Origin of the sequence: Mycobacterium sp. pW045 (assembly GCF_041287085.1) — a bacterium.
In the GTDB taxonomy this organism is placed as follows: domain Bacteria; phylum Actinomycetota; class Actinomycetes; order Mycobacteriales; family Mycobacteriaceae; genus Mycobacterium; species Mycobacterium algericum_A.
In genome coordinates this window covers 56114-112984 of sequence record NZ_JBGGKU010000004.1, presented here as the reverse complement: position 1 = coordinate 112984, position 56871 = coordinate 56114, and the positions used below count along the sequence as shown (strand labels likewise).

Sequence of the window (56871 nt, the reverse complement as noted above, 5' to 3'; positions counted from 1 at the left end):
GCGCAGCGACGACACGTCGTCGGGGTCGGTCGTCGTGCGGAACGGCTGGGAGTCGAAGTCCAACTCGCCGTAGAGCTCCGGCAGCAGCTCGGCTTGCCGGCGGACCCGCTGGCGCAGCGCTGGGTAGTGCGTGGGCATCGACGAACCTCTCCGAGACATCTCCACTTAACTCACGTTTCGTTAGTTACAGGTAACAGAGTGTTAGTTATGCTGTCAAGCGTGATCCCGACCGGCCGGCGGCGCATGACAGGCGAGGCGCGGCGCGAGCAGATCCTCGATGTCACCCACGCCATTGTCGACGCCGAGGGCTTCCACGCAGCCACGCCCAACCGGGTCGCTCGGGAAGCCGGCGTCAATCGGTCGCTGATCTACCAGCAATTCGGTAGTCCCGCAGGACTTTTCGTCGCACTCATCGATCGGGAAGCGGGCCGGGCGGCGGCGCAGTTCACGGCTGCGATCACCAGCACCGAGAACCCGGATGCCGAGGGATTTTTGGCGCGGGTGTTCGACGGGGTGCTGCGGGCCGCCGACGGCCACTCCGCGACCTGGCGATTGTTCCTGTTCCCGCCCCAGGGGGCACCACCCGAGCTGCACGAACGCCTCGCCGGCGCCGAGGCCGCGGTGCGTGGTTTCCTCGGCCGCGAACTGCTGCGCACCATGCCGGATCTGCCCGACCCGGACTACACCGCCCGGATCGTGGCGGCCGTCGGCCGCGAACTGCTGCAGCTGCGGCTCAGCGAGCCCGAGCAGGCCACTCCCGAACGGCTGCGAGCGGTGCTCGGTTCGCTGGAACTCAACGCCGGCAGCCGGTCTCGGCGGCCGATGAGCCGTCAGTAGCCGCCGGAGTGCTCGAAGATCTTGCGGGGGTTGTCGACGAGCATGGTGCGCAACTGCTCGTCGGTGACGCCGCGCTGCCGCAGCGCCGGGATCACGTCGTTGTGGATGTGCAGGTAGTGCCAGTTGGGGGCGGCCACCGAGCTCAGTTCGCCGGGCAGCGCGTCGAAGTAGCAGTTGGCGTCGTGCGAGAGCACCATCTTGTCGGCGTGGCCGCGCTCGCACAGCTGCGCCACGGTGTTGACCCGGTCCTCGAACGGCAGGATCAGGTCGATACCGAACCGGTCCATGCCCAGATAGGACCCGGCCGCGATCAGCTCCTCCAGGTAACCCAGATCGGTTGAGTCCCCGGAGTGCCCGATCACCACCCGGGACAAATCGACGCCTTCGTCTTCGAAGATGCGCTGCTGCTCCAGACCGCGGCGCAGCCCGGCGTGGGTGTGGGTGGAGATCGGCGCCCCGGTGCGCCGGTGGGCCTGGGCGACCGCGCGCAGCACGCGCTCGACGCCGGGAGTGACGCCGGGCTCGTCGGTGGCGCACTTGAGGATTGCCGCCTTGATCCCGGTGTCGGCGATGCCCGACTCGATGTCGCGGACGAACATGTCGGCCATGAGCTCCGGGCCGTCCAGCATGGTGCCCGGGCCCCGGTAGTGGAAGAAGAACGGTACGTCGTTGTAGGTGTAGACACCGGTGGCCACCACGATGTTCAACTCGGTGCCGGCGGCGACCCGCGCGATGCGGGGGATATAGCGACCGAGGCCGATCACGGTCAGGTCGACGATGGTGTCGACTCCGGCGGCCTTCAACGCGTTGAGCCGCGTGATCGCGTCGGCGACCCGGGCGTCCTCGTCGCCCCAGGCGTCCGGGTAGTTCTGGGCGATCTCGGTGGTCATGATGAACACGTGCTCGTGCATCAGGGTGACGCCGAGGTCGGGGGTGTCGATCGGTCCGCGCACGGTGTGACATTGCGACATGGCTTGATCGTATGGAGCCAGCGGCGCCATCGGTCGCCTTCGCCGAGAATGCCTAGGGGTTGGCCAGCAGGTTGTCGCGAATCTGGGCATAGGAGTGGGCGAACTGTTCGACGTCGCGCGGGCTCAGCAGATCGAAGAGGTGGGAGCGCACCGCCGCGACGTGCCCGGGTGCCGCCGCCCGCAGCTTCGCCGCGCCCGCCTCGGTGAGTTCGGCGTAGAGCCCGCGTTTGTCTTCGTCGCATTCGACCTGCCGGACCCAGCCGGCGTCGATCAGCCGCCTGACCGCTCGGGACACTCCGCTGCGGGTCGCGACGGTGATGTCGGCCAACTCGTTCATCCGCATCCGCTGTTGCGGGGCCTCCGACAGCAGCGCGAGGATCTCGAAGTCGGACAGGTTCAGCCCCGCGTCGGTGGCAAGTTGCCGGTCCAGGGCACGTAGCAGCAGTCGGGTGCTGTCGAGGTACCCCCGCCACATCCGATGTTCCTCGGGGCTGAGCCACTGCGTGTCCATGCCTCAACAGTAGTTGATTTCGGAACGAGTTTCCCGCGTTAGCGGCCGGAATAACAACAAAACTAGTTTCGTTGTCAACTATCAGCTAGAGTAGTCAACATGAGGAGGGCAGTCGTGTCGAGCACTGATATGCAGTTCGGCATCTTCACTGTCGGCGATGTCACCGCCGACCCGACCACGGGACGCACGCCGACCGAGGCCGAGCGGATCCGCGCGACGGTGACGATCGCCCAGAAGGCCGAGGAGGTGGGCTTGGACGTCTTCGCCACCGGCGAGCACCACAACCCGCCGTTCGTGCCGTCGTCGCCGACGACCCTGCTGGGCTACATCGCGGCCCGGACCGATCGCATCCAGCTGACCACCGCCACCACCTTGATCACCACCAATGATCCGGTGAAGGTCGCCGAGGACTACAGCGTGTTGCAGCACCTGGCCGACGGTCGGGTGGACCTGATGCTGGGCCGCGGAAATACCGGCCCGGTGTATCCCTGGTTCGGCAAGGACATCCGGGCCGCGCTGCCGCTCACGGTGGAGAACTACCGGCTGCTGCGCCGGCTGTGGCGCGAGGAGGTCGTCGATTGGAGCGGGGAGCACCGCACCCCGTTGCACGGGTTCAGTCTGGCGCCGCGACCGCTGGACGGGGTACCCCCGTTCGTCTGGCACGGCTCGATCCGCAGCCCCGAGATCGCCGAACTGGCAGCGCATTACGGCGACGGGTTCTTCGCCAATCACATTTTCTGGCCGCCGTCGCACACCAAGCGGATGGTGCAGTTGTACCGGCAGCGGTTCGAGCATTACGGCCACGGCAGTGCCGATCAGGCGATCGTCGGTCTGGGCGGCCAGGTGTTCATGCGACCGAACAGTCAGGACGCGGTCGATGAGTTCCGGCCGTATTTCGACAACGCGCCGGTCTACGGCCACGGCCCCAGCCTCGAGGAGTTCAGCGCCCAGACCCCGCTGACGGTCGGCTCACCGCAACAGGTGATCGACAAGACGCTGGGGTTCCGGAACTACGTCGGCGACTATCAACGCCAACTGTTCCTGATCGACCACGCGGGCCTGCCGCTCAAGACGGTGCTGGAGCAGCTCGATCTGCTCGGTGAGCACGTCGTCCCGGTGCTGCGCAAGGAGTTCGCGATCGGCCGCCCGGCGCACGTCCCCGGCGCGCCGACCCACCAGTCGCTGGTCGAGGCTGCGAGCCGGTCCGAGATCCAGCAGGCGTCATGAAGTTGATCGTGATCAGCGGTGGCCTGGGTGAGCCGTCGTCCACCCGGCTGTTGGCCGACCGGCTGGGTGCGGCGGTACGCGCCGAGCTCGGGCACGCCGATATCGAGGTCGTCGAGCTACGCCACCTCGCTCGGGCAATCACCGACGCCATGCTGACCGGCTTCGCCTCGCCGGAGCTGGAACAGGTCTTCGAGAAGGTCGCGGGCTGCGACGGGCTGATTGTGGTGACGCCCACGTTCAACGCGACCTTCAGCGGGTTGTTCAAGTCGTTCTTCGACGTACTTCCCGAGCAGACCCTGAACAGCACGCCGGTGCTCATCGCAGCGACCGGCGGAACCGAGCGGCACTCCTTGGTGCTCGATCACGCCCTGCGGCCGATGTTCAGCTATCTGCACGCGCTGGTGTCCCCCACCGGGGTCTACGCCGCGACGTCGGATTTCGGTTCGCGCGGGCTCGACGCGCGGATAGCCAAGGCGGCCAAGGAATTCGCGCGACTTGTACCACTGTGCGGGCGCGGCCGCAGCGAAGCGGTCAGCGCCGAACTCGATGAGATGCACCGCCTGCTCGCAGGCGCCCAACAGTAAGGAGCAGTGAAAATGACGAAGTTGGCGGTTATCTACTACTCGGCCACCGGACACGGCACCGCGATGGCGCAACGGGTGGCGAAGGCGGGCGAGGCCGCCGGCGCGGAGGTGCGCCTGCGCCACATCGAGGAGACACGCGATCCGGCGTCGTTCGCCCAGAACCCGGCCTGGAGCGCCAACTACGAGGCGACCAAGGCCCAACCTGCCGCCACCGGCGACGACATCGTCTGGGCGGACGCCGTCATCTTCGGCTCGCCCACCCGATTCGGTTCCCCGTCAGCGCAATTCCGAACCTTCATCGACGGCCTGGGTGGACTGTGGGCCAACGGGAAGCTGGCCGACAAGGTCTACGCCGGCTTCACCTCGAGCCAGACCACGCACGGCGGGCAGGAGTCCACGCTGCTGAATCTGTACGTCACGCTGATGCATTTCGGCGGCATTCTGGTGCCGCCGGGCTACACCGACCCAATCAAGTTCGCCGACGGCAACCCCTACGGCGTCGGGCACATCACCGGCCCGGAGAACAAGAACGAGCTGAACGAGACGACCCTGGCCGCGCTCGATCACCTGGCCACCCGGGTGGTGGGCGTGGCCGCGAAGATCGCCGGGGCATGACCCCCGCGCCACACCGGCGCATAACTGACCCTTGAAGAGTGACACACCTCACATTACGATGACCAGTGGTCATTCCAGTGAGGTGGTCCGATGCCGACGGTGACGTGGGGACGGGTCGACCCGGCGCGCCGGGCCGCCGTGCTGGAGGCTGCTGAGGCGGAGTTCAGCGCGCGCGGCTTCTCGCACGGCAGTCTCAACGTCATCGCTCGGCGCGCCGAGGTCGCCAAGGGCAGCTTGTTCCAGTACTTCGCCGACAAGGCCGACCTGTACGCGTTCGTCGCCGACACCGCCGGCCAGCGAGTGCGTTCCTACATGGAGCGACGGATCGTCGACCTCGACTCCAGCCGGCCGTTCTTCGAGTTCCTCACCGACATGCTCGACGTCTGGGTCGCCTACTTCGCCGACCACCCGCGCGAGCGGGCGCTGCACGCCGCGGCCAGCATGGAGATCGACACCGACGCCCGGATCAGCGTGCGGACCGTCGTCCACCGCCACTATCTGGAGGTGCTGCGCCCGCTGGTCGACGACGCGCAGGCTCGCGGGGACCTGCGTGCCGACGCCGACACCGGTGCGCTGCTGTCGCTGCTGCTGCTGATCGTCCCGCACCTGGCGCTGGCCCCTTACCTCCGCGGCATCGACCCGGTCCTCGGACTCGACGAGCACACTCCAGAACAACCGGCCCTGGCAATCCGCCGGCTGGTCGCCGTGCTGGCCGCGGCATTCGGCGGCGAGAGAACTCGCCATCGCCACCAATCCGAGGAGGCAGTTCCATGACCCGCACCCACTACGACTCATTGGCCGCCGGCGGGCTGAACTGGGACAGCCTGCCACTCAAGCTGTTCGCCGGCGGAAACGCGAAATTCTGGAATCCCGCCGACATCGACTTCTCCCGCGACCGGGACGACTGGGAATCGCTCACCGACCGGGAACGCGATTACGCCGTCCGGTTGTGTGCGCAGTTCATCGCCGGCGAGGAGTCGGTCACCCAGGACATCCAGCCGTTCATGGCGGCGATGCGCGCCGAAGGCCGACTCGGCGACGAGATGTATCTGACCCAGTTCGCGTTCGAGGAGGCCAAGCACACCCAGGTGTTCCGGATGTGGCTGGACGCGGTGGGGATAACCGACGACCTGCATGGCTACCTCGACGCGCTCCCGTCCTACCGGCGGATATTCAACGAGGAATTGCCGGAATCGTTGGCCATCCTGTCGGTCGATCCCTCACCGGCGAGCCAGGTACGTGCGGCGGTGACCTACAACCACTTCGTCGAGGGCACGCTGGCGCTGACCGGTTACTACGCCTGGCACAAGATCTGCGTGCAGCGCGGCGTGCTTCCGGGTATGCAGGCCCTCATCGGGCACATCGCCGACGACGAGCGGCGCCACATGGCGTGGGGCACCTTCACGTGCCGGCGCCACGTCGCCGCCGACGACGCCAACTGGGAGGTGTTCGAAACACGGATGAACGAACTCCTGCCGCTGTTGGTGAGCTACAACGCGGAGGGCAGCGAGATCTACGGTGAGGACGTCCCGTTCGGACTGTCCTCCGACGAACTGCTGCAGTACTCCATGGACAAGGGGATGCGCCGGTTCGGCACCATCAGCAGCGCCCGCGGCCGCCCGGTCGGCGAGATCGACCTGGACTATTCGCCGGTACAGCTGGAGGACACCTTCGCCGACGAAGACCGCAAGATGCTGGCGGTCTCCGCCTGAGACGGCCGACCCGGTCTCAGGCCACCCACACCGTTTTGAGGTTGCAGAACTCCCGAATACCGTGGCCGGACAGTTCCCGGCCATACCCCGACCGCTTGATGCCGCCGAACGGCAACTCCGGGTAGGACACCGTCATGCCGTTGATGAAGACCTGGCCGGCCTCGATCTCGTCGGCGAACCGGCTGATCTCGGCGTCGTCGCCGGTCCAGGCGTTCGATCCCAGCCCGAAGGTGGTGGCATTGGCGATCTCGATCGCCTCGTCGATGTCGGCGACGCGGTACACCGAGGCCACCGGCCCGAACACCTCCTCGGTGAACAGGGCCATGTCACGGGTGATGTCGGTGATCACGGTCGGCGGGTAGAACCAGCCCGGGCGGTCGAGCCGCTTCCCGCCGCACTGGATCACCGCGCCGGCCGCCGCCGCGGTGTCCACCTGCTGTTCCACCTCGTCGCGGCCCTGTTCGGTGGCCAGCGGTCCGACGTCGGTGTCCGGGTCGGTCGGATCGCCGACCCGCAGCGCCGACATCTGGGCGGTGAACTCGGTGACGAAGTCGTCGTAGACATCGGTGTGGACGATGAATCGCTTTGCCGCGATACAGGATTGGCCGTTGTTCTGTACCCGGGCCTTGACCGCGGTCGTCACCGCGGCGTCCAGGTCGGCAGACGGCATCACGATGAACGGGTCGCTGCCGCCCAGCTCCAGCACCGTGTGTTTCACCTCGTCGCCGGCGATGGCCGCAACCGACCGCCCGGCCGGCTCACTGCCGGTCAGAGTCGCCGCCGCCACCCGCGGGTCGCGCAGCACCCGCTCCACGGCGCCCGATCCGATCAGCAGGGTCTGAAAGCAGCCGTCGGGAAAACCGGCGCGCGACAACAGGTCTTCCAGGTACAGCGCGGTCTGCGGCACATTGGAGGCGTGCTTGAGCAGACCGACGTTGCCGGCCATCAGGGCCGGCGCGGCGAACCGCACCGCTTGCCAGAGCGGGAAGTTCCACGGCATCACCGCCAGCACCACCCCGAGCGGCTGGTAACGCGCGAACGCCTTGGACGCGTTGACCGCCGAGGCGTCGGGGGCCGGCTCATCGGCCAGCAGTGCTTCGCTGTGGTCGGCGTAGAACCGGAAGCCCTTGACGCATTTGAGCGCTTCGGCCTTGGCCGAGGTCAGCGTCTTGCCCATCTCCAGCGTCATCGTCGCAGCGACGTCGTCGGCTTCGGCCTCCAGTAGGTCGGCGGCCGCATGCGTCCAGCGGGCGCGCTGGGCGAAATCGGTGCGACGGTAGTCGGCGAAGCGGGCCGCCGCGCGGGCGATCGCGGCTTCGATCTGCGCTTCAGTGGCCGCGGTGAACGTCTTGACCGTCTCGCCGGTTGCCGGGTTGGTGGTGGCAATTGCGGGCACGCGAGTCTCCTTCGGGGCGCTGCGTCGTGGGGTGTGTAGGTCCAGCCTGCCACCATCGAACCGCGTAGGCTCGCGACGAGCCAGCGTCAGTACAGCGATACGGGAGTCCTGGATGCGTTTCAACCCTCCGCCCAACTGGCCGCCTGCGCCGCCCGGCTGGGCGCCGGACGCGAACTGGGCGCCGGATCCGTCGTGGCCGCCTCCGCCACCCGGCTGGCCGTTGTGGGTGGACGACTTCGGTCAGGGTGGCGCCCCGGTGCCGTATCCGCCCTACGGCGCCCCGTGGCCGATACCGGCGCCCGAGCCGGGCTCGCGCAAGCGGCTGTGGCTCTCGCTGGCCGCGGCCGCGACGGCGGTCGTGGTGGGCATAGGGCTGATGGTGGGCTTGGGTGGTCGCCTCACCGCGGAGGAGAAACCGTCCCGGAAACCGGACATCACCGAGCTGACCTCGGACATGCTCGTCGAACGCGCCGCCTTCCCGGACCCCTCCGGCGGCAAGTGGATCAGCGGGGTCAACAGCGCCGGCGACAGCCCCTCGGAGATGCCGAATCTGACCGTTGACCCCCCGGAATGCGCTGACTTCTACTCGAGTCCCAGTTCCGCGACCCAGACGGCGACGGCCACGTTGGCCAAGCTGCAACCCGGTGGCCTGCACTCGATGAGAGTTCGGCTGGCCCTGACGCCGGACCGCCCGGACCTCAAGGCGTTCGTGGACAAATGCCAGTCGTTCAAGCAGACCTTCGAGTCCGGCGGACGTAGCGTCACCACCGATATCCAGCTCAGCCCGTTGGAGGCCGAGGGAGTGCCGTCGTGGGCGGTCGCGACGGTGATCACCAGTTCCAGCAAGGCGGCCATCCGGCTGCCGATCGCGATCACCGCCTCCACGATCTCCGGCTACTACCGCGGCGTGCTCGTCGTTGCCAGCAGCAATGACATCGGGCTTCGAACCGGCGATGACGAGTCAGATGATGCCACTCACGTCGATGAGCTGGTGCAACTGTTCAACACCCAGATCGAGAAGCTCGAGGCGGCGCAGTAGCCGGCCCGGGTTTGTCGGCGGGTCGGTCGTCAGATCCCCACTCGGCGCGCGGGCTCGCCGGGATCACGTCCACCGCTGCTGACCACCGCGGCGGTCGCAGCCAGCACGGCGACCGAGACCAGGGCAGCCAGCTGCGCGCCCGCGGAATGTCCGGCGTAGCCGTCCACCGATCGCCACGGGTGCCGGCACAACACCGCACCGGCCAGGATCAGCCCGCCGGAGCTCAAACCGAGCCGGATCGCGTCGAATGCGCGCTGCCGATGGCGCAGCGCGAACATCGCGATCAGCGCCGCCCCGAACACGACGGCGCCGGCGGCACCGGCGATCAGGGTGCCGACCGCGAGCACGGCGATCCCCAGCTGCCCGCGGCTGGGCTGCCAGGGCCGCGCCGGCGGGCCGGGGCTGCGGATCCGCCGTGTCGGCCACCAGGCCAGCAGGGCCAGCAGCGGCAGTAGGGCCAGCCCGCCGGCCATCCCCAGGCGGTACATCCGGTTGGGGCCGAACGTCAACGTGACCGTGCCGTCCGTACCGGCGGGAACCACCCAGCCCTGCTGCCAACCGTTGACCGCGACCGGGACCAGTCGGCTGCCGTCGGTTGTGCGTGCCACCCAACCGCGGTTGATGCTCTCCGGAACGACCAACACCCGGGTTGCCGGCGCGTCGGATACCGTCACCTCGCGCCGGGCGGGACTCCACGTGCCGACGACGGCGGGTGTCGTCGCGGTGCTGACTGCATCGCGGGTTGCCAGCGGCCCGGACAGCGTGGCGCTGTCGACGACGAACGCCGAACCCGGACTGATCAACAGTTCCTGCGCCCCGGGCGGCAGCGCGATCGGTCGCTGATCGCAGGGCTGGGCGCGCACCGGCTCGTCATCGAGCAAGGCGCCCACGGTGGTGGTGATCGAGGTGTGCACGAACCGGCCGGCGATCGCGACGATCGGGCCGTGGCCGCAATCGACGGTGACCTGGCGCGACCGGTTGCGGGCGGGGTCTGCGGGAGCGATCGGCCGGCCGTTGACGCCGAGCACGCTCACGTCGGCCAGCCCGGGCGGTTTGAGCTGGTCGAAGCCGATCGCGGTGCGGTCGATCACGTCCTGCCAACCCAGCAGACTGATCGAGACGGTGTCGGTCACCCGCGGCTGCAGCCGTACCCGCTGCTCGTCGGAGTCCGCCAGTTCCCGGACCTGCGGGCCCGAGCCGAGGTCGATGGCCACCAGCGTGGGCCGCGCCGGTAACGGGGACCTACTGGCGGTGAACCGCAATCCGGCCACCTCGACCGGGCGCGGCAACGTGATGGTCAGGGTCGGCGGGGAGCGGTGGGCGACCACCCGCTGCGACGCGGTCCACGCGGTGCCCGGATCACCGTCCGCGGCGGCGTATGCCGACCCGAGCACGTCGAGCACGTCGGCGTCACCGCGGGCCCTCGCCGCGCCCGGCTCGGCGATCAGGTCGACCAGGTGGGGGCTCTGCCGTGGCCGCACCCACACCGTCGGGGTCACCGAGATGGGCTGCGGCACGTTCAGGGTGCGGCTGAAGGTGGCGGGTTCCTCGGGCTCCAGCATCATCGATGCCGCGCAGCGGACGGCGTCCGAGGCGGCGGCACAGCCGGCCCGGCCGGGCAGGCCCGCCCCGAGATCCCATTGCGACACCCGCGCACCCGCCGGTGGGGCCGGTACGAGCGCGGTGTGGCGCAGGTCGACGGGATGCGCGTAACCCGAGGCGTCGTACTGGGTGACCGACAGGTCGGTGATGCCGAATTGCACCCCGGGGGAACCGTCTTCGGTTCCTGATGCGGTGATCCGCACCCACGGCGTCTCGCCGTAGGGCAGCGCGGCGGTCAGCGGCTCGCCGGCGCGGTCGAACCGCAGCGTGGTGGTGCCGTTGACGGTGGAGATCTGGATCCGCCGTACCTGCGCGCCGACGGCCGTCGCGCTGGGGGTCACGGTGATGGTGCCGTTGGTCAACGGGTGGTCGAAGTCGATCTGCAGCCATTGGCCGACCGCCGACTGCAGCGCGTTGGACACCCAGGCAGTGCCCGAGTCGCCGTCGATGGCGGCGGCCGGGGACGTCGACGGCGCCACGTCGGGCAGCGCGGTGGCGTCCGAGGACGAACTCGACGCGGTGATCCGGCCGCCGATCCAGCCGCCGAACACCGTGGCGGCGCCGGGCGTCGGATAGTCCGGCACCCGGCTGTGGGTGTGGCGGGCGTCGCCGGCGGCCCGCAGCGTCGAAGAGTGGTCGTCGACGCGGCCGTAGTCGGTCTCGCGGGCCAGCGGCGTGTCGGTGACAGTGATCCCGCCGTTTCGCGGGGCACCGAGCCCGGCTCGGCGCGCGTCGGCCGTCATCAGTACCGGACCCAGCACCGGATCGCCGCGCAACCGGCGATGCTCGTCGAGCCGCAGCAGCACCTCCGGGCCGCCCGCGACGCGCTGCATCGCATCGAGGTCGGCCAGATACGGTGCGCCCGGGTTCGCTCCGGCTGCCGGGTCACCGACCCGGTAGATCTCGATCGCCGGATAGGCCGGGCGCAATCCGCTGTCGGAGACGAATCCGGGCACCGTGCCCGACCCCACCGGGTCGCCGAACTGGGCCACGCGGTGTAGCCCCGGCGAGCCGTCGACGGCGCGGTGAACCAGCAGCGGCCGGGCCGACCGCGAGGTGTCGGGGTCCAGGTCGTTGCGCACCACGAGATAGGAAATGCCTTGGCGGGCAAGGGTGTCGGCCAGCCCGGCCGAGGGGCGGCCGGCGGCGAAGAGCCGCTGCACCGAGTCCAGCGCCCGGATGGTCTGCGGCGGGGTCAGCGGAATGGAGTCGCGCACCCCCCAGGGACCGCCCGCTGTCTCACTGAGCACCTGCAGCGGCTCGTCGTGACTGGTGCCCCAGGTCTGGGTGGCGAACGGAGCCCCCGGCACCACCAACACCCGGCCCGGCGTCGGGCCGCCGGTGTTGTGATCGCCGAGCCAGGCGGCGGCGTCGCGCCAATACTGCGGCAGATCCTGAAATGTCCCCGGCGGAGTGAGCCGGCCGGTCCAGGCCAGCGACGTGCTGACCATCAGCGCGGTCAGCACCACCAGGCCGACCGCCGCCGCCTTGTGGTGTTCGGGGTGAACGTAGGCACGACGCCACACCGCTGCCGGGGCGCTGCCCGGCAGCGGTATACGGCCCAGCAGATAGGTGACTCCGAGCACCAGCGGGATCCGGATCACCGACTCGAGCTTGTGCACGTTGCGCAGCGGGGCGCCGCCGGCGTCGAGGAAGGTCTGCACGGCGTGGGCCAGCGGCGAACCCAGCCCGCCCGCGTAGCCCACTGCCAGCAGCGTCACCCCGATCAGCAGCATGGTGACCAGCCGCCCGGCGCCCGGTAGTCGCCGGCGCAGCATGCCGGTCAGCCCGGCCAGCCCGGCGGCGGCCACCAGGCAGGTGCCCAGGATCAGCACCGGGCGGGTGACCAGCGGTGCGCCGGCCGTGGCGTTCGGTGCGACGAAGGGCGTCCAACTGTGGGTGCCGCGCAGAATCTCGGTCAGCGACGTCCACCGGGTGGTCACCCCGGCGGATTCGATGAAGTCCAGGAACGGCGGACTGACCCGGCCCAGCAACAGCAGGGCGACCAGCCACCAGGTCACCGCCAGCGCCAGTGCCAGCAGCCACCAGCCGGTGAAGGACCACCAGCGTCGGTTCGGTCGGTGACACAGCCACCAGATGATCGCCGGCAGGCAACCGGCCAGCGTCGCGACGGCGTTGACCGCGCCCATCAGTGCCACCGCCACGCCGGCTTGACCCGCCAGCGCTCGCATCGGGCGCCCCGGCGGCTGGCTACCCGGCGCGCCCAGCGCGCGTATCACCGGCAGCAGCACCCACGGGGCCAGCATCATCGGCAGCGTTTCCGATGAGATCGAGCCCATGGTGGTCAACACCCGCGGCGACAGGGCGAATGCGGCGGCGCCGATCAGCCGTGCCGTGGGGGTGCCGATCCGCAACGTCTCGGCCACCCGCAGCACGCCCCAGAAGCCCACCGTGAGCAGCAGCGCCCACCAGAGTCGCTGAATGATCCAGCCGGGCAGCCCCACGAAGTCACCGAGCAGGAAGAAGGCGCCGTGGGGGAACAGGTAGCCGTAGGCCTGGTTCTGCACCTGACCGAACGGCAGTTCGCTACTCCACAGGTTGACCGCGCGGGTCAGGAACCGCAGCGGATCGGCGGTCAGGTCCAGTTTGGTGTCCGGGGAGATCCGGCCTGGCGCCTGGATGAAAGTGCAGGCCAACGCGACTGCGCCGACCAGCCACAGCCAGCGCCGCGACAACATTGTCACACCCTGCAACTCCGTCTGCGGACGGCCGGAAGTCGACGGCGTCCGCAGGTCAGCCGCGGTTGCCGTATTCCACCCTGTTCAGCACCGAGGACTGCGGGTCGCCCCCGGCGATCTGCGGCTTGGTGTCCTGTTGCACCATCAAGGTCACGCCGAAGACGGCGGCCGCGCCGAGCAGCACCCCGACGACAATGCTGATGGCCGCCGGTACCACGAACCGAGGCATGGTCTGGCTCCTTCCGCAGTCCCGCGACGTGATCTCGGGGCACCAATAACACCGCCCCCGGTGACTCCCGCCCGCCAACGTAGCATGCGCGCCCGGCGTGCCCGGCGGTTCAGCGATCCTCGACGGAGGAGAGGTGAGGCTGGGGCCGCCGCATGAGCACGGCGGTTCAGCGATCCTCGACGGAGGAGAGGTGAGGCTGGGGCCGCCGCATGAGCCCGGCGGTTCAGCGATCCTCGACGGAGGAGAGGTGAGGCTGGGGCCGCCGCATGAGCCCGGCGGTTCTAGCCGTGACAGCATGGTGCGATGCCTGCATCGCTGACTCGACAACTGCCCGGTCTGCTGTTGGCGGCCGCGTTGCTGCCGGCGCTGACGACAGCCTGCTCCCACCGCACCGAGACTCCCGCGCCGTCGACACAGGCGGAGTCGACGGACACCTCGACAGCCGCCGCGCCGGTTGACCCGGCCTGTAAGCAGCTGGCGGCCCTGCCGATCCGCGACAAGCTCGCGCAGTTGGTGATGGTGGGCGTCCGTGACGCGGCCGACGCGCGCGCGGTGGTCACCGACCACCATGTCGGCGGCATCTTCATCGGCAGCTGGACCGAGCTGTCGATGCTGACCGACGGCTCGCTGACCGAGATCAAGGAAGACCAGGCCGCCGCCGGCCCGCTGCCGCTGGCGGTCAGTGTCGACGAAGAGGGCGGCCGGGTGGCGCGCCTGTCCTCGCTGATCGGGTCCTCGCCGTCTGCCAAGGAGCTGGCGGCTACCCACAGCGCCGCGCAGGTGCGCGAGCTGGCGGCCGAGCGCGGCCGCAAGATGGCCGACCTGGGCATCACCATCGACTTCGCACCCGTGGTCGACGTGGTCGCTGCGGGCACCGACGACGACACCGTGATCGGCGACCGCTCGTTCGGCTCGGACCCGGCCAAGGTCACCGAGTACGCCGGAGCGTACGCGCAGGGACTGCGTGACGCCGGGCTGCTACCGGTACTCAAACACTTCCCCGGCCACGGCCGCGGCTCCGGTGACTCGCACACCGCCGGGGCGGTGGCCACGCCACCGCTGGCGCAGCTGCAGGACAACGACCTGGTGCCGTATCGCACGCTGGTCACCCAGGCACCGGTGGCGGTGATGATGGGACACCTGGAAGTGCCCGGCCTGACCGAGGACCCGGCCAGCCTGAGTCCGGCCGCGGTCAGCCTGTTGCGCACCGGCACCGACTATCACGGCCCGGCGTTCTCCGGACTGGTGTTCACCGATGACCTGTCATCGATGGCCGCCATCACCGAGCACTACGGCGTCGCCGATGCGGTGTTACGAAGCCTGCGGGCCGGCGTGGACATCGCGCTGTGGGTCACCACCGACGAGGTGCCGGCGGTGTTGGACCGGCTGGAGCAGGCGGTGGCGGCGGGCGAGCTGAAGCGGGAGGCGATCGATGCCTCGTTGGCGCGGTTGGCGGCGGTCAAGAAACCCGGAACGCACTGCCACGGCTGATACCGTCACCGCCGGACACGAAGTTACTCTTCGGTAAGATCGTGCCGCAGAAGGTACGCGGAAGGAACCCCGAGGCGATGGCGGCTGGTAGTAAGCGGTTACCGCGGGCTGTGCGTGAACAGCAGATGCTCGACGCCGCGGTGCAGATGTTCTCGATCAACGGCTATCACGAGACCTCGATGGACTCGATCGCAGCGGCGGCCCAGATTTCCAAGCCGATGCTCTACCTGTACTACGGCTCCAAGGAGGAACTCTTCGGGGCGTGTCTGGATCGTGAGCTGGCGCGCTTCGTCGAGACGGTACGCACCAGCATCGACTTCCAGCAGAGCCCGAAAGACCTGTTGCGGAACACGATCCGGTCGTTCCTGCACTACATCGACACCAACCGGGCGTCTTGGATCGTGATGTATTCGCAGGCCACCAGTTCGCAGGCGTTCGCCCACACCGTGCGGGAGGGCCGCGAGCGGATCGTCGAGTTGGTCGGCCGGCTGTTGCGGGCCGGCACCCGCAACCCCGAGCCCGGCGTCGACTTCGACATGATGGCGGTCGCACTGGTCGGCGCCGGCGAGGCGATCGCCAGCCGGGTCAGCACGGGCGACACCGACGTCGACGAGGCGGGCGAGCTGATGATCGACCTGTTCTGGCGTGGCCTCAAGGAGGCACCCGGCGGCCGTGACGGCGCCGAGAGCGCCGCCGCGGGATAGTCCGGCGCGTCAGGCCGCGAAGAGCTCCTGGAACTCGGCGGTGATCTCCGAGATCGCCTGGTTGATCACGATGTATTCGAACCCGAGGGCGATGCTGCCCAACCCGAACAGGCCGGCGATCGGCATGCCGAGCGCGTTGAGGATGTCTCCCGAACCGAGTTCCTGCACGAACAGATTGGCGGCGTAGGCCGGAGCCGTCGTGAGCAAGGCGTTGACGAGATCCGCGGTCGGAAGCAGCGCGGCGTAAGCGGCGCTGGCCGCGCCGGTGAACGCATTGACGATGTCGGTGAAGCTGGGCATCGAGAACGCCGCGATATCGGCTGCCGGGGCGCCCAACAGCTCCGCCGCGCTCGGGAACGACAGGTTCGACAGATCGCTGATGAAGTCGTTGATGCCCTGCCGGGCGCCGTTGCCCAGCGCCGTGAGCACCTCGCCCCAGTCGAGGTCGGTCGGGAACAGCGAGTACGGCGTGGCGATATCGGCAGGGCCGGGATCCCAGCCGTTGGTGATGCTGCCGTAGCCCAGGTTCACCAGGATCCGTGTCGTGGGTTCCAGCAGGTCGTAGAGCGGCTGTCCGATCACCGGAATCGACTGCAGTGGCGCAAGCAACGGCAGCGTCTCGGTGGGAATCATGAAGTATTCGGTGTTGCCGTTGTAGCCGTCCGAAACCGGCAGTGCGATAGCGGAGGCGAGTTGCTCGGGGGTCATGGACGGGTAGGTGGTGTGCACATACACGATGCCCAGGACGGCGTTGAGGTCGGCGAGCAGGTTGATGGGATAGCGGGGGAAGTCGGCGTAGCCGTCGTATTCTCCGGTGTAAATTGCGGTGTGCCAGGGTATTTCGGCTGGGGTGGCGCCGTTGAAGGTGATGCCCAGGCTCGGGATGGTCGGGTAGCCGCCTTCGGTGAAGACGTTCATCCGCTCGAACAGGCCGCCGTTGGGGTTGTTGGGATCCCCGAGCAGCACGAAGGCCAACTGGTCGGCGGTCGGCTGTTGGTGGGGCGGCAACGCCAGCAGGTCACGCATCACCATGGTCGAAATGGTGGCGCTCTGCGAGGCGCCCAGCACGACGAGATCGTTGCCCGCGGTGATCTCCTTGTCGATGGTCTGATGCAGGATGCTGACGCCCTGCGCCAGCGAGGTGTCGAGCTCCAGGCTCTTGACGCCGCTGTTGGGATACAGGCCCTCCGGGGTGAACAAGCCGTTCATGGCAGCCACCGGGAACAGCGGCTGGCCGGCGAACCACGGGGCTGCGGGATTGATGAAGAGCTCGCTGACGGAATCCAGATAGCTTTGCGGGGGTATCGGTATACCGCTGCCGCCCATGATCCACGACTCGGTGTCCAGCAACTTCGCCGGCGCCGGCAGGGTTCTGGTCCCGGTGGTGGCCGATACCGGGTGCAGCACCGGCAACACGGCCAGTGCGACGGCCGCGGCGATCGCCGCCGGGACGGCACCGAAGGGACGCGCAGTCCGACTGGCCATATCGACCTCCGAAGGCAAGAAGAGCCCTTGGCTGCCCTTACCAGGTGTCTCGGCAAGGACACCGACCCTGACCAGCAGGAATAGCGGCCCTACCCGTGTTCGCTGTTCAGCTGATCAGTAAGATTAGCTGTGATTGAACTGTTGACGCAATAGGGGAATGCGAATGAAACGTGCTTCGCGTGCCGAACAACGTGCCGCCACGCGTAACGCGCTGGTCGGTGCGGCCGTCGAGCTGCTGCGTTGCGCGGGGGTCGCCGCGGTGACCACTCGGCGGGTCGCGGGCGTGGCGGCCGTGTCGCAAAGCACGGTGATGTACCACTTTCCGGCCCGCGACGAGCTGGTGACCGCGGCGGTCGCCCAGCTCGCGCTGGAACTGGCGGACCAGGCCCGCATCCACTTCGAGGAGACCACCGCGGCCGCCACGCTGGACCTAGCTGGTTTCCTCGACCTGGTCTGGCGCGAATTCACCAGCCCGCAAGCGCTTTCGGTAGCGCAGCTATGGGCTGCCTGCTGGATGGATCCGCATGTCGCTGAGACGGTGAAATCGTTGGAGCAACACATCTTTCGCCTAGCCGTCGCCTCCGCCGAAGCGCTACCGGCACCCGCTCCCGGCTTTGACGCGACCGCCTATATGGACACCGTGGTGGTAGTCATCCGTGGGCTGGTGATCGCTATCCCGGTGTGGGGTCTTGACTTCATCAACGCGCATTGGGAGGTCAGCAAAGCCAACCTGCTGGCGGCCGCCGGTGTCCGGAGTTGAGCTAGAGCGCCCGCACCGCACCGGTCAGATACGGATAACCCTTGGCGACGTTGCGCAGCGCCAGGTCCCAGCCGCCCTCGACCCGGTCGACATACAACCCCGGGCTGGCCGGCAGCAGCATCGGCTTGCCGAACTTCACCAGGTACTCCACCGCGTCGGGCAGCGTGCCTTCGATGTTGGCCAGCACCGCTGCCGCGGAGAACATCCCGTGGGCGATCGCGGTCGGGAAGCCGAACAGCTTGGCGCCGATCGAACTGGTGTGGATCGGGTTGTGGTCACCGCCGGCCGAGGCGTAGCGCCGGATCCGGCCCGGCGTGACCCGCAGCACCGCATTGGGCGGTCCCAACTTGGGCTGTTTAGCCGGCGGCGGCTTCGGCTCGTCGGACAGGCTGGTGCGCTGCTGGTGCAGGAATGTCGTCACCTGATGCCAGGCCGGGTCGTTGCCGACGTTGATGTCGGTGACGATGTCGACCAGCAGACCCTTGCGATGCTCGCGCAGGTTCTCCGCGTGCACGCTGACCCCGACGGTGTCGGTGACCGCGATCGGGCGGTGCTGGACGATCCGGTTCTCGGTGTGCACCGAACCCATTGCGGCGAACGGGAAATCGAATGCGGTCGCCAGCTCCATCACCGTCGGGAACGTCAGGGCGAACGGGTAGGTCAGCGGCACCTGATCGCCGTAGCGCAGCCCGGTGACCGCAGCGTACTCGGCGACGTGGCCGGCGTCGATGGCCAGCTCGTCGACCCGCAGCGTGCGGTCCGGCACGGTGCCGGTGCGTGGCACGAATGGCAGCGCCCCGGCGACCGCGCGCAACATGTTCTTGGTACCACTTGGTTGAGTCATGTCATGCCCCCAGCATGGCCTGGCCGCAGACCCGGATCGTGTTGCCGGTCACCGCATTCGAGGCCGGGCTGGCGAAGTAGCCGATCAGCTCGGCGACGTCGACGGGCTGGCCGCCCTGGAACAGCGAGTTGAGCCGGCGGCCGACCTCGCGGGTGGCCAGCGGAATGGCTGCCGTCATCTCGGTTTCGATGAATCCGGGGGCGACGGCGTTGATGGTGATTCCCTTGGCGGCCAACTCCGGCGCCAGCGCCTCGGTCAGCCCGATCATGCCGGCCTTGGTGGCCGCATAGTTCGTCTGACCACGGTTGCCGGCGATGCCGGCCATCGACGACAGGCCGATCACCCGGCCGCCCTCGCCGATGCTGCCGTTGCCCACCAAACCCTCGGTAAGCCGTTGCGGGGCAAGCAGGTTGACCGCCAGCACCGCGTTCCAGCGGGCGTCATCCATGTTGGCCAGCAGCTTGTCGCGGGTGATGCCGGCGTTGTTGACCAAGATGTCGGCCTTGCCGTCATAGTGCTCTTTGAGATGGGCGGCGATCTGCGCGACCGCGTCGTCGGCGGTGACGTCTAAGGCCAGCGCGGTGCCGCCCACCCGGGTGGCCGTCTTCTCCAGCGCTTCGGCCGCGCCCGGCACGTCGATCGCCACCACCTTGGCGCCGTCGCGGGCGAACACCTCGGCGATGGTGGCCCCGATACCGCGCGCGGCGCCGGTGATGATGGCCACCTTGCCCTCCAGCGGGCGGTCCCAGTCGGCGGGGGCGGTCGCGTCGTCGGCGCCGACGTAGAACACCTGCCCGTCGACGTAAGCGGAGCGGGCCGAGAGGATGAACCGCATCGTCGATTCCAGGCCGGTGGCGCCCGGCTTGGCGTCCGCCGACAGGTACACCAGCTGCACGGTGGCGCCGCGCTGCAGCTCCTTGCCCAGCGAGCGGGTGAAGCCTTCCAGTGCGCGCTGGGCGATCCGCTCGTCAACGCTGCCGGTCGCATCCGGCGTGGTGCCCACCACGACGAGCCGGCCGCAGCGGCCCACGTTGCGCAGCAGTGGGGTGAAGAACTCGTGCAGCGCGGTCAACCCGGCCGGTGACGTGATGCCGGTGGCATCGAAGACCAGCCCGCCGAACGAGTCGGCCCAGCGGCCACCGAGGTTGTCGCCGACCACCTCGTAGTCGCCGGCCAGCGCGGTGCGCAGCGGCTCGGCGACCCGGCCTTCGCCGCCGATCAGCAGCGGCCCGGCCAGCGGCGGCTCGCCGACCCGGTAGCGGCGCAGCGTCTCGGCCTGGGGAACGCCCAGTTGTTTGGACAGGAACGATCCGGGGGCGGAGTTCAGGATCTGGGACAACAGGTCGGTCGGGAGTTTGGGGGCCAGTTTAGGGGCCATCGTGCTGCCTTCCATGTGGGGACGTGCCTGGTGCAGGCCACGGTGTCGACAACGAACTTACTCCAGAGTAAGAATACTGGGTAGTATCACCCCGATCGTCCCGCCGGTGCGGGGCGCCCGACCACCAGACGGAGAGATCGTGGCATCTGGATCTGCTGCTAAGCCCACACCCGCCGACACCGGCACGCGACGTCGCGTCGCCGTCCTCGGTGGCAACCGCATCCCGTTCGCACGCTCGGACGGCGCCTACGCCAGCGCGTCCAACCAAGACATGTTCACCGCGGCACTCGGTGGCCTGGTCGACCGGTTCGGCCTGGCCGGCGAGAAGCTGGACGCGGTGATCGGCGGCGCCGTGCTCAAACACAGCCGGGACTTCAACCTGATCCGGGAATGCGTGCTCGGCTCGGCGCTGTCGCCCTACACGCCCGCCTTCGACCTGCAGCAAGCCTGCGGCACCGGGCTGCAGGCGGCGATCTGCGCCGCCGACGGTATCGCCGCCGGTCGCTACGAGGTAGCCGCCGCGGGCGGGGTGGACACCACCTCGGATGCGCCCCTGGAGGTGGGCAACGAACTGCGCCGCACCCTGCTGGCGTTGCGCCGGTCCAAGTCGAACATGGCGCGCCTCAAGCTGGTCGGCAAGCTGCCGGCCACCCTGGGGGTAGAGATCCCAGCCAACAAAGAGAACCGCACCGGGCTGTCCATGGGTGAACACCAGGCGATCACCACCAAGCAGATGGGGATCAAACGGGTCGACCAGGACCAGCTGGCCGCCGCCAGCCACCGCAACATGGCCGCCGCCTACGATCGCGGCTTCTTCGACGACCTGGTCACCCCATTTCAGGGCCTCTACCGCGACAACAACCTGCGGCCCGAGTCGAGCCCGGAGAAGCTGGCCACCCTCAAGCCGGTGTTCGGCGCGAAAGCCGGCGACGCCACCATGACCGCGGGCAACTCCACACCGCTGACCGACGGCGCGTCGGTGGCGCTGCTGGCCAGCGAGGAGTGGGCGGCCGCGCACAAACTGACCCCGCTGGCCTACTTCGTCGACTCCGAGACGGCCGCCGTGGACTACGTCACCGGCCCCGACGGGCTGCTGATGGCGCCGACCTACGCGGTGCCGCGGCTGTTGGCCCGCAACGGTCTTACCCTGCAGGACTTCGACTTCTACGAGATCCATGAGGCATTCGCCTCGACGGTGCTGTGTCACCTGGCGGCGTGGGAGTCGGAGGAATACTGCAAGGAGCGACTGGGACTGGACGCCGCGCTGGGCGCCATCGACCGAGCCAAACTCAACGTCAACGGCTCGTCGCTGGCAGCCGGGCACCCGTTCGCGGCCACCGGCGGGCGGATCGTGGCGCAGGCGGCCAAACAGATCGCCGAGGCCAAGGCGGCGAGGAAGGGCGCCTCGAAGAACAAGCCGGTACGGGCGCTGATCTCGATCTGCGCCGCGGGCGGTCAGGGCGTGGCCGCCATCCTGGAGGGCTAGCGCCCGCGGCGGCGACCAGACCGCCGACCACCAGGTTTGTGCCCGGGTGCCCGCGGGTAGTCAGCAGCACGGTTCGCTCCGCGCGGGCGTCTGGCACCGGGATCGCGGAGCAACCTGCGTCTTGGCCCGCCGCTGGACTGAGGGGATCCAGCGGCGGCCAACTGATCGCGGCTAACCGCGCCGGCTTCGGGGAGCGCCGATCGCTCGGTCCCACAGCAGTAGTGCTCCGGCTTTCAGCTGGCTCGGCGTCGCCAGATCCTTGGCCATCAGCGCGCTCGCCGCGGCCTTGGTCTTCGCCGACGCCTTCGACATGTGCCCGGCGTCGAACGGCGGCTGCGGGTCGTATTCCAGCGACAACTGGATGACCTTCGCGCGGTGCTCGCCGCCGATCCGCCCGGCCAGCCACAGTCCGAGGTCGATGCCGGCCGAGACTCCCGCACAGGTGACGATGTCGCCGGAGTGCACGATGCGTTCGTCTGCGACCGGGGTGACCCCGAACGCCTTCAGGGCGGGCAGCGCCATCCAATGGGAGGTCGCTCGCTTGCCGGCCAGCAGCCCGGCGGCCGCCAGGATGATCGACCCGGAGCACACCGATGCCGTCCAGGTGGCCGTGGAATGGGCTCGCCGCACCCACTCCAGCAGCTTCTGGTCGCGGGCGTGTTCGGTGGTCGTCATGCCGCCCGGTACCAGAATGACGTCGGGGGAGGGGGTTTCGTCGAACGAATGGGTGGCCCCGACGACGAGCACGCCGGAGTCGGCGGTGATCGGCGCGGGCTCGTGCCACAGCAACCGCACCCGGGCATCGGGCAGCCAGCGCAACACCTCGTAGGGTCCGATGAAGTCCAGTGCCGTGAAGCCGGGATACAACACGATGGCGATCTGCATGGGTGTTCCTCTCAGGCGAAGGTCCTGCGGTAGGGGCCCGGTGAGATGCCGAGCCGGCGGATCACGGTGCCGCGCAGGGTTGCTGCGGTGCCGAAGCCGCGGCGGCCCGGTATCGCCAGGCCGGGGTAGCCGAGGACGACGACGTTGCGGGTCACGCCATCAGTGTCAGCCGTAGCTGGGCCCGGCTGCAATGCAACAGGCCCCCGAGGGATCGCCTCGGGGACCTGCGCGGCCTGTGTTGTCGTGGCGTTCTAGAACGCCGCTTCGTCGAGCTCCATGATGTCGTTGTCGATGGCGTCGATCACCGAGCGAGTGCTGGTCAGCAAAGGCAGGAAGTTCTTGGTGAAGAACGATGCCACCGCGATCTTGCCCTCGTAGAAGGCCCGGTCGGCGCCCTCGGCTCCGCCGTCGAGCTTCTCGACGGCCACCGCGGCCTGGCGGGCCAGCAGCCACCCGATCATCAGGTCGCCGACGCTCATCAGGAAGCGCACCGAGCCCAGCCCCACCTTGTAGATGCTGGAGATGTCCTCCTGCGCGGCCATCAGGTAGCCGGTCAGCGTGGCGGCCATGCCCTGCACATCGGCCAGCGCGGTGGCCAGCAGCTCACGCTCCGCCTTGAGCCGGCCGTTGCCGGACTCGTTGGCGATGAACGCCTCGATCTCGCCCGCGACGTGTGCCAGGGCTTGGCCCTTGTCCCGGATGATCTTGCGGAAGAAGAAGTCCTGCGCCTGAATCGCCGTGGTGCCTTCATACAACGAGTCGATCTTGGCGTCACGGATGTACTGCTCGATCGGGTAGTCCTGCAGGAAGCCCGACCCGCCGAGCGTCTGCAGACTCTCGGTGAGCTTGGCGTAGGCCTGCTCGGAGCCGACACCCTTGACGATCGGCAGCATCAGGTCGTTGATGCGGACGGCGAGATCGGGCTCAACGCCGTGCAGCTTCTCGGCCACGGCGGCGTCCTGGTAGGTCGAGGTGTAGAGGTACAGCGCCCGCAGCCCCTCGGCGTAGGCCTTCTGGGTCATCAGCGACCGGCGCACGTCCGGGTGGTGGGTGATGGTCACCCGCGGCGCGGACTTGTCGGTCATCTGGGTCAGATCGGCGCCCTGCACCCGCTCCTTGGCGTACTCCAGTGCGTTGAGGTAGCCGGTGGACAGTGTGGCGATGGCTTTGGTGCCGACCATCATGCGGGCCTGCTCGATCACGTCGAACATCTGCGCGATGCCGTTGTGCACCTCGCCGACCAGCCAGCCCTTGGCCGGCACCCCGTGCTGGCCGAAGGTGAGCTCACAGGTGGCCGAGACCTTCAGCCCCATCTTGTGCTCGACGTTGGTGACGAACACGCCATTGCGCTCGCCGAGCTCACCGGTTTCGAAGTCGAACAGGAACTTCGGCACGAAGAACAGCGACAGGCCCTTGGTGCCGGGCTTGGCGCCCTCGGGGCGGGCCAGCACCAGGTGGAAGATGTTCTCGAACAGGTCGTCGGAGTCAGCCGAGGTGATGAACCGCTTCACGCCGTCGATGTGCCAGGAGCCGTCCTCCTGCTGGACGGCCTTGGTGCGGCCGGCGCCGACATCCGAGCCGGCATCGGGCTCGGTGAGCACCATGGTCGAGCCCCAGCCGCGCTCGGCGGCGATGACGGCCCACTTCTTCTGCTCTTCGGTGGCCACGTGGTAGAAGATGTTGGCGAAGCCGGCACCGCCGGCGTACATCCACACTGCCGGGTTGGCGCCGAGGATGTGTTCGTGTAGCGCCCACATCAGTGCCTTGGGCATCGGCATGCCGCCGAGCGCCTCGTCGATGCCGGCCCGGTCCCAGCCGGCCTCAAGCGTGGCGCGCACCGACTTCTTGAACGACTCGGGCAGCGTCACCGCGTGGGTGGCGGGGTCGAACACCGGGGGGTTGCGGTCGCCGTCGACGAAGGAGTCAGCAATCGGGCCCTCAGCCAGCCGGACCATCTCGCCGAGCATCTCCGTAGCGGTGTCGACGTCCAGGTCGGCGTATTCGCCCTGGCCGAAGACCTGGTCCAGGCCGAAGACCTCGAACAGGTTGAACACCTGGTCACGGACATTGCTCTTGTAGTGGCTCACAGCTTCCTCCTCATGGAATGCCACCTGTGGTTGGGTACTCAGGCTTAAGTTACCCACCAGTAACGTGCCCTGAAATATACCCCGTGGGGACCACAGCGCAAGCCAGTGTGAGCTACATCCTCTTAGCTAACTAACCAACCAGTTGGTCTCACCTGGTCAGGCCTGCTCCGCCGCGGCCGATCCGCCACGGTGGGGAGGCGGCGGGTAGGGTTCTTCAGCGACCAGACCCGACGAGGTAAATGAGTTCCGGTGAGTGCCCACGTGAGTTCTGCGAGCAATCTGACGCCGTCGTCGTTACGGGAGGCGTTCGGCCATTTCCCGTCCGGCGTGGTGGCTGTCGCGGCCGAGGTCGACGGCATCCGGGTCGGGTTGGCCGCCAGCACCTTCGTGCCGGTGTCGCTCGAGCCGCCGCTGGTGTCGTTCTGCGTGCAGAACACCTCGACGACGTGGCCGAAACTCAAGGACTCGCCGCGGCTGGGCATCAGCGTGCTGGGTGAGGCGCACGACATCGCGGCACGCACGCTGGCCGCCAAGACCGGCGACCGGTTCGCCGGGCTGGAGACGGTGACCAACGAAGGCGCGGTCTTCATCAAGGGCACCGGGGTGTGGCTGGGCAGCTCGGTCGAGCAATTGGTGCCCGCCGGCGACCACACCATCGTGGTGCTGCGGGTATGCGACGTGACGGTCGATCCCGAGATCACGCCGATCGTGTTTCACCGCAGCGGTTTCCGGCGGCTCGGTGGCTGATTCCCGCTGCGGTGCGGCATCGCCGGAGGTGCGATGGCCACCGCAGATGTGTTGCTATGGGCAGATGGCGACGCTGCATGACGACCCGGGACGGTTGCGGTCCACGGCGGAGACCCTGGTGGCGGAGGCGGCTGACTTCGTGCGCCGACGCCGCGCCGAGGTGTTCGGCGCCGCAGCCGCCGAATCGGCTCCCGCCGCCCTGGTGCAGACGAAAAGCAGTCCGACCGATCCGGTGACGGTGGTCGACACCGAGACCGAGCGGTTCATCCGGGACCGGCTGGCCCGGCTGCGACCCGGTGATGCGGTGTTGGGTGAGGAAGGCGGCGGTTCCGGCGATGTGTCCGGCCGCGAACCCGATGCCGTCACCTGGGTGGTCGACCCGATCGACGGCACGGTCAACTTCATGTACGGCGTACCGGCCTATGCGGTCTCGGTGGCGGCGCAGGTCGGCGGGGTGTCGATGGCCGGTGCGGTCGCGGACGTGGTCGGTGACCGGCTCTACTCGGCCGGTCTGGGGCTGGGCGCCCACGTCAGGGACCGGCAGAGCACGACGGTGCTGCGCTGCACCGACGTCACCGAGCTGTCGCTGGCCCTGCTGGGCACCGGCTTCGGGTATTCGCCCGGCCGTCGGGCGGCGCAGGCCGCGCTACTGGCCCGGCTGCTGCCGGTGGTCCGTGATGTACGGCGGATCGGGTCGGCGGCGCTGGATCTGTGCATGGTGGCCGCGGGACGGCTGGACGTGTATTACGAACACGGAATCAAGCTGTGGGACCACGCGGCGGGATCGCTGATCGCGGCCGAGGCGGGTGCCCGGGTGGTGTTGCCGGGACCGGAGCCCGACGGCGGCGATGTCATCATCGCCGCGGCACCGGGCATCGCCGACGAATTCATTGCGACGCTGCGACGCGAGGGTGGTTTGGCTGCGATCCCGCAATAGTCACAGCCGGCCCAGGATGGTCTTCGCGGGTCAGTCAGACTTGCGGCGGAAGATCTTTCGGCCGAGCCAGACGATCGGGTCGTAGCGATCTCCGGCCACCCGCTCCTTCATCGGGATGATGGCGTTGTCGGTGATCGTGATGTGTTCCGGGCAGACCTCGGTGCAGCACTTGGTGATGTTGCACAATCCGAGACCGGCCTCATCCTGAGCCAACTGACGCCGGTCGGCGGTGTCCAGGGGGTGCATCTCCAGCTCGGCCAGCCGGATGAACATCCGCGGGCCGGCGAAGTTCGGCTTGTTGTCCTCGTGGTCCCGGATGACGTGGCAGACGTTCTGGCACAGGAAGCATTCGATGCACTTGCGGAACTCTTGGGACCGCTCGACGTCGACCTGCTGCATCCGGTACTCGCCGGGTTTGAGATCCGCCGGTGGCTTGAAGGACGGCATCTCGCGGGCCTTCTCGTAGTTGAAGGAGACGTCGGTGACCAGGTCGCGAATCACCGGGAAGGTCCGCACCGGCGTCACCGTGATGGTCTCGTCCGGCTTGAACATCGACATCCGCGTCATGCACAACAATCGGGGGAAGCCGTTGATCTCGGCCGAGCACGAGCCGCACTTGCCGGCCTTGCAGTTCCAGCGCACCGCCAGGTCGGGTGTCTGGGTTGCCTGCAACCGATGGATGACGTCGAGGACCACTTCACCCTCGTTGACCTCGACCTCGAAGTCCTGCAGCCCACCGCCGTCGATGTCGCCGCGCCATACCCGTAGCTGGGCGATATGTGTCATTAGGCTCTCCGTCCCGGGTGTTGCGCCAGCTCTTCGTCGGTGTAGTACTTCTCCAACTCGGAAATCTCGAACAGTTCCAGCAGGTCCTGGCGCATCCCGGTCTGCGCCTCCGGGGTGATCGTGATGTCGGGCACCTCGCTGTCGTCGGCGACCCGGCAGACCAGCAGGGTCTTGCGCCAATTCGAGTCCATGCCAGGGTGGTCGTCTCGGGTGTGTCCGCCGCGGCTCTCGGTGCGCTGCAGCGCGGCCTTGGCCACACACTCGCTGACGAGCAGCATGTTGCGCAGGTCGACGGCCAGATGCCAGCCCGGGTTGTAATGCCGACCGCCCTCGACGGCCACGGCCGCGAACCGGGTCTTGAACTCCTCGAGCCGGGCCAGCGCCTGTTCCAGCTCGCCGGCGTTGCGGATGATGCCGACCAGGTCGTTCATCGACTGCTGGAGATCGGCGTGCAGCGTGTATGGATTCTCGCCCGCGCCGCCGCCCGGCCGGTCGAGCGGTGCCAGCGCCAGCTTCGCCGCGGTCTCCAACGCCGCCGGTGCCACGGCCGGCCGACTGGCCAGCCCCCGCACGTACTCCGCGGCGCCCAGACCGGCGCGGCGGCCGAAGACCAACAGATCCGACAGCGAGTTGCCGCCCAGCCGGTTGGACCCGTGCATCCCGCCGGCGCATTCACCGGCGGCGAACAGCCCCGGGACCGCCGCAGCCGCAGTGTCCGGGTCGACCTCGATACCGCCCATCACGTAGTGGCAGGTGGGACCCACCTCCATGGCGTCCTTGGTGATGTCGACCTCGGCAAGCTGCATGAACTGGTGGTACATCGAGGGCAGTCGGCGTTTGATCTCCTCCGGCTTGAGCCGGGAGGCGATGTCGAGGAACACTCCGCCGTGGGGCGAACCCCGTCCGGCCTTGACCTCGGAGTTGATGGCGCGGGCCACCTCGTCGCGCGGCAGCAGGTCGGGGGTGCGGCGGGCCGAGTCGTTGTCTTTGAGCCACTGGTCGGCTTCTTGCTCGGTCTCGGCGTACTGGCCTTTGAAGACCGGCGGGATGTAGTCGAACATGAACCGCGACCCTTGCGCGTTCTTGAGCACCCCGCCGTCGCCGCGCACACCCTCGGTGACCAGGATCCCCTTCACACTGGGCGGCCACACCATCCCGGTCGGATGGAACTGCACGAATTCCATATTGATCAACGTCGCGCCGGCGCGTAGCGCCAGCGCGTGTCCGTCGCCGGTGTATTCCCAGGAGTTCGAGGTCACCTTGAACGACTTGCCGATCCCGCCGGTGGCCAGCACCACCGCGGGCGACTCGAACACGATGAACTGGCCGGATTCGCGCCAGTAGCCGAAGGCACCCGAAATCGCCCCGGTGGCATCGTCTTTGAGCAATTCAGTGATCGTGCACTCGTGGAAGACCTTGATCTTCGCCTCGTAGTCGCCGAACTCGGCGTGATCGTCTTGCTGCAGCGAGACGACCTTCTGCTGCAGCGTGCGGATCATCTCCAGGCCAGTGCGGTCGCCGACGTGCGCCAGTCGCGGATAGGTGTGGCCACCGAAGTTGCGTTGGTTGATCTTCCCGTCTTTGGTGCGGTCGAACAAGGCGCCGTAGGTCTCCAACTCCCAGACCCGCTCCGGCGCCTCGCGGGCATGCAGTTCGGCCATCCGCCAGTTGTTGAGGAACTTGCCGCCGCGCATGGTGTCGCCGAAGTGCACCTGCCAGTTGTCTTTCTCATTGACGTTGCCCATCGATGCGGCGGCGCCGCCCTCGGCCATCACAGTGTGCGCCTTGCCGAACAGCGACTTGCACACCACCGCCACGCTGAGGCCCTGCTGGCGGGCTTCGATGACCGCGCGCAGACCGGCGCCGCCGGCACCGATCACGACCACGTCGTAGGAGTGCCGTTCGACTTCAACCATGAATTCTCGCTTACTCTTCGTGTGAAATGAGGCTTCGTCAGCCGATGAACCGGATATCGGTGAAGACGCCGCTGGCCACCATCCAGACATAGAAGTCGGTGAACGCCAGCGTGCCCAGAGTGATCCAGGCGAACTGCATGTGCCGGCCGTTGAACCAGCTGATCTTCGACCAAAGCCAGTAGCGCACCGGGTTTTTGGAGAAGTGGGTGAGCCGGCCACCCATGACGTGCCGGCAGGAGTGACAACCGCCGGTGTAGGCCCACAGCATTGCCACGTTGACGCAGAGCACGATGTTGCCCAGGCCGAACCCGAAACCACCGGCGCCGCCGTTGGCGTCCGCGGAGTAGAACGCGGTGATCGCGTCATAGGTGTTCAGCATCGTGATGGCCAGTGCGGCGTAAAAGAAGTAGCGGTGGCTGTTTTGGATGATCAGCGGGAACCGGGTCTCCCCGGTGTAGCCGGCGCGCGGTTCGGGCACCGCACATCCTGCCGGCGAGAGCCAGTAGGCGCGGTAGTAGGCCTTGCGGTAGTAGTAGCAGGTCAGCCGGAACGCCAGCAGAAACGGCAGAACCAACGCGCCCAGCGGAATCCACCGGGGGAACTCCGGCAGCCAGACGCCCAGGTGGCTGGAGCCCTCCACGCAGGATGCGCTGATACACGGTGAGTAGAACGGTGTCAGATAGTGATATTTGTCGACCCAGTAGCCGCTGCCCCAGAACGCCCGGACTGTTGCGTAGAGAACCCACGCGCTGAGGAAGACGTTGACCCGCAGCGGCGATAACCACCACCGGTCGGTGCGCAGGGTGCGATCCGCGATCCGTGCGCGAGTCGCCGAGAAGACGCCGGTGCCAGGACGGTTCACGGCGGGTGCGCTCATCTGGGGGGTTCCCTTCGGCTGGATTTCGTCGGAGGGCGCCCCTTATACAAGCAGCACCCGATGGGGGTCAGTACCTGCCCTGGCCGCCGACGCCTTCGTCGTCGACGTCACGCCAGAATTCGCTGTCGTACTCGGTGTCGGGGATCGCGATCTTCTCCTGGGCACGCTCGGCAGCCCAGCGTTGCAGGTCGAGTTCCCCGGCGTCGGACTCGAGGAGCTGAACATCGGCGAGGATGCGCTCGGCGTCCATCTCGATGCGGCGCATCCCGGGGATGTCGCCGAACCGGGTCTTCAGTCCCAGCACGCAGCGCCGCAGGTCGCCAATCAGGGCGTGCAGTTCGGCGAGTTCGCTAGTGCTCGACACCGGTTCCTCCTCGGGTGCTACGGATCACAGTACGTTCACCCGATGCTAGCCACATCGGGAACCGGACGTGAGACAGATCACGTTGGCGCGGCGAATGTCGGGCACCGGAAAACCCCCCACACCTGCTGCGTGCGGGGGGTTTCCGGGCAGCCTTGGCGGCTACGGCCTACTTGGTGATGGCGATCCGCTGCGGCTGGGCGCCCGCGTGGACGCCGGATACCCGGACGCTCAGCACGCCGGCGTCGTAGGACGCCGAGACGTCGTCGCCGGTGACGTGCCCCGGTACCGCGAACGACCGGCGGAAGGCGCCGTAGCGCACCTCTCGCAACGTGCGGTGGTCGTTGCCGGGGTCGGTCTCGGTGTGCTCGTCCCGACGCTCGCCGCGGATGACCAGACGGCCGCCGTCGAGTTCGACGGTCACGTCCTTCTCCACGTCAATGCCGGGGAGCTCCAGGCGGACCACAGCGTCGTCGCCGTCCTTGGTGATTTCCGCGGCGGGCCGGAAGCCGGCGGCGGGCGCCCGCCAGTCGTTGGCCGTGGCCGGGCCGAAGAAGTCGCGTACCCACCGGTCGGTGTCGAACGGGCGGGGCCACAGAGTCAAGGTGCTCATCGGTGTCACTACCTTTCATGGTCTTTCTTGGGTTGCTGCCGCGCCGGTCGGTACCGGCCCGTCATCGAGTAGAACTTGAGTCGACCACGCTAAAGTTCCGCGTTCGCCGACAGTGAACAAACCCGCGGTGCATTGACCCGGTGAACAGCCTCACAGCCACGTGAGCACACCGTCACACGGTTGTAACGCATGGCGATACTGCTGCAATATCGCCTTCCTAATCTCAGCGCATGGCCCCGATCGAAACGCCCCGCGCTGTCCGGGACCTCGTCGTGGTCGGCCACGGCATGGTCGGCCACCGGTTCGTGGAGGCGCTGCGCAGTCGGGCCGGCAGTGGAAGCTGGCGCGTCACCGTGCTCGCCGAGGAGTCCGACCCGGCCTATGACCGGGTCGGGCTGACGTCGTACACCGACGGTTGGGACCGTTCCCGGCTGGCGCTGCCGGGCAACGACTACGCCGGCGACGAGCAGGTCCGGTTGCTGCTCAAATCCCGGGTCACCGAGATCGATCGCGGCGCCAAGACGGTGCAGACCGCCAACGGCGACAGCTACCGCTACGACACCCTGGTGCTGGCGACCGGATCGCGGGCCTTCGTGCCGCCGGTGCCCGGCCATGATCTGCCGGGCTGCCACGTCTACCGCACCCTGGACGACCTCGACGGTATTCGCGCCGACATCGAATGCATATTGGAGGCTGGCGGCACCCGCGCCGGTGTGGTGATCGGCGGCGGACTGCTGGGCCTTGAGGCGGCCAATGCCCTGCGGGCATCCGGGATCGAACCGCACATCATCGAGATGGCGCCCCGGTTGATGCCGCAGCAGCTCGACGACGCCGGCGGCTCGTTGCTGGTCCGGATGATCTCCGATCTGGGCATCGCCGTCCATGTCGGGGTCGGCACGCAGGCCATCGAACGCCGCACCCACGAGCACCGGTCGCCCACGTTGATGGTGCGGCTCTCCGACGACACCGTGATCGAGGCCGGATTGGTGATCTTCGCCGCCGGGGTCCGCCCGCGCGACGAGCTGGCCCGCGAGGCCGGTCTGTCGATCGCCGAGCGCGGCGGCGTGCTCACGGACATCTCCTGTATGACCAGCGACGCCGATGTCTACGCGATCGGTGAGGTCGCCGCCATCGAGGGCGTCTGCTACGGCCTGGTCGGCCCCGGCTACACCAGCGCCGAAGTGGTCGCCGACCGACTGCTGGACGGTATGGCGGAATTCGGCGAGGCCGACATGTCCACCAAGCTCAAGCTGCTCGGTGTCGACGTGGCCAGCTTCGGCGATGCGATGGGCACGACCGAGAACTCGCTGTCAATAGTGGTCAACGACCCGGTGAAGCGCACCTACGCCAAGCTGGTGCTCTCCGACGACGCCAAGACTCTGCTCGGCGGCATTCTCGTCGGAGACGCCACGTCCTACGGCGTGCTGCGCCCCATGGTCGGCGCCGAATTGCCCGGCGATCCGCTGGACCTGATCGCGCCGTCGGGTTCCGGCGGCGAGGGTAAGACGTCGTTGGGGATCGGTGCGCTGCCCGGGGCGGCGCAGATCTGTTCCTGCAACAACGTCACCAAGACCCAGCTGTGCGATGCGATCGCTGACGGCTGCTGCGACGTGCAGGCATTGAAGGACCGCACCAAGGCCGGCACCTCGTGCGGCTCCTGCATTCCGCTGCTCAAGGAGTTGCTGGTCGCCGAGGGTGTGGAGCAGTCGAAGGCGCTGTGCGAGCATTTCGCCCAGTCGCGCGCCGAACTCTTCCAGATCGTTCAGGTCACCGGGATCCGCACCTTCTCCGAACTGCTGCAGCGCTTCGGGACCGGCCACGGTTGCGACATCTGCAAACCGACCGTCGCCTCCATCCTGGCGTCCACCGGTTCCGAGCACATCCTGGAGGGCGAGCAGGCGGCACTGCAGGACTCCAATGACCACTTCCTGGCCAACATTCAGCGCAACGGCAGCTACTCGGTGGTTCCCCGGGTGCCCGGCGGTGAGATCAAGCCCGAGCACCTGATCCTGATCGGTCAGATCGCGCAGGAGTTCGGGCTCTACACCAAGATCACCGGCGGTCAGCGGATCGACATGTTCGGCGCCCGAGTGGATCAGCTGCCGGCCATCTGGCGCAAGCTGGTCGATGCCGGCATGGAATCCGGTCAGGCATACGGCAAGTCGCTGCGCACCGTGAAGAGCTGCGTGGGCAGTGACTGGTGCCGCTACGGGCAACAGGACTCCGTGAAGATGGCCGTCGATCTGGAACTGCGCTATCGGGGGCTACGTGCGCCGCACAAGATCAAGATGGGTGTGTCCGGCTGCGCGCGCGAATGCGCCGAGGCGCGGGGCAAGGACGTCGGCGTGATCGCCACTGAGGTGGGCTGGAACCTCTACGTCGGCGGCAACGGGGGGATGTCGCCCAAGCACGCCCAGCTGCTCGCCGCCGACCTCGACACCGAGACGGTGTTCCGTTACATCGACCGGTTCTTGATGTTCTACATCCGCACAGCGGATCGGCTGCAGCGCACCGCGCCCTGGGTCGAGTCGATCGAAGGCGGGCTCGACCACATCCGCGAGGTGGTCTGCGAGGACTCACTCGGGCTGGCCGAGGAGTTCGAGGCGGCGATGGCCCGCCACGTCGACAACTACACCGACGAATGGAAGGGGGTGCTCGACGACCCGGAGAAGCTGTCGCGGTTCGTGTCGTTCGTCAACGCCCCCGACGCCGAAGACCCCACCGTCGCGTTCACCGAGCGCGACGGCCGCAAAGTTCCCTTGCCGATCCCGGTACTGCGCACTGAGGAGGAATCATGATCACCACCACCATCTCGACATGGACCACCGCATGCCGGTACGACCAGCTCATCCCCGGCCTCGGCGTGGGCGTGCTGCTCGACAACGGCAAGCAGGCCGCGCTGTTCCGGCTCGACGACGGCTCGGTGCACGCGATCTGCAATGTCGACCCGTTCTTCCGGGCGGCTGTGCTGTCGCGGGGCATCGTGGGTGACCGCGGCGGCCGGCTCTCGGTCATTTCGCCGCTGAAGAAGCAGGCGTTCGCCTTCGACGACGGCAGTTGCCTGGACGACCCCCGCATCTCGGTGCGGGTGTACCCGACGCGGGTCGTGGATGGCTACGTGCAGATCGGCCTGACCGGGTCTGAGCGGGCCGTCGCTTAACCGCTCGCCTGGTCGACCGCCAGCCGGTAGCCACGCTTCACGACAGTGGCGATGATGTTCTTGTCGCCCAGTGTATTTCGTAGCCGCAGCACCGCCGTCTCCACTGCGTGCGTGCTGCGGCCGTTGCCCGGCAGGGCGTCGAGCAGGTCATCACGGGACACCACCTTGCCGGGATGACGAGCCAACGCGCGCAGCGTCGCCATCCCGGCGGGTGACACCGACTTGGCCACCCCGTCGACCATCACGCAACTGCTGCGAACCTCGATCCGGTGACCGGCGGCGTACACGGCGCGGGAGCGCAACCGGGGAAGCTGGTCCACGATGTGGCGAGCCAACGCCCCCAGCCGCATTCGCGGCGGTGACGACGTGGGGACACCGAGTTGCGTCAGCGGCCGGGCTGTCAGCGGACCCACGCACATCGCATGTACTTCCGACCGCAGCGCGCCGAGCAGCTCATCGGAGATGCCGAGCTCGACGGCGCGGGTGAGCGTGGCCATCACCGCCGCGGCCGAGGTGAAGCTGACGGCGTCGAACTGCCGTTGGGCGATCTCGGTCGTCAGCTGGTCGAACTCGCCACCGGGCCGGGCCGCCCGCCACCGGTAGACCCGAATGGGCGTCACTTCGGCTCCCGCACCACGGAGTCGGTCGAGTAGCTCGGGGGCCGGATCCCAGCCGCCGCTGGTGCCGTGCAGCTGGACCGCGATGCGGCAGCCGCCGACACCCGCGGCCCGCAGGTAGCCGAGCATCGCGGCCGAAGATTCGGATTCCGGCGACCACTCCTCGGGCAGGTCCGCCGCGCGCAGTGCGCCCACCGCCTTCGGTCCACGAGCGACGATCCGGGCGGTGTGCAACGCCTCGATGAGTTCGTCTGCCAGTCCCCACCCCTCGGCGGCAGCGATCCAGCCGCGGAAACCGATCGCGGTCGTCACCACCAGAATGTCGGGTGGTTGCGCGATCAGTTCCTCGGTACGCCGGTGTAATTCGTCGTCATCGGTGAGATCGACCATGTCGATCGCCGGTGCGGCACAGACGGTGGCCCCATGTCGCCGAAGCAGGGTGCAGAGCTCGTCGGCGCGACGCGACGAGGTCACCGCGACCCGGTAGCCGCTCAGCGCCGCGCGGTCCGGCCGGGTCATCTGACAGTCCCCGCAGCGCCGGAATGCGGTCGCCGCTCCGGGCACGCGCCGGCCCGGGTCGGTACCGTCGCGGTGGCGGCCACCTCAGGCCGGGGCCAGGGCGGTCCGGGCGGGTTGCGCGGTGAGGAGCGGGCTCCGCACGTATCTGAACCAGGTGATCCCGGCGGCGCCGACGTAGCCGGTCAAGAAGATCCAGAACGCCGTCGTGGCCGAACCACTGGACAGATATGACTGCCGCAGCGCCAGGTTGATCGCGACTCCGCCGAACGCCCCGATCGCCCCGGCGAAGCCGATCAACGCCCCCGACATGGCTCGCGACCACTGCCGCCGTTCGCCCTCACTGAGCCCCAGGGTATGACTGCGGGCTTCGAAGACCGACGGGATCATCTTGTAGACCGAGCCGTTGCCGATGCCGGAGACGATGAACAACGCCACGAAGCCGATGCCGTAGCCCACCATGGTGGCGGTGGTGGTCGGACCGCCCTGATGATCGGCCAGGGCGCTGACACCGACGAGCAGTCCCGCGGCCGCGAACATGCCACCGAATGCCGCCAGCGTGACCCGGCCACCGCCGAGCCGGTCGGCTATCCGGCCCCCGAATATCCGGGCCAGCGACCCCAAAAGCGGTCCCAGAAATGCGATTTGAGCGGCGTGCAGCGAGGCCTGCGAGGGGCTCTGACCGCTGCCCATGAAGCTGATCTGAAGAACCTGGCCGAAGGCGAACGAGAAGCCGATGAATGAGCCGAAGGTACCGATGTAGAGCAGGGCGATGATCCAGGTGTCGACCTCCGGCAGGATCGAGCGCATCGTGGACAGGTCGACCTTGTGGTTGTCCAGGTTGTCCATGAACAACGCCGCGCAGATCCCGGTCACCGCCAGGAACACCAGATAGACCGCGCATACCCAGTACGGCTGCCGGTTGCCCGCGGTGGCCAGCACGACCAACCCGATCAACTGGATCAGCGGCACGCCCAGGTTGCCTCCGCCGGCGTTGACCGCCAGCGCCCAGCCCTTGAGCCGGTTCGGGTAGAAGGCATTCACATTGGTCATCGAGGCGGCGAAATTACCGCCACCGAGGCCGGTCAGGGCAGCGCACATCAGATAAGGCCACAGCGGCAGTCCCGGGTGCGCCAGCAGCGCCGTCATCGCCACCGTCGGGATCAACAGCACGAGCGCGGAGAAGACCGTCCAGTTGCGGCCGCCGAATGTCGCGGTCGCCAGCGAGTAGGGGATACGCAATGCACCGCCGGCCAGGGTCGCGGTGGCCGCCAGCAGGAACTTGTCACCGGCGGTGAAGCCGTACACCGATTCGGGCATGAACAGCACCATCACCGACCAGATGGACCAGATCGAGAAGCCGACGTGTTCGGCGACCGTCGACCAGATCAGGTTGCGGCGGGCGATCTTGTCGTTTCCGGCCGCCCAGGCCACGGTGTCTTCGGGATCCCAGTCAGTGAGGAGGTGTGAACGAGCCATGTGGATAACGTAGGAACGTTTCGTTACCGGAAAGCTGCACCGCATGTCCCCCCGGTGAACTTCTGCTCACGGCCCCGTCGTTCGGGTGTGAGACGCCATTGCTCGCGACGGTCGGCGACAGGTTCAGTGGCCCGATCGCACCCATCGCGGTCACTCGGGCAGCCTCCCGGCGAATGCGAACGTTGCTACCGGCTGTCGCCGAAACGCCCTGATCCCACCGCGATCGGGGTCAGGGCGGTGATGAATCGATCAGCTACGATCCTGGCGACACCGGGGTGGGCGCCCAGCGGTTCGGTCACCAGGTCCGCACCGGCGTCGTGCAGTCGCCGCTGAAACAGCCCGTCCGCCAACAGATAAGAAGCGACCACCACTCGGGTCGCTCCCCGGCGGCGCGCCGTGGCGACTGCGTCGGTCACGGTGGGGCCGCCGATGGCGGCGAACGCCGTCTCGACGGGCGAGCCGAGCAACCGCGACAGCATTCGAGCGGCCTGGACCAGGTCGGCGCGCGCCATCGGGTCCGATGAACCGGCCGCCGCCAGGATCACCGCATCCCCGGCCCGCCACCCCGATTCGACCAGCAGCGAGGCGACCACTGCGGCAACCCGGGGATCCGGTCCCAGCGCGGGCGTCAGCGTCACATCCGGGTGCCCACTGGCCAGGACATGCGTAGGCACGTCAACACCGACGTGGTAACCGCGGGCCAGAAAGGCCGGGACGACGACTGCCGGGCGGCCGGTCGCGGCTTCAGCGGAAAGGAGCTCACCCGGCGTGGGTCCGAGCACGTCGACGAACGCCACCCGCACCGGCCGGGCCAGTAGCGCGCCGACCCGTTCGGCAAGCTCGCTGATCATCACCACACCCTCGGGCCGGCGGGTTCCGTGTGCCACCAGGATCGGGATCATGCGGCCCCCGACTGCTGGTCGACCGCGAGCCGGTAGCCGCGCTTGACAACTGTGGCAACGATCTGGCTGTCGCCCAACGCGGTTCGCAGCCGAAGCACCGCGGTGTCCACCGCGTGCGTGTTGCTTCCCTGCCCGGGCAGTGCTTGCAGCAACGTGTCGCGAGCCACGACGGCACCAGGCTGGTGCGCCAGCACCCGCAGGGTGGCCAGGCCGGCAGGAGACACCGGCTTGACCATCCCGTCGACGAAGACCCGGTCGTCCGCAATCTCGATGAGGTGACCGGCCGCCTGAACGGTGTTCATGTATAAGGTTTAACGGCAGCGGATTTCACCTGTGTTACCGGCCGATTTCCAAACCGTTGCCCCGGGTCGGACCGCGATCTCGGTCACGCCGACACCGTTTCGGTGTCACGAGGGGACGCGGCGGTGGTCGCGGCCGGCATCCGGGGCGGGCGACGGACATACCGCACCCAGGTCAATGCGGCTGCCGCACAATACGCTGCGAGAAAGATCCAGAAGGCGGGCGTTTCGCTGCCCGTGCTCGCGTAGGCCTGTCGCAACGTCAGATTGATGGCCACCCCGCCGAGCGCGCCGACCGCCGTGGCGAAGCCGATCAAAGCGCCGGAATGCGAACGCGCCCAGTGCCGACGTTCGGTTTCGGTGCGCTCCAGTGACCGGCTGCGGGCCTCGAAGATCGACGGGATCATCTTCAGCACCGATCCGTTGCCCATCCCGGCCAGGATGAACAGCACCATGAATGCGGTGATGTAGAGCATGATCGTGGAGGAGGTCACCGAACCCGGGGTGCGGTCGTCGATGGTGCTGGTGATCGCCAATACCGTTGCGGCCAACAACATTCCGATGAAGACGACGAAGGTGACCCGTCCGCCGCCCCGCCGGTCGGCCACCCGGCCACCGTAGATACGGGACAAGGCGCCCAACAGCGGTCCCAGGAAGGCGATCCGGGCGGCGTACAGCGAGGCCTCGGCGGGACTGTGGCCGATCTCCTCGAACGTGACATGCAGCACTTGGGCGAACGCGAAGGCGAAGCCGATGAACGAGCCGAAAGCCGCGCAGTACAGCGCCGAGATGACCCAGCTGTCGGGGACCGACAGGATCGACCGGATACTGCCCACCTCTTCGGCGCCGTGGTCGAGATTGTCCATCCGCAGGGCCGCACCGATGCCTACCAGCGCGAGCAGCACCAGATAGACAGCGCAGACGAGCTCCGGCTTGGTGTTGCCGGCGGTGGCCAGCACCAGCAGGCCGACCAGCTGAATGGCGGCCACCCCGAGGTTGCCGATGCCGCCGCACAGCCCGAGCGCGACGCCTTTGAGGCGTTGCGGATAGAAGGCGTCCACGTTGGCCAGCGACGCCGCGTAGTTTCCGCCGCCCAGCCCGGTCAGGGCCGCGCACACCAGATACATCCACAATGGCTGACCCGGGTTGACCAGCAACAACAGCGTGCCGACGGTGGGTATCAGCAGGATCAACGAGGAGAACACCGCCCAGTCGCGACCGCCGAACTTGGCGGTGGCCGACACGTAGGGAATCCGCGCACCCGCACCGACCAGGGTGGCGACTGCCGCCAGCAGCAGTTTGTCGCCCGGCGTTATGCCGTAAACCGACTCCGGCATGAACAGCACGACCACCGACCACAGTGACCAGATGGAGAAGGCGACGTGCATGGTCGCCGTCGACCAGATCAGGTTGCGCCGGGCGACGGCCCTATTGCCGTTCTCCCAGGCCGCGCAGTCCTCCGGATCGAATTCGCTGATGTGGGCGGGCGTCATTGACATCTCCTCGTGCTCGGAGCCACCGTCGCACCGTGCTGCGCACCGCGGCGGGTCACCGTGCGAACATACTCAGCTGAACTGGCAAGTTTCGGTGGAGAAGCTGTAAAAGCCTTGGAGTGCAAGCGGGCTGACGCCCGCGGGTTGGCCACAATGGGTCGAAGAAGTGGCTTGCGTCACGTACTGGCGGATTGCACAGCAGATTTCGCCGGCGTCAAGTAACGAATCGCTGCCGGCCGAACCGGCCTCGATCAGCTGAGCGGCAGCCAGCTGTTGACGGCATGAGCGATCTGCAGGTACAGCGGAATGCCGATGGTCACGTTGTAGGAGAACGTCAGTCCCAGCGAAGCCGCGAGCGGCACCGTCGGACTGGCTTCAGGAATCGCGATTCGTTGCACCGCGGGGACGGCGATATACGACGCCGCGCCGCACAGCACGGCGAAGAGCGCGTAGCTGCCCATCTCAAAGTGGGTGCCGGTGAGCTGCGCGTAGGTGTGGATGATGAGTATTCCTGCTGTCGCAAAGAGATTCGGCGCCAACAGCCCGAACACGATCAACCCGCGGCCGGCGGCCCGCAGGTCCTTGAGTTTGCGCGACGCTGTCATCCCCATCTCGAGCAGGAACAGGCCCAGGATGCCCTGGAACGCCGTTACGAACACGTGGTCGGCGTCTGCGATGACCGCCGGGCCCTGCAGGCGGCTGATGAAGCCGATGATGATCCCGCCGAAGAGCAGGTACAGCCCCGGGTTGAGCAGTACTTCACGCAGCAGCGGTGCGCTGACCGGTGCGGGCGCCGCCGGCACCGGATCGGCAACGGCCGGATCGGGATGCGCGCGCTTCTCCAGTGAGACCTGCAGTTCCTCCTCGGCGTCCAGTTGGCGTGCGGTCACGGGTTGCGGTGCGCTCAACTGCGCGGCGGTGACCAACTCGGGGCGGGCCTGTGGGTTGTACCCGGGTTCGTCGGGCATGTTTCCCAGCGGGTCCATGCCGCGCTCACGCAACCGCGCCACCAGCAGCAGCGCCACGATGCAGCCCGGGATCTCCATGATGGCCAGCATCACCGGCATGTAGGCGTCGAAGGCGATGTCCAATGCGGCCAGTACCCCCAGGCAGGTGGCGAACGTGCCCGCCGAATCTGATCCGTAGTAGCCGGCCACCGTGGCCCGGTCGACACGTCGCATCCGAGTCGTCCGGGACAGCATCCCGTAGGCGACGAAGCCGATGATCAGGTTGGTCAGGAAGCCCACCACGATGAAACCGAGGACACTGCCGATGCTCGACCCGTCGATGGTGGCGAGCTCCTGGCCGCCGCGCCAGCCGATTGCCAGCAGCAGGTACAAGGTCAAGCCCTGGTAGAGCACATAGGGGAATTCGAACTGGACTTTGAGTACCGGGATCAGGAAACCCATGTAGAAGAAGAGCAGCAGGGGCTTGAAGAGGTTGTGGGTGAAGTTGTGCCAGAACTCAAGCAGCATGGCGTCTCCCGTGTCGATGGCCGGAGCCGCGTCAGACTACGCCGTGGGGCTGCCTGAAGCTGCTGTGGCGGGCTAGGCATTTGCTGTGCGGTCTGTGGCCGGAAGAAACACGGCTGGTGGGACGTCCTCTGCCCTATTCCGAGATCTTGAAACGTCAGAGCTGCTAGTTTGCTGTGAAGGTAGTTGCCAAGCCTCTGGGAAGGCGCCGATGGTGCCCCGTCTTAGCCCCAGCTGGGGGATAATGGCCGCCCCGAACGTCACCGACCGCTGATAACCCCGCGTTGGCCAACCGTCAACAGTCGGGAGCTGCGCATGTCAACCGGTGTATTCGGCAACGGCCACCGTGATGACCCGGTGCCCATCGAGCCGACGCCGTCGCGTCCCGGTTCGAGATTCATCGCGGTATCGGCCCGGCGATTCGGCGTTCACGTTTGCAGCGCGGATGTCAGGGTGACTGCGTAGAAGTGGCGGACGCTGGGGGAAGGGCTACCATGCGAGTGTTCGTCCCGCCCCAAACTGCCTCGTCCTGTCATTGAGTCGGATTCACGCTGCACCAGTTCCGGCAGCGCTTTACCCCAACCGTTTTGAGCCGCTGCCGAGAGACCTGATCCATGCAACAGAGCCTGACCGTTCCGGTCGAGAAGCCTCGCAATGGCGTGGCCGGTCTCAAGCACTGGCGCTACGATCTGCGGTCGGGTTTTACGGTGGCCATGATCTCGCTGCCGTTCTCGATGGGAATCGCGATCACCTCGGGCGCGCCGCCGATCTGCGGGATCGTATCGGCGATCATCGCCGGTTTTGTCCTGCCGTTCCTGGGCGGCTCGTATGTGACCATCAGCGGCCCGGCGGCGGGACTGGCGCCGGCCCTGTTCGCCGGCATGATCATGCTGGGAGAGGTCCGCCTGGGCGACGACGCCTCGGAATCCGAGTTGCTTGCGGTGGGTTACCCCCTGGTTCTGGTAGCCATCGCCCTTGCGGGCGTGGTGCAGGTGATCCTTGCCAGGTTGAAGGTGGCCCGCTTGAGCGCCATCTTCCCGGCCGCGGCCATTCAGGGCATGTTGTGCGCGATCGGCCTGATGATCATCGCCAAGCAGATCCCGCTGTTCCTGGGTGTCACATTCGAGGCCCGCGAATTCTGGGCGATCCTGGGCGAAGTGCCCAGCCGTGTCGGGTCGATGAACCCTGCGGTCTTCGGCCTGGGGGTCGGCTGCCTGGCGGGACTTTTCGTGCTGACGGCGATTTCTGGGCGGCTGCTGAAGGTCATGCCGCCACCGGTCTGGGTGTTCGTCGCCGGCACGCTCGCCAGCGTATTCATCCTGAAGCTGGACGAGCACTACCTGATCAACGTCCCAGGTTCGCTCATGGACGGGGTGGTCCTACCCGAGTTCGGAACGGCGTTCGCCCATCCCGAACTATGGCTGCCGCTGGTCTATCTGGTCGTCACCCTGGTCTTGATCGACGGGACCGAGTCCCTGGCGACGATCGCGGCAGTGGACAAGATCGACCCGTTTCGTCGCCGTTCCGACCCGGATCGGACCCTGCTGGCCATGGGCGCGTCTAACGTCGCATCCAGCGCGCTCGGTGGCTTGACCATCATCCCCGGCATGGTCAAGAGCACGGCCAATATCATGGGCGGCGGCCGCACCCAGTGGGCCAACTTCTACAACGCCTGTTTCCTGCTGGTGTTCGTGCTGCTGTGCACCGACCTGATCAACCTGGTCCCTTTGACGGTGTTGGCCGCCGTCTTGGTGTTCATCGGCTACAAACTGTGTAGGCCCGCGGTTTGGCTCAATGCCGCCCGGGTAGGGACGGAGCAGTTCGTCGTCTTCGCGACCACTGTGCTCGTGACGGTGACGACGGATCTGCTCATCGGTATTTTCGCCGGCGTCGCCGCGGAATTGATACTGAATCTCTGGTTGGTGGGCCTTTGGCACACGGTGCGCAACGGCTCGGATTCGGCCAAGCCGAACCTTGTCGGCCGCTTCCTCGGTCTGTTCCGCAATCCGGTGTCGCGACGGGAATTCGATGACGGTGTCTACCACCTGTACCTGGATGGTTCGCTGGTGTGTTTCAACCTGTTCCACGTAATTCGGGAGTTGGGGCAGCTGCCGCAGGATACCCGGGCGGTACACCTGCACTTGAGCTTGCGCGTGCCCCTCGTCGATCACACGACAAATGGATCCCTTCGTTCGTTCCTGGAGGAGTTCAGCGGCCAAGGACAGAGTCCGACGCTGGTGATCGAGGGATGGGACCACATGCGGCCGCTCTCCAAACACGAGACGAGCACCCGAATCGCCCTGGCCGGCCTCGAGGAGTTAGGGAGCCCTCACGCAACGGATTTACGGGCCCCCGCTCCACGGGAAACATCAGGAGATGCCGAATCTCCTCGCTACCAGACGCCGCCGTCACGCCAGTCGCAGGCCAGGTCTGAGGTGGTGTCCAGGTCGACCTCTATTGGCATCACAAAAACGGTGCCGTCCGCTTCGGGGGTCCGCTGCGGCCCGGTCGGAGACAGCACCGACGTCGGCCCGCGCCACGGCAGCCAACCGCGCGAACTGTAGATCCGCCGGCTGAGCTCGGCCGAACTGAGCGCACCGACTTCGAAGGCGCCCCGGATCACCTGTTCGCAGGCATCCAACACCGCAGTCGCCAAGCCTTTGCCCCGGTGGTCCTCGGCGACCGCGACCGCCTCCACGTAGCCGCAACGCAGCGATCTGCCGCGGTACAGCAGGTGGCGCCGGACCACTGCACCGTGGGCGATAAGGATGCCGCGGCGCCAGATGAGGGCGTGCATACCGCCGAGCGCGTGCTGCCAGTGGCCGCCGGGGGGCGCGTCACCGGAGGCACCGAAGGCGCGGTCGACCAGTTGGCGGGCACCGCGACGGGTGTCGTCGTCCAGATCGGAGGTGTGGATCAGGCGTGCGGTGTTGACCTGGCCGAACACCCGCCGGCCTACCAGCTCGAGTGGTCGGACGGATGGTGACGCGGACGCGACCAGTGCATCCGCACGGTCTGTCCGGGCCTGATCTGCCCCAGCGTGTCGATGTCCTCCTCGACCACCACACCGACCACCGGGTAGGCGCCGGTGACCGGGTGGTCCGGGCCGAGGATGATCGGGAAACCGTTCGGTGGAACCTGGATAGCGCCGCGATCGGCGCCCTCGGCGGGTAGCTGCCGTTCCGGCCACCGGTACTCCAGCGGCATCCCCACCAGCCGCATCCCGACACGGTCACTGCGGTTGGTGACCAGCCAGTTGGTGCGCACCATGACGTCGGGGTCGACGAACCAATCATCGCGGGGGCCGGGGGTCACCCGCAGCTCGACTACGTCGTCGGGGATCGTCGCCACCGGTGCCTGGTCGATCTCCGGATAGTCGCCGGTTCGTTCGCCGATCTGCAGTACATCGCCGTCGCGCAACGGTGCCGGGCCGATCGCGGCCATCACGTCGTAGCTGCGCGAGCCCAGTACGGGGGTGACCTCGATGCCCCCGCGTACCGCGAGGTAGGTTCGCAGGCCGGACCGGGGGGTGCCCAGTGAGATCAGCTGTCCGTCGTGGACGCGCTGAATACTGTTGGTGCCGAAGGTAACACCGTCGACTTCTGGATCGGTGTCGGCGCCGGTGACCGCGATGTCGACATCGCCGCCGTGAACGCGCGCGGCGAATCCGCCGAACGCGACCTCGATGGTGGCCCGATCGTCGGGATTGGCCACCAGACGGTTGGCCAGCTGGTGCGACCGGCGATCGGCGGCACCGGACCGGGTGACACCCAGATGGCCCAGCCCGGTCCGGCCCAGGTCCTCGACCAAGGCCAGCGGGCCGGTACGCAGTATCTCCAACGTGGTCATGTCATCCTCCCGTCACACGGCCCGGAATTGCACCGTCAGGCCCGGTGTCAGCAGCGCCGGGTTGGGCCGTTGCAGGTCCCACAGCACCGCGTCCGTGCGACCGATCAACTGCCAGCCGCCCGGCCACTGGCGCGGGTAGACCCCGCTGAACTGTCCGGCCAGCGCCACCGAGCCGGCCGGAACGGTGTCGCGCAAGTCGGCGCGGCGCGGCACTTCCAGCCGCGGGTCGCCGCCGATCAGGTAGGCGAAGCCCGGTGTGGAGCCGCCGAATCCGACCCGCCACGGCGTCGTGGTGTGAGCGTTGATCACCTGGGCGACGGTCAAGCCGGTACGCTCGGCCACCTCGGCGAGGTCGGCGCCGTCGTAGACCACGTCGATCACCACATCGATGGCGGCATCATGCGCGGTGGGTTCGAGCTCGCCCGGTTCGACGGTCAGTTTGGCCAGCCGTCGCCGCACGGTTGCCTGGTAACCGGGCGCGGCCAGTTTCACGAAGACGGTGTGCGACGCCGGGATGATGTCGACCACCCCGGGCAGCGCTTCGGCGGTCAGGGCCCGCAAGGCTGAGGTCCATGCCAGCACGTCGGCGGTCCGGTCGAACTGCAACAGCAGCGCGCAGTCGCCGTAGTCGAGGATGCTGTCGGCCTGGGTGTGATTCGTGAAATCCAGTGTCGCGCTCATGCCCCCGACCGTAGTCGCGGAAAGTGAGCTAGGCCACATTTCTGGCGGCTATGCCAGAGGCGTCTTACCGAATACGCAGAGTTCAGGCCGGTTCGACGGTGCGGCCGAGGTGCGCCCCGAGCAACTCGGAGGCCTTGGCGGCCGACCGGCCGATCGGATCGGTCATCGGTTAGCCGATCACTCTGGCGATGAGGCCGGGCAATTGGTCGGCCACCAGTGGGTAGCTCAGCGGGGAGGCGAAGGCGATCGCGCCGGCCTGCTCCTTGGTGGTGAAGACGCTGCGCGACTGGTACGTGGCGATCTCTGGATCGTCGAGCAGCGCCGCGCGTTCGTCGTCGCCGTCGGTGGTCCAGATCAGTACGTCAGCGGCGCCGAGAACCGCGCCGATCCGGTCATGCTCGATCACCGCAGGTGTGTCGGCAACGGTCAGCCCCAGCTGCGAGAGGAACTCGGCACGCCAGCCGGTGCTGGTGGCGACGTTTCCATGGTCGAGGCGGCCCGCCAGCAGCAGCACCGTCTTGCCCTTGAAACCGGGGTGTGCCGCGGCGACTTCGGCGAACCTGGCGTCGACGCCGTCGACCAGTTTCCGCATCTGCTGCGCCTGATGCACCGCCTGGCCGATGGCCGCCGCCTGGATCTTCCAGGGCTCGAAGAAGGCATCGCCGCCCGACTGCGGCACGGTCGGCGCGATCGCCGACAGCTTCTGGTAGGTGTCGGCGTCCACTCCGGCGTTGGTCGCGATGATCAGGTCCGGCTTGAGTTCGGCGATCTGGGCGACCGCGATCCCGTTGTCCAGGTCCAGCACCACGGGTTCGGCGTCACCGAGGCGCTGTTGCGCCCAGGGCCACACCGCGAACGGCTGATCGCCGAACCAGTTGGTGACCGCGATCGGCACCACACCCAACGCGAGCAGGTCGTCCTGGCCGGTGTAGCCGGCGGACACCACCCGCTTGGGCGGTTCCGGCACGGTGGTCTCGCCGAAGAGATGCGCGATGGTCACCGGGCCCGGCGCGCCGGCGTCCGGATGGTCCCCCGACGAACAGGCCGCCAGCAGCGCGGCGCCCCCCGCCGCGCCGCAGAGGCCGAGGAAGCCGCGCCGGCTCCACTGGTCCCGCATTGCGCGAGATTAACGCTGATCAGCGAGGTTCGCCATACCCGCCGCCGCCGGGCGTCTCGATCACCAGCACATCGCCGGGCGCCACGTCGGTCGAGTCGCAGCCCGCCAGCTCGGTCACCCCGCCGTCGGCGCGCACCACCCGGTTGTGCCCCAGCGCCCCCGGCGATCCCCCGGCCATGCCGTAGGGCGCCACCGTCCGATGTCCCGACAGCACACTGACGGTCATGGGCTCGCGGAACTCGATGCGCCGCAGCCCGCCGTCGCCGCCGGTCCAGCGCCCCGAGCCGCCGCTGCCGCGCCGGATAGCGAACTCGCGCAACAACACCGGGAAACGCATCTCGAGTACTTCCGGGTCGGTGAGGCGGGAGTTGGTCATGTGGGTCTGCACCACCGAGGCGCCGTCGAAGCCGTCGCCGGCGCCGGAGCCGGAGCCGAGTGTCTCGTAGTACTGGTGGCCGGCATTGCCGAACGTGACGTTGTTCATCGTGCCGGAACCTTCGGCCTGCACCCGCAGCGCGGCCAGCAGTGCCCCGGTGATCGCCTGGGAGGTTTCGACGTTTCCGGCCACCACCGCGGCCGGGTAGCCCGGCGCCAGCATCGACGCGGCCGGAATCGTGATACGCAGCGGGCGCAGGCAGCCGTCGTTGATCGGGATGTCGTCTTCGACGAGGGTGCGGAACACGTAGAGCACCGCGGCGGTCGCGACCGACGACGGCGCGTTGAAGTTCGTCGCCAACTGGGGTGAGGTTCCGCCGAAGTCGATGGTGGCGCTGCGGGCGGCGCGGTCGACGGTCACCCGCACCGCGATCGTCGCGCCGGAGTCCATCACATAGCGGTATTCACCGTCGTCGAGGGAGTCGATCACCCGGCGCACCGCCTCCTCGGCGTTGTCCTGGACGTGACGCATGTAGGCCTGCACGACATCCAGGCCGAAATGATCGATCATCGCCCGGATCTCGTCGATGCCCTTCTGATTGGCGGCGACCTGTGCGCGCAGGTCCGCGAGGTTGGTGTCGGGGCTGCGTGACGGGAACCGGCCACCGGTGAGCAGCGATCGGGTCTGCGCTTCGCGGAACCGGCCGTCGTCGACCAGAAGCCAGTTGTCGAACAGCACCCCTTCCTCGTCGACGGTACTGCTGTCGGCCGGCATGGAACCCGGTGTGGTTCCGCCGATTTCGGCGTGGTGACCGCGGGAGGCGACGAAGAACAACACCGGGTCGTCCGGGTTCGCCCAGTCGCGGTAGACCGGGCTGATGACGGTGATGTCCGGCAGGTGGGTACCGCCGTGGTAGGGGTCGTTGACCGCGTAGACCTGACCGGGCCGTAGCTGCCCGGCTCGCCGGGCGATCACCTCCTTGACGGTGGCGCCCATCGACCCCAGGTGCACCGGGATGTGCGGTGCGTTGGCGACCAGGTTCCCGTCCGCGTCGAACAGTGCGCAGGAGAAGTCCAGTCGTTCACGAATATTCACCGATTGAGCGGTGGCCTCCAGCCGGGTGCCCATCTGTTCGGCGATGGCCATGAATAGGTTGTTGAAGATCTCCAGCAACACCGGATCGGCGTGAGTCCCGGCATCATCCGGCGCCGCGGCCGCCGCCCGTCGCAGCAGCAGCTGCCCGTCGGCGGTCCGCTGCGCCTGCCACCCGTCGTCGACGATGGTGGTGGCGTTGTCTTCGGCGATGATGGCCGGCCCGGACACGACGTCGGCCGGGGTGATCACCTCCCGCCGGTACAGCGGCGCGTCACGCCAACTGCCGCCGGTGTAGAGCCGAACGGTCTCGGGGGAGTGCCGTCCGGTGCCCGAAGCTGCCTGATCGGCCAGCTCGGGCTGTTCGGTGAGGCCTGTTGCCTCGACCGCGACCGCCTCGGCGATCAGCGGACGCTCCATCAGAAACGAGTACATGCTGCGGTGGATGTCCTCGAATGCCGCCGTCATCTGCGCGACGCCGTCCAGTTCGACGGGGATGGCGGTGTCGGTGCCCTGGTAGCGCAGGTGAACCCGCCGTGTCACTCGGATCCGGTCGGCCGGAACGTCTTGGTCGGTAAGGGCGGCGCGTGCCTGCCGTTCCAGACCGTCGGCGACGTCGCCGAGTTCGGCTGCCGCCGAGTCCAGCCGGGCCTCGACGGAGCGCTCCCGTATCACGGTGGTGTCGGCCAGCCCGATTCCCAGCGCGGACAGCACGCCGGCCATCGGCGGCACCAGCACCGTGCGGATGCCGAGTTGGTCGGCGACAGCACAGGCGTGCTGGCCACCGGCCCCGCCGAAGGTGGTCAGGGCGTAGCGGGTGATGTCGTGCCCCTTGGCCACCGAGATCTTCTTGACCGCGTTGGCCATATTCGCCACCGCGATCCGCAGGAACCCTTCGGCGACCTGCTCGGGGCTGCGGGCCGCAGGGTTATCGCCGGTGGCCGCGTGGATTGCGGCGGCCAGGTCGGAGAAGCCCCGGCGCACCGCTGCCGCGTCCAGCGGCTCGTCGCCGGAGGGGCCGAACACCGGTGGGAAATGCGCCGGCTGGATACGCCCGAGCAGCACGTTGGCGTCGGTGACGGTCAGCGGGCCACCGCGCCGGTAGCAGGCCGGTCCCGGGTCGGCGCCCGCGGATTCCGGCCCCACCCGGTATCGGCTGCCGTCGAAGTGCAGGATCGAGCCGCCGCCGGCGGCGACGGTGTGGATGTGCAGCATCGGCGCGCGCAGTCGAACCCCGGCGACCTCGGTGGTGAACACCCGCTCGTAACCGCCCGACGCCGCGCTGTAATGCGATACGTCGGTGGAGGTTCCACCCATGTCGAAGCCGATCACCGCGTCGAATCCGGCCAGCTCCGACATCCGGACCATGCCCACGATCCCTCCGGCGGGCCCGGACAGGATCGCGTCCTTGCCGCGGAAGTGATCGGCCGCGGCCAGCCCGCCGTTGGATTGCATGAACATCAGCCGTACCCCGCGCAGTTCGTCGGCCACCTGGGCGACGTAGCGGCGCAGCACCGGGGACAGGTAGGCGTCGACGACCGCGGTGTCGCCGCGTGGAATCAGTTTCGGCAGCGGGCTGACCTCACCCGACAGCGAGATCTGGGTGAAGCCCAGCTGGTTGGCCAGCGCACCGATCGCCTGTTCGTGCGCCGGGTTGCGATAACTGTGCAGGCACACCACCGCCACTGAGCGGATCCCGTCGGCGTGGGCGGCGCGCAGCGCCTCGCCCAGCGAGTCCAGATCCGGTGCGCGCAGCACGCTGCCGTCGGCGCCGATACGCTCGTCGACCTCCACGGTCCGCTCGTAGAGCTGGTCGGGCAGCACGATGTTGCGGTCGAAGATGCGGGGCCGGTTCTGGTAGGCGATGCGCAGCGCATCGCCGAACCCGCGGGTGATGACCAGCAGAGTGCGTTCCCCGGCGCGCTCCAGCAGGGCGTTGGTGGCCACCGTGGTGCCCATCCGCACTGCGTCGACGGTGCCGGGTGGAATCGGCGCGCCGTCGGGGATCTGCAACAGGGCGCGGATTCCGGCCACCGCGGCGTCGGGGTACCGGCCGGGGTTCTCCGAGAGCAGTTTGTGGGTGAGCAGGCGCCCATCGGGCCGTCGGGCCACGATGTCGGTGAAGGTGCCGCCCCGGTCGATCCAGAACTGCCACGTCGTCGACACGGCCCCTATTGTGCCCAACCGCCGGTCGGCCGGGGCGTGGACGCCGGATCGGAGGGCCGCGGGCTGGTCAGCAGGGACACCGCGAACTCGCCGTAGGCGTGTGCGGTCTGTTCGGGTGTGGCGGGACCGGCGGCGTTGAACCACTGCGGCAGCGACGTGCACATGGTCGCGATGGCGCGCCCGGCGATGCGGCGGTCGGCGGCGTCGCCGAGCACTGTCGCGACACCCGCGACGGCACTGACGTCTGCTTCCGCTGCTGCCCGGTCGATCGCGGCATCGAGCATGTGCTGCACTTTGTTTCGCGATTCGGTGATGCGTCTCCGGTTGGCCGGATTCAGGCTGCGCATCTCGCTTGCTCCGATGAACGCCAGCTTCTGGCGATGGGTATGGAACAGCGCCAGCGCCTCGACGATGCGCCGCACCTGCTCGATGCCGGTTGACGCGCCGGTGCGCGCGGCCGCAACACGCCAGTGCAGTTCGGCCATGGTCGCGTCCAGTATCGCGACCAGCAGTGCCTGCTTGTCGGGGTAGTGGTGGTAGATGCCGGGCACGCTCATGGCCGCGCGTGCGGCAACATCGCGCATGGTGCTGCCGTGGTAACCGGTGTCGACGAAGGCATCGATGGCCGCGCGCAGCACGGTGTCCAGAACCAACGGCGGAAACGTTCGCCAGTCGCGCTGGGGCGACCCCGGCTGCGCCGCGGCTCGATCCGAGCCGGGAGCGGCTATGCCGGCGCCGCCGCTCAGGAGTTGCGGGGCCGTCACGCCCAGCGCCTGCGCATACTGCTGCAGCCGTGCCACCGAGATCCCGGTCTTGCCGTTCTCGACCGCGCTGACGGTGGCCGCGCTGAGCTGCAGACGCTGTGCGAGTTCCCGCACGGTCATGCCCTTCGCCCGACGCGCCGCGCGGATCGCACCGCCGCACGAGGCGGTCGTATCCACCGTCATGTTCAGCATTACTGAACTATAGCCACTTGCGATCTGCTTTACCGTCACCCGTTTTGACTGAACAGCGCCTTCTGTGTCACAGTCCGTACTGTTCGGACCGAACGATTGGTCGGTCAAGTGACGGTGCTGATGGAGTGACATGGCAATCGAGCTGAGCTACTCGCCGGAGGTGACGGCGCTCGTCGAGAAGACGCGGGCATTCATCGAGGACGCGGTGTTGCCGGTCGAGGACCGCTACGGCGGGGACATCGCCGCGGCCGGCGGTGACGCCGTGATCAAGGAGCTGCAGGCGGCGGCACGGCAAGCTGGGGTGTTCGCGCCGCATGCTCCGGTCGAGTACGGCGGCCTGGGCCTGAACATGTCCGACCGGGCGCCGGTGTTCGAGGCCGCCGGGTACTCACTGTTCGGTCCGGCAGCGGTGAATATCGCGGCCCCGGATGAGGGCAATGTCCATCTGCTGGCGGAGGTGGCCAGCGCCGAGCAGAAGGCGCGCTACCTGGCCCCGCTGGCGGCCGGCGACGTGCGGTCGGCGTTCGCGATGACCGAACCCGCGCCGGGGGCAGGATCGGATCCGGCCGCGCTGACCACCAAAGCCGAACGCCGGTCGGGGGATTGGTACATCAGCGGGCGCAAGTGGTACATCACCGGTGCCGATGGCGCCGCGTTCTTCATCGTGATGGCCCGGACATCCGGGGAGCCCGGGCAGCGCGGCGGGGCGACCATGTTCCTGGTGCCCGCCGACGCCGCGGGCCTGACCGTCGGCAGGCACCTGCAGACCCTCGACCGGTCCATGGTCGGCGGTCACTGCGAGGTGCTCTTCGACGACGTCCGGGTGTCCGACGACGCGGTGCTCGGTGAGGTCGACCGCGGCTTCGAGTACGCCCAGGTCCGCCTTGGTCCCGCGCGGATGACCCATGTGATGCGCTGGCTGGGCGCGGCCCGTCGCGGACACGACACCGCGCTGGCCCATGTGGTGGAGCGGCAAGCCTTCGGATCCGCTCTCGGTGAGCTGGGCATGATCCAGAACATGGTGGCCGACAACGAGATCGACATCGCCGCCACCCGGGCGCTGCTGGTGCGGGCGTGCTGGGAACTGGATCAGGGCTCTGGTGCAGCAGATGCGACGTCGATCGCCAAGACTTTCGCCGCCGAGGCGATCTTCCGCATCGTCGACCGCAGCGTGCAGATGTGCGGCGGACTCGGGGTCACCGAGGACCTGCCGCCGGCCCGGCTGTCCCGGGAAGTGCGCCCGTTCCGGGTCTACGACGGCCCCTCGGAGGTGCACCGCTGGGCCATCGCCAAGCGTCGGGTCGGTGCGGCCAAGCGGGCGCTCAAGGCGACCCAGCAGTGACGGTCGAAGGCTTGGATGCCGCTGCGCTGCGTCGGTACCTCATCGACAGCGGCGTTCCGGTTCACGGCGAGCTGGCCGTCGACCTGATCGCCGGCGGGCGGTCGAACCTGACCTTCAAGGTCAGCGACGACGTGTCGGCGTGGGTGGTCCGCAGGCCTCCGCTGGCCGGTCTCACCCCGTCGGCCCATGACGTGGGCCGCGAATTCGTGGTCACCCGAGGCCTGTACGGCACCGCTGTGCCGATCGCCCGGCCGGTGGCCTTCGACGCCGACGGCACGGTGTGCGGCGCGCCGTTGACCGTGACGGAGTTCGTGACCGGCAAGGTCTACCGGCACAAGGACGATCTCGACGTGCTGTCGGATGCGGACCTGGCGGCCAACGCCACCGCGCTGGTGCGGGTGCTCGTGGATCTGCACGCCGTCGACTACCGCGCCGTCGGGCTGGAGTCCTTCGGCAGGCCGGACGGGTTCCTGGAGCGCCAGGTGCGACTGTGGGCACGCCAGTGGGAACTGGTCAAGACCCGCGAGATCGACGACGTGGCACCGTTGGCCGCCGCGCTCGCCGACGCCGTTCCGCAGACCCCGGAATCGTCGGTGGTGCACGGCGACTTCCGCATCGACAACACCATCTGCGATCCGGATCATGCGGACGTCATCCGCGCGGTCGTGGATTGGGAGTTGTCCACCCTGGGTGACCCGCTCACCGACATCGCGCTGATGTGCGTCTATCGGTCAGCGGCCTTCGACCGCGTCTTCGGCCACCCCGCCGCCTGGACCAGTGAGCGGCTGCCCTCCGCCGATACACTCGCCGAAGAATACGCGCGGCGGTCCGGACGTGACCTGGGGCAGTGGAATTTTTACCTGGCGCTGGCGAACTTCAAGATCGGTGTCATCGCCGAGGGCATCACCCACCGGGCCCAGCACGGCGCGAAAGACGTGCTCAACGCCGGCGAAGCGGCGCAGGCCACGCCGGAGTTCATCGCCGCGGCACGAAAAGCGTTGAAGCGCTGCTGAATCTACGAAAGGTGACTCACGTGAGCGTACTGGACAAGTTCCGGATGGACGGCCGGGTCGCGGTGGTGACCGGGGCATCCTCAGGCCTGGGCGTGCATTTCGCCCGGGCCTTTGCCGAGGCGGGGGCTGATGTCGTGTTGGCGGCGCGGCGGGTGGAGAAACTCGCCGCGGCCGCCGAGCTGGTCGCGGCCACGGGACGCACCGCCCTGCCGGTGGCGACCGACATCGCCGACCCGGATGCCGCGACCAATATGGTCGAGGCCGCCATGCAGCGGTTCGGCCGCGTCGATGTGCTGATCAACAACGCCGGTATCGGAACGGCGCACCCCGCCACCCGCGAGACCCCGGAGCAGTTCCGCGAAGTGATCGACATCAACCTCAATGGGGCCTACTGGGCCGCACAGGCCTGCGGACGGGTGATGCAGCCCGGTTCGTCGATCGTCAACATCTCCAGCATCCTCGGGCTGACCACCGCGGGACTGCCGCAAGCGGCGTATGCCGCGAGCAAGGCCGGCCTGATCGGTCTGACCCGCGACCTGGCTCAACAGTGGGGCAGCCGGAAGGGTATCCGGGTCAACGCGATTGCGCCGGGCTTCTTCCAGACGGAGATGACCGACCAGTACCGTCCGGGCTACCTGGAGAGCATCGCGCACCGCATCGTGCTGGGACGGATGGGTGATCCCGAGGAACTCGCGGCCACGGTGGTGTGGCTTGCCTCCGACGCCGGCGGTTACGTCACCGGGCAGACGCTGGCCGTCGACGGTGGCTTCACCATCAACTGAATCAGCTGAGGTCGGCGAACCGGATCGAGCTCGGCGCCTTGCTCTCGGGTCTCAATCGTTGAAGTCCCGGATCACCATGTAGAAGGTCGGTGGCGGCTACTCGGCGCCGTCGTGGTGATTCGGCCGTGGCACGAGCGTCGGCGGGACCAACTGCCCGGGCTGGGGCCAGTTGCTGAACGCCTCGGCGTAGCTATGGCTCATCAGCTCGAGCACGGTGCCCCACGGATCCATGGAGTAGGCCAGCGTCCACGGTCGGCCGGGCACGAACTGGTAGGGCGACGCCACCAGGGTGCCGCCGTACTCGACGATGCGGTCGATCATGGCTGGAACGTCTGGATGCGTGATGCACAGCTGCCAGAGCCCAGCGGCAGCCCATGGCAGCGTTTCTCGCTGCGGCGGCAGTTCCCCGGCCGGCGGGTCAATGAACTGGAAGAGTTCGATTCCCACCGAGTTTCCGGTGAGCAGGTGCGCTTGCCACGCTCGGCGAAAGTGGGCGCCGAACACCGACGACGCCTCGGGATGTCCGGCAGCGGTGAGTTCGCGTGGACCCATGATGCACCGGAAGCCGAAGACGGCTCCGTACCAGTCGATGGCGGCGTGAATGTCCGGGACTGTCAGCCCCACGTGGTTGATGGCGAGTGTGGCGGGCGATGTCACGGTCATAGCGGCCTCCGTCTCGTTAATGTGCAGTATAGCGCACACCGGCGCGGCGCGAAGATGCCAGTAAAGACTGTAATATGTACAGTTGGTGTCCGTAATACTACACACGTGGAGTGACGGTGGCTGACGAATCAGATGACCGCGCAGCGAAGGGGCCCACCAGCGACCTCGGTGGACGGATTCGCCGTATCCGCACCGCGCGCGGTTTGTCGGTACGCGAACTCGCCGGTCGGGCGGGATGTTCGCCAAGCCTGCTCTCCCAGGTGGAACGCGGCGTGACCACACCCTCGGCTCGCGTGGTCTACGCAGTGGCGCACGAACTGGGTACCACCCTGGATGAGTTGTTCGGTGCGCCGGCCGTCGACGCGGCTCCCGCCGTAGCGGCCGAGTCGTGGGGAAGGGCGACCGGCCCGGACGGAGCGGGAATCGTGCAACGCGCCGATGATCGGCGCAGCATCGATCTTTCCTCGGGCGTTCGCTGGGAGCGCCTCACCGCCGGCCACGACAGCAAGGTCGACTTCCTCAAAGTCGTCTATGGACCGGGCGGCCAGTCCTCGGAAAACGGCCAAGCCATTCGACACGACGGCCGGGAGTACCTCTATGTCTTGCAGGGCGAAATCGAAGCTGTCCTCGGGTTCGAGACCGTACGGTTGCGCGAAGGGGATTCCGTTGCGTTCGACCCCGCGACACCGCATCGGTACCGCAACCCGACCGCCGACACAGTTCAGGTGCTGTCGGTCGTCGTACACCTGTAGCACCCGCCGCAATGAAGGAGAAAGATGTTGACGGACAGCGAAAATCGTGTCGGATTCATCGGGGCGGGGAACATGGGTACCGCGATGGCGGCGCGCCTGATCGACGCCGGCTATGACGTGACGGTGTGGAGTCGCACTGCGGCCAAGACAGCTGCTCTCGTCGAACGCGGCGCAACCCGTGGCGCAGACCCGGAGGACGCTATCGGAACCGGCGTGGTCTTCTCGATGTTGAGCAACGACGACGCGGTCCGGCAGGTCTTCACCCCCGAGAGGCTGACCGGCGCCCCCGACGGGTTCATCCATGTCAACCACGCCACGATCAGTCCCGCGACTGCACGCGAATTCGCCTCTGCGGCAACGCAACGAGGCAGTCGATATGTGAGCGCACCGGTTCTCGGCCGACCGGAAGCGGTGGCGGGCGGCAACCTCACGATTCTGGCCTCCGGCGATCCGGAGAGCCGTGCGGTGGTCAGGGCTCCGCTCGAAGCGATGAGCAGGCGGATCCACGACTTCGGGCCTTCGGCGGAATCGGCTCCCGCCGTCAAGATCTCGGCCAATTACCTGATCATTCACGCGCTACAGGCGCTCGCCGAATCGGTCACCATGCTCGAAGCTCTCGGTCTCGACGCGGAAGCGTTCGTCGGACTGATCAACGATTCCGTCTTCCCTGGACCGGTATACGGCGGATACGGGCGCGCTATCGCCACCGGTAGTTACACGCCGCCGGGGTTCACCAGCAGGCTGGGACTCAAGGACCTTCGGCTGGCCCTCGGCATGGCCGAGGACCTGAAGGTCGAGCTGCCTACCGGCACGGTGCTGCAAGCAATCTTCGAGGAGGCCGTCGAACACGTCGGCGCCGACTTGGACTGGGCCAGTATCGCCGAGGTCACCCGCCGACGCGCCGGCTGATCAGCCGGGTGGCCCACGACTCCAACGCCCTGGTGTTGCCCGCCCATCTCGGCGGGCACGGTGGCGCCGAAGTCATCCGTGACGGAACGGGTTTCGACATCAAGGCGTGGGCGCCATTCGACCCGGTCTGAAATCGGAATAACCATGTCCGACCCGATGGTGGCCGCCGAGTCGGGAGCCGCTCGCGGCCTCCGGTTTTTCGGACCTGGGTAGTCTGCGCTGATGAGCGTATATCCGCTGAAGCAGCTGTACCCGGGTGCCCAGGCCCCCGTTGCTCGCGAGGACCTTCCGCACCAGTACGTCGACCTCGTGCACAGCTGAATGCCTGACGACATCGCCGCGATGCTGTTGGCCCGCGTCGGCGACCGGCATCCGGGATTGCGCACCCGCCAGCAGGACTGGAGCTGGGACGAGGTGGTGCGCGAATCCGCCGCGCGTGCTGAGTGGGCCGCCGAA

At 67.9% G+C, this 56871-nt stretch carries 50 protein-coding genes and 3 pseudogenes (2 of these 53 only partly in view); 23 read left to right on the top strand and 30 right to left on the bottom strand.

The features are described 5' to 3' along the window. On the bottom strand, positions 1-138 hold the 5' end (the start) of the coding sequence (locus ACAG20_RS07635) for an oxygenase MpaB family protein (RefSeq protein WP_370492147.1). Its footprint begins 1191 nt before the window's first position; 138 of the gene's 1329 nt are visible here — the first part of the coding sequence; its start codon is at positions 136-138; its stop codon lies beyond the left edge, outside the window. Between the two features lie 105 nt (positions 139-243). Here ACAG20_RS07635 and ACAG20_RS07630 point away from each other — a divergent pair, with 105 nt between their 5' ends. Then, on the top strand, positions 244-837 hold the full coding sequence (locus ACAG20_RS07630; protein WP_112683939.1) for a TetR/AcrR family transcriptional regulator: 594 nt from the start codon (positions 244-246) through the stop codon (positions 835-837). Here the strand turns inward: ACAG20_RS07630 and ACAG20_RS07625 are convergent. Further along, positions 831-1808 (bottom strand): phosphotriesterase-related protein, encoded by a 978-nt coding sequence (locus tag ACAG20_RS07625; RefSeq protein WP_370492146.1) that lies wholly within the window; start codon positions 1806-1808, stop codon positions 831-833. The genes ACAG20_RS07630 and ACAG20_RS07625 overlap by 7 nt on opposite strands. Before the next feature lie 52 nt (positions 1809-1860). Next, positions 1861-2319 (bottom strand): MarR family winged helix-turn-helix transcriptional regulator, encoded by a 459-nt coding sequence (locus tag ACAG20_RS07620; protein WP_112683926.1) that lies wholly within the window; start codon positions 2317-2319, stop codon positions 1861-1863. Between the two features lie 129 nt (positions 2320-2448). Between ACAG20_RS07620 and ACAG20_RS07615 the strand changes: the two genes are divergently transcribed. The 5 genes from ACAG20_RS07615 (at position 2449) to ACAG20_RS07595 (ending at position 6457) form a co-directional block, all read left to right on the top strand. Beyond that, positions 2449-3546, top strand: coding sequence for an LLM class flavin-dependent oxidoreductase (locus ACAG20_RS07615; protein WP_370492330.1), 1098 nt, complete (start codon positions 2449-2451; stop codon positions 3544-3546). Continuing rightward, positions 3543-4130 (top strand): FMN reductase, encoded by a 588-nt coding sequence (locus ACAG20_RS07610; protein ID WP_370492145.1) that lies wholly within the window; start codon positions 3543-3545, stop codon positions 4128-4130. Before ACAG20_RS07615 ends, ACAG20_RS07610 begins: the two co-directional genes overlap by 4 nt. A gap of 12 nt (positions 4131-4142) precedes the next feature. Further along, positions 4143-4745 carry an NAD(P)H:quinone oxidoreductase gene (wrbA, locus tag ACAG20_RS07605; RefSeq protein WP_370492144.1) on the top strand — a complete coding sequence of 201 codons (603 nt, stop codon included), beginning with the start codon at positions 4143-4145 and terminating at the stop codon, positions 4743-4745. Between the two features lie 90 nt (positions 4746-4835). After that, positions 4836-5519, top strand: a complete 684-nt coding sequence (locus ACAG20_RS07600) for a TetR/AcrR family transcriptional regulator (RefSeq protein WP_112683922.1) — start codon at positions 4836-4838, stop codon at positions 5517-5519. Continuing rightward, positions 5516-6457, top strand: coding sequence for a R2-like ligand-binding oxidase (locus ACAG20_RS07595; RefSeq protein WP_370492143.1), 942 nt, complete (start codon positions 5516-5518; stop codon positions 6455-6457). The genes ACAG20_RS07600 and ACAG20_RS07595 overlap by 4 nt, the downstream gene beginning before the upstream one ends. A 16-nt stretch (positions 6458-6473) precedes the next feature. On the opposite strand, the gene ACAG20_RS07590 is transcribed toward ACAG20_RS07595, so the two are convergent. Then, positions 6474-7853, bottom strand: a complete 1380-nt coding sequence (locus ACAG20_RS07590; RefSeq protein ID WP_370492142.1) for an NADP-dependent succinic semialdehyde dehydrogenase — start codon at positions 7851-7853, stop codon at positions 6474-6476. 112 nt (positions 7854-7965) lie between these two features. Between ACAG20_RS07590 and ACAG20_RS07585 the strand changes: the two genes are divergently transcribed. Next, positions 7966-8892, top strand: coding sequence for a hypothetical protein (locus ACAG20_RS07585; protein ID WP_370492141.1), 927 nt, complete (start codon positions 7966-7968; stop codon positions 8890-8892). A gap of 29 nt (positions 8893-8921) precedes the next feature. Here the strand turns inward: ACAG20_RS07585 and ACAG20_RS07580 are convergent, their stop codons facing one another. Further along, positions 8922-13193, bottom strand: a complete 4272-nt coding sequence (locus ACAG20_RS07580) for an alpha-(1->3)-arabinofuranosyltransferase family protein (protein WP_370492140.1) — start codon at positions 13191-13193, stop codon at positions 8922-8924. Positions 13194-13248: 55 nt separating this feature from the next. Continuing rightward, positions 13249-13422 (bottom strand): DUF2613 domain-containing protein, encoded by a 174-nt coding sequence (locus tag ACAG20_RS07575; protein WP_013827163.1) that lies wholly within the window; start codon positions 13420-13422, stop codon positions 13249-13251. Positions 13423-13725: 303 nt separating this feature from the next. On the opposite strand from ACAG20_RS07575, the gene ACAG20_RS07570 reads away from it, so the two are divergent. Next, a complete protein-coding gene (locus ACAG20_RS07570; RefSeq protein WP_370492139.1) occupies positions 13726-14913 on the top strand; it encodes a glycoside hydrolase family 3 N-terminal domain-containing protein in 1188 nt (395 codons plus the stop codon). 77 nt (positions 14914-14990) lie between these two features. Next, the gene (locus tag ACAG20_RS07565; RefSeq protein WP_041316745.1) at positions 14991-15617 is read left to right on the top strand and encodes a TetR/AcrR family transcriptional regulator; all 627 of its coding nucleotides are present in this window, start codon (positions 14991-14993) and stop codon (positions 15615-15617) included. A 9-nt stretch (positions 15618-15626) separates the two neighbouring features. Here the strand turns inward: ACAG20_RS07565 and ACAG20_RS07560 are convergent, their stop codons facing one another. After that, on the bottom strand, positions 15627-17102 hold the full coding sequence (locus tag ACAG20_RS07560) for a PE-PPE domain-containing protein (RefSeq protein WP_370492138.1): 1476 nt from the start codon (positions 17100-17102) through the stop codon (positions 15627-15629). A 163-nt stretch (positions 17103-17265) separates the two neighbouring features. Between ACAG20_RS07560 and ACAG20_RS07555 the strand changes: the two genes are divergently transcribed. Continuing rightward, positions 17266-17862, top strand: a complete 597-nt coding sequence (locus tag ACAG20_RS07555) for a TetR family transcriptional regulator (protein ID WP_370492137.1) — start codon at positions 17266-17268, stop codon at positions 17860-17862. A gap of 1 nt (position 17863) precedes the next feature. Here ACAG20_RS07555 and ACAG20_RS07550 read toward each other — a convergent pair whose 3' ends face one another. Further along, positions 17864-18706 (bottom strand): MaoC/PaaZ C-terminal domain-containing protein, encoded by an 843-nt coding sequence (locus ACAG20_RS07550; protein ID WP_370492136.1) that lies wholly within the window; start codon positions 18704-18706, stop codon positions 17864-17866. 1 nt (position 18707) lies between these two features. After that, on the bottom strand, positions 18708-20072 hold the full coding sequence (locus ACAG20_RS07545) for a 3-oxoacyl-ACP reductase (protein ID WP_370492329.1): 1365 nt from the start codon (positions 20070-20072) through the stop codon (positions 18708-18710). Between the two features lie 151 nt (positions 20073-20223). Here ACAG20_RS07545 and ACAG20_RS07540 point away from each other — a divergent pair, with 151 nt between their 5' ends. Beyond that, on the top strand, positions 20224-21570 hold the full coding sequence (locus ACAG20_RS07540; protein ID WP_112683913.1) for an acetyl-CoA C-acetyltransferase: 1347 nt from the start codon (positions 20224-20226) through the stop codon (positions 21568-21570). A 171-nt stretch (positions 21571-21741) separates the two neighbouring features. Here the strand turns inward: ACAG20_RS07540 and ACAG20_RS07535 are convergent, their stop codons facing one another. The 3 genes and pseudogenes from ACAG20_RS07535 to ACAG20_RS07525 form a co-directional block, all read right to left on the bottom strand. Then, positions 21742-22455, bottom strand: coding sequence for a DJ-1/PfpI family protein (locus ACAG20_RS07535; RefSeq protein WP_370492135.1), 714 nt, complete (start codon positions 22453-22455; stop codon positions 21742-21744). Between the two features lie 11 nt (positions 22456-22466). Further along, positions 22467-22571, bottom strand: a pseudogene (locus tag ACAG20_RS07530) (GlxA family transcriptional regulator); the annotation flags it as partial. 135 nt (positions 22572-22706) lie between these two features. Next, positions 22707-24542, bottom strand: a complete 1836-nt coding sequence (locus ACAG20_RS07525; protein WP_112683936.1) for an acyl-CoA dehydrogenase — start codon at positions 24540-24542, stop codon at positions 22707-22709. Positions 24543-24803: 261 nt separating this feature from the next. Here ACAG20_RS07525 and ACAG20_RS07520 point away from each other — a divergent pair, with 261 nt between their 5' ends. Both ACAG20_RS07520 and ACAG20_RS07515 read left to right on the top strand, forming a co-directional pair. Beyond that, complete coding sequence (locus ACAG20_RS07520; RefSeq protein WP_013827174.1) at positions 24804-25289, top strand: flavin reductase family protein; 486 nt, start codon at positions 24804-24806, stop codon at positions 25287-25289. Positions 25290-25353: 64 nt separating this feature from the next. Then, on the top strand, positions 25354-26226 hold the full coding sequence (locus ACAG20_RS07515) for an inositol monophosphatase family protein (protein ID WP_370492134.1): 873 nt from the start codon (positions 25354-25356) through the stop codon (positions 26224-26226). A gap of 30 nt (positions 26227-26256) precedes the next feature. Here ACAG20_RS07515 and ACAG20_RS07510 read toward each other — a convergent pair whose 3' ends face one another. From ACAG20_RS07510 to ACAG20_RS07490, 5 genes are all read right to left on the bottom strand, one after another. Then, complete coding sequence (locus tag ACAG20_RS07510; RefSeq protein WP_112683910.1) at positions 26257-27012, bottom strand: succinate dehydrogenase/fumarate reductase iron-sulfur subunit; 756 nt, start codon at positions 27010-27012, stop codon at positions 26257-26259. Next, the gene (locus ACAG20_RS07505; RefSeq protein ID WP_112683909.1) at positions 27012-28928 is read right to left on the bottom strand and encodes a fumarate reductase/succinate dehydrogenase flavoprotein subunit; all 1917 of its coding nucleotides are present in this window, start codon (positions 28926-28928) and stop codon (positions 27012-27014) included. The genes ACAG20_RS07510 and ACAG20_RS07505 overlap by 1 nt, the downstream gene beginning before the upstream one ends. A gap of 37 nt (positions 28929-28965) precedes the next feature. Continuing rightward, entirely contained in the window at positions 28966-29805 is an 840-nt protein-coding gene (locus tag ACAG20_RS07500) for a hypothetical protein (RefSeq protein WP_112683908.1), read from the bottom strand. A 67-nt stretch (positions 29806-29872) separates the two neighbouring features. Beyond that, complete coding sequence (locus ACAG20_RS07495; RefSeq protein WP_013827181.1) at positions 29873-30169, bottom strand: hypothetical protein; 297 nt, start codon at positions 30167-30169, stop codon at positions 29873-29875. Between the two features lie 166 nt (positions 30170-30335). Beyond that, positions 30336-30779: an Hsp20/alpha crystallin family protein gene (locus tag ACAG20_RS07490; RefSeq protein ID WP_112683935.1), complete on the bottom strand. Its 444-nt coding sequence runs from the start codon at positions 30777-30779 to the stop codon at positions 30336-30338. A gap of 230 nt (positions 30780-31009) precedes the next feature. On the opposite strand from ACAG20_RS07490, the gene nirB reads away from it, so the two are divergent. Together nirB and nirD are read left to right on the top strand one after the other, a co-directional pair. Further along, positions 31010-33577: a nitrite reductase large subunit NirB gene (gene nirB, locus ACAG20_RS07485; protein ID WP_370492133.1), complete on the top strand. Its 2568-nt coding sequence runs from the start codon at positions 31010-31012 to the stop codon at positions 33575-33577. After that, positions 33574-33939, top strand: a complete 366-nt coding sequence (gene nirD / locus ACAG20_RS07480) for a nitrite reductase small subunit NirD (RefSeq protein ID WP_112683906.1) — start codon at positions 33574-33576, stop codon at positions 33937-33939. The genes nirB and nirD overlap by 4 nt, the downstream gene beginning before the upstream one ends. On the opposite strand, the gene ACAG20_RS07475 is transcribed toward nirD, so the two are convergent. The 6 genes and pseudogenes from ACAG20_RS07475 to ACAG20_RS07450 form a co-directional block, all read right to left on the bottom strand. Next, a complete protein-coding gene (locus ACAG20_RS07475) occupies positions 33936-35075 on the bottom strand; it encodes a uroporphyrinogen-III synthase (RefSeq protein ID WP_112683905.1) in 1140 nt (379 codons plus the stop codon). The genes nirD and ACAG20_RS07475 overlap by 4 nt on opposite strands. A gap of 84 nt (positions 35076-35159) precedes the next feature. Then, positions 35160-36551 (bottom strand): NarK/NasA family nitrate transporter, encoded by a 1392-nt coding sequence (locus ACAG20_RS07470; RefSeq protein WP_112683904.1) that lies wholly within the window; start codon positions 36549-36551, stop codon positions 35160-35162. Between the two features lie 185 nt (positions 36552-36736). Then, positions 36737-37453 (bottom strand): sirohydrochlorin chelatase, encoded by a 717-nt coding sequence (locus tag ACAG20_RS07465; protein WP_112683903.1) that lies wholly within the window; start codon positions 37451-37453, stop codon positions 36737-36739. Then, a pseudogene (locus tag ACAG20_RS07460) lies at positions 37450-37749 on the bottom strand (winged helix-turn-helix domain-containing protein); the annotation flags it as partial. The pseudogene ACAG20_RS07460 and the gene ACAG20_RS07465, both read right to left, overlap by 4 nt. A gap of 89 nt (positions 37750-37838) precedes the next feature. Then, a complete protein-coding gene (locus ACAG20_RS07455) occupies positions 37839-39245 on the bottom strand; it encodes an MFS transporter (RefSeq protein ID WP_112683901.1) in 1407 nt (468 codons plus the stop codon). A 251-nt stretch (positions 39246-39496) separates the two neighbouring features. After that, entirely contained in the window at positions 39497-40720 is a 1224-nt protein-coding gene (locus ACAG20_RS07450; protein WP_370492132.1) for a sodium-dependent bicarbonate transport family permease, read from the bottom strand. 611 nt (positions 40721-41331) lie between these two features. Here ACAG20_RS07450 and ACAG20_RS07445 point away from each other — a divergent pair. Next, positions 41332-42543: pseudogene (locus tag ACAG20_RS07445) on the top strand (SulP family inorganic anion transporter); the annotation flags it as partial. A gap of 566 nt (positions 42544-43109) precedes the next feature. Here the strand turns inward: ACAG20_RS07445 and ACAG20_RS07440 are convergent. The 6 genes from ACAG20_RS07440 to ACAG20_RS07415 all read right to left on the bottom strand — a co-directional run bounded on the left by ACAG20_RS07440 (position 43110) and on the right by ACAG20_RS07415 (position 51062). Further along, positions 43110-43664 (bottom strand): GNAT family N-acetyltransferase, encoded by a 555-nt coding sequence (locus tag ACAG20_RS07440; protein WP_370492131.1) that lies wholly within the window; start codon positions 43662-43664, stop codon positions 43110-43112. 8 nt (positions 43665-43672) lie between these two features. Beyond that, positions 43673-44566 (bottom strand): 5-oxoprolinase/urea amidolyase family protein, encoded by an 894-nt coding sequence (locus ACAG20_RS07435; RefSeq protein ID WP_370492130.1) that lies wholly within the window; start codon positions 44564-44566, stop codon positions 43673-43675. A gap of 12 nt (positions 44567-44578) precedes the next feature. Beyond that, positions 44579-45247 (bottom strand): allophanate hydrolase subunit 1, encoded by a 669-nt coding sequence (locus tag ACAG20_RS07430; protein WP_112683896.1) that lies wholly within the window; start codon positions 45245-45247, stop codon positions 44579-44581. A gap of 169 nt (positions 45248-45416) precedes the next feature. Further along, the gene (locus ACAG20_RS07425) at positions 45417-46364 is read right to left on the bottom strand and encodes an ABC transporter substrate-binding protein (RefSeq protein ID WP_112683895.1); all 948 of its coding nucleotides are present in this window, start codon (positions 46362-46364) and stop codon (positions 45417-45419) included. A 19-nt stretch (positions 46365-46383) separates the two neighbouring features. Then, the gene (locus ACAG20_RS07420) at positions 46384-49998 is read right to left on the bottom strand and encodes a hydantoinase B/oxoprolinase family protein (RefSeq protein ID WP_112683894.1); all 3615 of its coding nucleotides are present in this window, start codon (positions 49996-49998) and stop codon (positions 46384-46386) included. Between the two features lie 5 nt (positions 49999-50003). Next, positions 50004-51062 (bottom strand): TetR family transcriptional regulator, encoded by a 1059-nt coding sequence (locus ACAG20_RS07415; protein ID WP_370492129.1) that lies wholly within the window; start codon positions 51060-51062, stop codon positions 50004-50006. 22 nt (positions 51063-51084) lie between these two features. Between ACAG20_RS07415 and ACAG20_RS07410 the strand changes: the two genes are divergently transcribed. From ACAG20_RS07410 to ACAG20_RS07400, 3 genes are read left to right on the top strand one after another with little or no spacing between them, the layout of a single operon-like run. After that, a complete protein-coding gene (locus ACAG20_RS07410; protein WP_370492128.1) occupies positions 51085-52296 on the top strand; it encodes an acyl-CoA dehydrogenase family protein in 1212 nt (403 codons plus the stop codon). Further along, positions 52293-53309, top strand: coding sequence for a phosphotransferase family protein (locus tag ACAG20_RS07405; protein WP_370492127.1), 1017 nt, complete (start codon positions 52293-52295; stop codon positions 53307-53309). The genes ACAG20_RS07410 and ACAG20_RS07405 overlap by 4 nt, the downstream gene beginning before the upstream one ends. 20 nt (positions 53310-53329) lie before the next feature. Next, entirely contained in the window at positions 53330-54091 is a 762-nt protein-coding gene (locus tag ACAG20_RS07400) for an SDR family NAD(P)-dependent oxidoreductase (RefSeq protein WP_370492126.1), read from the top strand. Between the two features lie 96 nt (positions 54092-54187). Here ACAG20_RS07400 and ACAG20_RS07395 read toward each other — a convergent pair whose 3' ends face one another. Next, the gene (locus ACAG20_RS07395; RefSeq protein ID WP_112683890.1) at positions 54188-54754 is read right to left on the bottom strand and encodes a VOC family protein; all 567 of its coding nucleotides are present in this window, start codon (positions 54752-54754) and stop codon (positions 54188-54190) included. A gap of 110 nt (positions 54755-54864) precedes the next feature. On the opposite strand from ACAG20_RS07395, the gene ACAG20_RS07390 reads away from it, so the two are divergent. The 4 genes from ACAG20_RS07390 to ACAG20_RS07375 all read left to right on the top strand — a co-directional run. Further along, on the top strand, positions 54865-55506 hold the full coding sequence (locus tag ACAG20_RS07390) for a helix-turn-helix domain-containing protein (protein WP_370492125.1): 642 nt from the start codon (positions 54865-54867) through the stop codon (positions 55504-55506). 24 nt (positions 55507-55530) lie between these two features. Beyond that, positions 55531-56415 (top strand): NAD(P)-dependent oxidoreductase, encoded by an 885-nt coding sequence (locus ACAG20_RS07385; RefSeq protein WP_370492124.1) that lies wholly within the window; start codon positions 55531-55533, stop codon positions 56413-56415. Between the two features lie 8 nt (positions 56416-56423). Further along, positions 56424-56546, top strand: coding sequence for a hypothetical protein (locus tag ACAG20_RS07380; protein WP_370492123.1), 123 nt, complete (start codon positions 56424-56426; stop codon positions 56544-56546). 190 nt (positions 56547-56736) lie between these two features. Next, positions 56737-56871, top strand: partial view of an AMP-binding protein gene (locus tag ACAG20_RS07375; RefSeq protein WP_370492122.1) — the beginning only. The gene runs 1524 nt beyond the window's last position; 135 of the gene's 1659 nt are visible here — the first part of the coding sequence; it begins with the start codon at positions 56737-56739; its stop codon lies off the right edge, out of view.

Bases quoted from the DNA above. Each gene is read 5' to 3' on its own strand.
- ACAG20_RS07585 (WP_370492141.1), top strand. From the start codon at position 7,966: ATGCGTTTCAACCCTCCGCCCAACTGGCCGCCTGCGCCGCCCGGCTGG.
- ACAG20_RS07535 (WP_370492135.1), bottom strand. From the start codon at position 22,455: ATGCAGATCGCCATCGTGTTGTATCCCGGCTTCACGGCACTGGACTTC.
- ACAG20_RS07625 (WP_370492146.1), bottom strand. From the start codon at position 1,808: ATGTCGCAATGTCACACCGTGCGCGGACCGATCGACACCCCCGACCTC.
- ACAG20_RS07560 (WP_370492138.1), bottom strand. From the start codon at position 17,102: ATGGCCAGTCGGACTGCGCGTCCCTTCGGTGCCGTCCCGGCGGCGATC.
- ACAG20_RS07575 (WP_013827163.1), bottom strand. From the start codon at position 13,422: ATGCCTCGGTTCGTGGTACCGGCGGCCATCAGCATTGTCGTCGGGGTG.
- ACAG20_RS07430 (WP_112683896.1), bottom strand. From the start codon at position 45,247: ATGAGCGCGACACTGGATTTCACGAATCACACCCAGGCCGACAGCATC.
- ACAG20_RS07580 (WP_370492140.1), bottom strand. From the start codon at position 13,193: ATGTTGTCGCGGCGCTGGCTGTGGCTGGTCGGCGCAGTCGCGTTGGCC.
- ACAG20_RS07630 (WP_112683939.1), top strand. From the start codon at position 244: ATGACAGGCGAGGCGCGGCGCGAGCAGATCCTCGATGTCACCCACGCC.
- ACAG20_RS07500 (WP_112683908.1), bottom strand. From the start codon at position 29,805: ATGAGCGCACCCGCCGTGAACCGTCCTGGCACCGGCGTCTTCTCGGCG.
- ACAG20_RS07435 (WP_370492130.1), bottom strand. From the start codon at position 44,566: ATGACCACGTTGGAGATACTGCGTACCGGCCCGCTGGCCTTGGTCGAG.
- ACAG20_RS07610 (WP_370492145.1), top strand. From the start codon at position 3,543: ATGAAGTTGATCGTGATCAGCGGTGGCCTGGGTGAGCCGTCGTCCACC.
- ACAG20_RS07620 (WP_112683926.1), bottom strand. From the start codon at position 2,319: ATGGACACGCAGTGGCTCAGCCCCGAGGAACATCGGATGTGGCGGGGG.
- ACAG20_RS07410 (WP_370492128.1), top strand. From the start codon at position 51,085: ATGGCAATCGAGCTGAGCTACTCGCCGGAGGTGACGGCGCTCGTCGAG.
- ACAG20_RS07470 (WP_112683904.1), bottom strand. From the start codon at position 36,551: ATGGCTCGTTCACACCTCCTCACTGACTGGGATCCCGAAGACACCGTG.
- wrbA (WP_370492144.1), top strand. From the start codon at position 4,143: ATGACGAAGTTGGCGGTTATCTACTACTCGGCCACCGGACACGGCACC.
- ACAG20_RS07455 (WP_112683901.1), bottom strand. From the start codon at position 39,245: ATGACGCCCGCCCACATCAGCGAATTCGATCCGGAGGACTGCGCGGCC.
- ACAG20_RS07550 (WP_370492136.1), bottom strand. From the start codon at position 18,706: ATGACTCAACCAAGTGGTACCAAGAACATGTTGCGCGCGGTCGCCGGG.
- nirB (WP_370492133.1), top strand. From the start codon at position 31,010: ATGGCCCCGATCGAAACGCCCCGCGCTGTCCGGGACCTCGTCGTGGTC.
- ACAG20_RS07465 (WP_112683903.1), bottom strand. From the start codon at position 37,453: ATGATCCCGATCCTGGTGGCACACGGAACCCGCCGGCCCGAGGGTGTG.
- ACAG20_RS07475 (WP_112683905.1), bottom strand. From the start codon at position 35,075: ATGACCCGGCCGGACCGCGCGGCGCTGAGCGGCTACCGGGTCGCGGTG.
- ACAG20_RS07515 (WP_370492134.1), top strand. From the start codon at position 25,354: ATGGCGACGCTGCATGACGACCCGGGACGGTTGCGGTCCACGGCGGAG.
- ACAG20_RS07615 (WP_370492330.1), top strand. From the start codon at position 2,449: ATGCAGTTCGGCATCTTCACTGTCGGCGATGTCACCGCCGACCCGACC.
- ACAG20_RS07490 (WP_112683935.1), bottom strand. From the start codon at position 30,779: ATGAGCACCTTGACTCTGTGGCCCCGCCCGTTCGACACCGACCGGTGG.
- ACAG20_RS07505 (WP_112683909.1), bottom strand. From the start codon at position 28,928: ATGGTTGAAGTCGAACGGCACTCCTACGACGTGGTCGTGATCGGTGCC.
- ACAG20_RS07510 (WP_112683910.1), bottom strand. From the start codon at position 27,012: ATGACACATATCGCCCAGCTACGGGTATGGCGCGGCGACATCGACGGC.
- ACAG20_RS07565 (WP_041316745.1), top strand. From the start codon at position 14,991: ATGGCGGCTGGTAGTAAGCGGTTACCGCGGGCTGTGCGTGAACAGCAG.
- ACAG20_RS07385 (WP_370492124.1), top strand. From the start codon at position 55,531: ATGTTGACGGACAGCGAAAATCGTGTCGGATTCATCGGGGCGGGGAAC.
- ACAG20_RS07570 (WP_370492139.1), top strand. From the start codon at position 13,726: ATGCCTGCATCGCTGACTCGACAACTGCCCGGTCTGCTGTTGGCGGCC.
- ACAG20_RS07555 (WP_370492137.1), top strand. From the start codon at position 17,266: ATGAAACGTGCTTCGCGTGCCGAACAACGTGCCGCCACGCGTAACGCG.
- ACAG20_RS07600 (WP_112683922.1), top strand. From the start codon at position 4,836: ATGCCGACGGTGACGTGGGGACGGGTCGACCCGGCGCGCCGGGCCGCC.
- ACAG20_RS07425 (WP_112683895.1), bottom strand. From the start codon at position 46,364: ATGCGGGACCAGTGGAGCCGGCGCGGCTTCCTCGGCCTCTGCGGCGCG.
- ACAG20_RS07450 (WP_370492132.1), bottom strand. From the start codon at position 40,720: ATGCTGCTTGAGTTCTGGCACAACTTCACCCACAACCTCTTCAAGCCC.
- ACAG20_RS07395 (WP_112683890.1), bottom strand. From the start codon at position 54,754: ATGACCGTGACATCGCCCGCCACACTCGCCATCAACCACGTGGGGCTG.
- ACAG20_RS07595 (WP_370492143.1), top strand. From the start codon at position 5,516: ATGACCCGCACCCACTACGACTCATTGGCCGCCGGCGGGCTGAACTGG.
- nirD (WP_112683906.1), top strand. From the start codon at position 33,574: ATGATCACCACCACCATCTCGACATGGACCACCGCATGCCGGTACGAC.